Raw genomic sequence first — 55551 nt, 5'->3', positions numbered from 1 at the left:
GTACTCCCCCGCCGCGCGACCCGGTACGAGCACGGCAACGGCATCCGGCTCGGGGAAGCCCGTCAGGTAGAGAAAGTCGCTGTTCTGGCGAAACGGATACTCGACATCGCGGTTGCGCACCTGCTCGTGTGCGGCCGGCACGACGATGATCGAGTCGCCCCCCACGCCGCGCATCAGGCGCTGACGCCGCCGGGCGAACTCGGCCAGGGTGATGGTCGGGGTCTTGCCGGGCAGCGGGGGGCGCGTGGGGGCGTTCATTGCATCGGGATCCGTTTCGGGTCGTCCGGGGCGAGCTCGTCGGCGATCAGCAGTACACCGACGCGCACATACTCGTTGAGTTCCTCGAAGGCGGCGGCGTTCTCTTCGTCGTCCTCCGGCTCCAGTTCGATGCGCGCGATCTCGGCGAAGTCGCGCAGGATCTCGCTGGCCTCGGCCGAGGGTTTCATCTGCTGCAGCCGGGGCATCTGCCCGAAGCCGGAGATAAAGCCGTCGACCCACTCCGACAGCGCCTGGGCGCGCGCCTCGATCGGCTCGTCCTCGGGCAGCAGCGGCCCGAAGCCGAGCTCGACATCGTACAACTGCGCCAGCAGGGTCCGGCGGATGGCCTCCACCGTCGCGCGGAAGTCGTCCGGCGCGGCATCGGTCAGCGGCAGCGCCTCGCCCAGGCTATGCTCCAGCGCGTCGACATCCGCGCCGGGGTCCGCAACCACGCAGCCGGTAAACAGCCCGTGGGCCGAGGCCGGCGTCTGCGCGAAACCCATGCGACGCAGGCCATGCGCGAGCTGCTCGGCCAACGCGGCCGGGTCGGATTCAAGGCCGCCGCGCGCCTTGGTCGATTCGCCGGTGGGGGCGGCCATCAGAAGGACTCCAGACGGGCTTCGTACGGGAACAGCAGGAAGCGGTAGAGGTCGTCGCCCACCTGCAGGTGGGTGAACTGCGGCTCGCCCAGCTTGATCGCACTGGACCCGGTGGCCGACAGCGCATTCAGACCAAAGCGCTTCTCCGCGATCAGGTCCTCCAGCAGCTGCTCCAGCTCCGTGTGCGGGATCGCCCCCGTGTTGTCCACGATGCGGCAGGGCTTGCCGTTGTGTGCGGTACCCTCGATCACGGTGGCCTGCGGGTCGGGTTCGGGGGGCTGGGTCATGGGCGCGACGGTTCCTGAGAAACGATATGCCGCCTATTGTGACCAGCCCGGTGCGCGAGCCGCAACAAAGCGCCGTGTCCGCGTGCGTTTGGCCCTGTCGCCGCCGGCCGCCGCAGATGACATAAGTGAAGGCGCTCTCGCAAAAAGATCACACAAGTTGACGATTTGCGGGGGCGACTCCTAGACTCCATGAATTGCCAGCCGCGCGCCGTGTGCGGCCGCCTTCACCGAACCGGGGCCTGTCGCCATGTCGTCCGAGGATTCCAGCCACGATCCCGTCGAGCGCCTTGAAACCGCGATTACGCGGCTGCTCGATGAACATGCCGCCCTGCGCGAGGAAAACAATCTGCTGCATGAGCAGATTCGTCAGCTAAAGGGCGAGCGCGCGGCCTTCAAGGAACGCAACGAACAGGCCCGCCACCGGGTCGAGACGATGATCGCCCGCCTGCGGTCGATGGAGCACAGCGAATGAGTCAGTCCGAACCCGTACGCGTCTCGATCCTGGGCAAGGAATACCAGATCGCCTGCCCGCCCGAGGAACGCGCCGACCTGTTCGCCTCCGCCTCCCTGGTCGACGAACGCATGCGCGAGCTGCGCGACACCGGCCGAGTGGTCGGCGCCGAGCGCATTGCGGTGATGGTGGCGCTGAACCTCGCCCACGAGATGCTCGAATGCCAGGAGCAGCTCAAGCGCGCCGAGCAAACCGGCCCGGCCCGCATCACCGCCATCGCCGACCGCATCGAGCAGTCGCTGGGCACGCCCCGCTCCTGAATCCCCCGCGCCGCAGGCCGCAGGATGGGATGAGCCAGGCGAATCCCATCAAGGCTTCCCACGGCGCGGGGAATGGTGCGTTTCGCGATGCTCAACCGCACCCTACGTCAGGTAGCGTTAACGCCCCAGACGGAGGCACATCTCTACGGCCGATAGATATCCACCCCGGACGGCGGATCAAACGTAAACACGGACTCGTCGACCGGCGCATTGCGCTCGCTTCGCTCGAAGTGAATTTCGGTCTCCTGACCAAAGATGTCGCGAAAGGCCATGCGGGTCAGATCGCCATCCGGCGTCAGGTCCAGCTCGAGGTGGGTGAAGTCCGCCTGCTCGTTGCGCGGGATCAGCAGCAGGCGCAGCGCCGAGGCGTCCCGTACCGGCAGCACATCCATGCGGAAGTGCTCGTCCAGCCGCTCCGGCTGGGTGATCGCCGCGATCGGTGTCGCATCGAAGGCATCTCCCAGCGGGCGCACGGTCGCCTGCGCCAGGTCCGGGTCATAGGTCCACAGGTCCTCGCCATCGGAGACAATCGTCTGCGGGAAGGGCTCGGTCACCTCCCAGCGCAGACGGTTGGGCATGCCCAGCTGCATCGAACCATCCGACTCCTGCAGCACATAGCCCGTCTCGTCGCGCACCGTCTGCGTGAATTCGGCGGTAAAGGTCTCCAGTCCCTCGACAAAACGGTCCAGCGCCGCGCGCGCATCCGGTGCCGGGCCGCGCTCGGCCGCCAGCGGTCCGGCGAACAGGAACATCGTCGTCGCGGCCAGGGCGAGCAACAGACGGGGAACAAGTCGGACAGTCATGCGGGCTCCAGTTGCATGTTTACGATGATCCTGCGCCCGGTCGCTTAACCGGGCGTGAATGCCACAAGTGAAAGGGCGAGCAGGATCACAGGATCCGGTACATGGACCCGGCCAAGCGTTAGGGAAACACTGATTAATGTACACACTCGCGTTGGCACCCCAGGTTTTCCGAGACAAGGCGCGTCGCGCAGCGGGTAGTGGTTCTACCTGCAAGCGGCGCAACGCAGGATCGGGGAACCTGGGGTGCCAACCCCGAAGGGGCTCGGCCGCTTTTGCGCGCGCACGGCGTTGCGGCTCCCTTGTGCAGAATGACTGCACGGCAGTCACCGCGCCTTGTTCGCACGCAAAAGCGACTCGAGCGCGAGCGTGTACATTGATCAGTGTTTCCCTAGTCGTTCGGCCCCGGGACCAGGACCTCGCGGTTGCCATTGGACTGCACCGGACTGACCAGTCCGGCGGCCTCCATGTCCTCGACCATGCGCGCGGCACGGTTGTAGCCGATCTTCAACCGGCGCTGGATGAACGAAATCGAGGCCTTGCGGGTCTCGATCACGATCTGCACGGCCTGGTCGTAGAGCGGATCGGTCTCCGCCTCGCCTTCGCCCGGCGCTTCCAGCCCCGGGATGGCCGCCGCGCCCGCCTCCGGCTCGTCGAGGATGGCCTCGTTGTAGTCCGGCTCGCCAGTGGACTTCAGGTACTCGACCACCTGATGCACTTCGTTGTCGCCGACGAAGGCGCCGTGCACACGCTCCGGCATCGCCTTGCCCGGCGGCAGGTAGAGCATGTCGCCGTGGCCCAGCAGGTGTTCCGCGCCCATCTGGTCGAGGATGGTGCGCGAGTCCACCCGCGAGGAGACCTGGAACGCAATACGCGTAGGGATATTGGCCTTGATCAGGCCGGTAATCACATCCACCGACGGGCGCTGGGTGGCCAGAATCAGATGGATACCAGCGGCGCGGGCCTTCTGTGCCAGGCGCGCGATCAGCTCCTCCACCTTCTTGCCCACCACCATGATCATGTCGGCGAACTCGTCGACCACGATCACGATGAACGGCAACGGCTCCAGATCGGGCGCTTCGGTCTCGGTCAGTGCCTCCTCCGGCTTGAACAGCGGGTCCTTCAGCGGCTCGCCGGCGGCCTCGGCATCGCGCACCTTCTTGTTGAACCCGCCGATATTGCGCACGCCCATCGCCGACATCAGCTTGTAGCGCCGTTCCATCTCCGCCACCGCCCAGCGCAGGGCGTTGGAGGCATCCTTCATGTCGGTCACGACCTCGCACAGCAGGTGCGGGATGCCTTCGTAGACCGACAGCTCCAGCATCTTCGGGTCGATCAGGATCAGCCGGACCTCGTCCGGGGTCGCCTTGTACAGCAGCGACAGCAGCATGGCGTTCACGCCCACCGACTTGCCGGAACCGGTCGTTCCGGCCACCAGCAGGTGCGGCATCTTCGCCAGATCCGCCATCACCGGAGCGCCGCCGATATCCTTGCCGAGCGCCATGGTCAACGGCGACTTGTTCGCGTCGAACAGATCCGAGCGCAGGATCTCCGACAGGGCCACGATCTCGCGGTTTTCGTTGGGGATCTCCAGGCCCACCGTGGACTTGCCCGGGATCACCTCGACGATGCGCACGGCCATCACCGACAGCGAGCGCGCCAGGTCGGTGGACAGCCCGGAGATGCGCGAGGCCTTGACACCTGCGGCCGGCTGCAGCTCGAAGCGCGTAATCACCGGGCCGGGCTGCACGGCAACCACCTCGACCTCCACGCCGAAGTCCTTCAGCTTCAGTTCGACCAGTCGCGAGAGCGCCTGCAGCGACTCCTCGGAGAATCCGTCGGGCGGGGGCGGCGCCTCGTCCAGCAGGGACAGCGGCGGACGCGGATCGGCCCCGGACCCTTCGGTGAACAACGGGACCTGCTTTTCCTTCTGCACGCGCGGGCTGGGCGGTGGCGCCTCGATGCGCGGCTCCACCCGCGAGGGCGCGCGCTTCTCGGTGCGCTTGCGCTCCTTCTCCACCCGCGTCTCGCGTTCGGCGCGTTCGCGCGCGCCGATGCGGCGGTCCCGGGCCGAATCCAGCTGGGCGCGCAGGCGCTCGAAGCCCCGAATGGTCAGTTGCCCCAACCGGTCCATCAGCAGGAACCAGGACAGCCCGGTAAACAGCGTCACCCCGGCCAGGAACAGCGCCAGCAGCACCAGCGTCGCCCCGACCAGGCTCAACCCGGCCACCGCCCAGCCGGCGAACAGGTCCCCGAGGATGCCGCCCGCGTGCACCGGCATCCCGCCCGGGAGCAGGTGCAGCGCGGCCAGGGCCGCGCCCGAGATCAGCGCCACGATCAGCGCCACCCCGCGCACGGTCAGCTCCATCGGGCTGGCGATGCGCGCCTCGCGGCGATGCCGGAACAGCCACCAGCCGATGCCGCCGACCGCCAGCGGGATCAAGTAGGCCAGATAGCCCAGCAGGTGAAACGCGATGTCCGCAAACCAGGCGCCGGTGGTGCCGCCGAGGTTGCGCAGGCTCTCGCCGTCGCCGGTGGTGGACCAGGCCGCATCGCCCGGGTGGTAGGTGACCAGGGCGACCAGCAGATAAAGCGCCAGCATGCCGAAGATCAGCAGCGCGCCCTCGCGCAGCCCGCGCAGCAGCTGCCCGCTCAGGCTCGGTGCCGCGGCCGGCTCGGCCGTCTTCCTGCCCTTGCCCCCGGATTTGGCCTTGCTTGCGGCCATGCACTCCCCATCGTGTTCGGCCCGCGACGCGGGCATTGCGAATCATCGCGCAGTTTACCGGTTAAAACAGCGTTCGTGGTGCCAGGCCAACCAAGCCTGAGAACCGAGTCCCGTCCGGTTGCCTTTTTTCCCACACACAGTGAGCCCTGCCATCGTGGGAGCGGGCTGCCCGCGAAGGTCCCTCAGTCCCGTCGACAACCCCAGACCGCGAATACCGGATCGGCATGTTCCAACCGCCCGGCGTACGGGTCGTCCGGCGGGCGCGGCAGGCCACGCAGCGAGAGCGTGGAACGGTCGTCGAATCCTGCACGCAGAAACAAATCGAGTACCAACCCCATACGCTCGAAGTCGTACAACGGCTCCCAGACCGCGATCGTCTTGGTCGGAAAGCAGCGATCGGAGAAGGTCACCACGAAAACCCCACCCGGGCGCAGCAGCTCGCGCACCGAGGCGAATACCGCCTGTGGACGCGTCAGGTATTCCACCGAGGCGGTACACACCACTGCATCGAAGCTCGCGGGCGGCAGCGGAATCGCCGGCTGTCGGTTCAGGTCGTGCACCAGGGCCTGATCCAGGGCCTCGTTGGCGGCCAGTTCCTCGTGGTTCATGCCCAGCCCGACAACCGCCTCGGGTCCTCGCAGCTGATCGAGGTGCGATTCCCAGCTGCTCATCAGGTCCAGCACCCGTGCACCCGGCGGGGTCAGCGTGGCGTACAGCTCCGCGATCCGGGCACGGGCCTCGGCATCCAGGTGATGCACCAGTCGCGGACTGGCGTAGAAGTCGCGATCGGGCGCGGGATCCTCGCGCTCGCAGGCATCTGCGGACCAGAAGTCCGTCGGTCGCCCGCGCCAGCGGGCCTGCATCCCCGGGCCGCGCGCCGTCAGCAGCCGTGCCACGTCCACCATGCCATCGCCGTCGCGCCCGTCCTCATGGGTCGCAAGCACTCGGGCGCGCAATTGCAGGTCCGTGCCCGAGAGCGGGTGGTTCAGGTCCGCGACGAGCCGCGCATCCTGTCGCGCATCCTTCAGCGCGCCGATGCGAAACAGCTCGCGGTCGCCGGCCTCGATGCCGGCATGGCCGGCGATGAACGCACGCGGATAGAAACGCCCGGCACGGGGTTCCACCACCCGATGCCGGCGCAGGCAACGATTGAACGCATCCACCGGCAACTCCACCACGCTCGCCGGGTCCGACACCGGGACCTGTCCGGCGGCGGCGCTTTCGACCACCGTCCCGGCACCCTGCCCGGCCAGCTGCGACCCAACGGTATCTGGCCAGACATCCCGCGCAGGCATCAGCCACGGCAGAAACAGACAATCGCGATGCCGGGCCTCGGCACTGGCCCAATCCAGCGTAAAACCGACATCCAGCGCCTTGTGCGGCATGCTCAATGTCGGTGGCGTGCGGCCCGGGCGGGCAAAGGGGTCGTACATGGATCCGTGTTTCCCTTGCGGCATTCCGGGTATGGTACGGCGAACAAGGCTTCGTTTCGTCTGCAGCCGCTGCCAGATCGGCAGCATAGGTCTGGGCACCTGGCAGGTATTGCTGAGATACTCAACACAATCAAGCAAGTGAGCCAAACAACCAGGGGTCACCTAATGGCCGAAACATTTCTGGTAGCCATCATCGATCAGGATCGCGAAGACCTGGCCTTGGAGATCGCCGCCGAGGAAGGTGGCATGGACGGCACAGTGATGCACGGCTCGGGGCTCGGCTTCCCCGACCACATGACCTTTCTCGGGGTGACCTACCAGGGCAGGGAATCGATCTGCATCTGGGAGATGGACGAGCAACGCGCCGAGCGCATTGCCCGCCGCCTGAACCTGGAACTAGACCTCCTGCAGCCCTACAACGGTCTGGCCTTCACACTGGATGCCCAGGCCTTGGCGGGCATGCAGTTCGTCGGTGGCCCTGCCCAACCCTAATCTTCTGTGCGAGGAACGCCATGCAATTCGTACTGCTCGCCGCCGTGGTCCCGCGCAACCGGGCCGACCGCGCCATCGAGACCGTCCGCCGCGAGGGCGCGGCCGGCCTGACGCTGCTGGAGGGCCAGGGCATTGCCCAGCTGCGCCGCTCGCCGATCATGGACCTGAAGGACTCCGCGGCACGCAACGTACTGCTGATGGTCCTGGAAGCCAGCATTGCCCAACGGCTGCTGAAATGCCTGGACGAAGAGCTCGCGCTGAGCGAGGTGGGCAACGGCTTTGCGTTCACCCTGCCGATCAAGGACATTGCCGGCATCAAGCCGGAGCAGATCGAACACCTGCGCAAATCCCTGGAACAGGGATCTCCGTAGCACAGGGGCTAAGGAAACACTGATCAATGTACACACTCGCGTTGGCACCCCACAAACCATTGAACGCAGGGGCTCGGCCGCCCGTTGTTATCAAGAACGGGGCGCGCGCACGGCGTTGCGGCTCCCTTGTGCAGAGTGACTGCACGGCAGTCACCGCGCCTTGTTCGCACGCAAAAGCGACTCGAGCGCGAGTGCGTACATTAATCAGTGTTTCCCTAACGGTTCCGATCCCGGGCGCGCCGCCCGCGCAAGGCCCGCCACCAGCCATACCACGGCAACGTGAGCCCGTCGCCGCCGGCGCCGTGGCGCATGAAGGCCAGACCGGCTTGCGTCACCCGCCCGAGGTCGTCCACTTCGCGCACGATCAGGTCCGCCGCGCCAAAGCTCACCCGATCACCCACAATCGGATCTCCCGGCAGCTCCTGTTCCAGGTATGCACCGATGGTCAACTGCTGATCCACCGCGTCACAGGACACGCCGTATATCTCGCACAGTTCGGCCAGCCGCTTCTCCGGGTGCAGCGGCAGCTCGCCAAAGAATTCCGGATCCTCGTGGCCCGGTATGCGGGGGCTCGCAAACAACCGGTCCAGCAGCGGTACGTGCTCCGGTACCACAAAAATGTAGACATAGTCCCCCGGCGTCAGATGCCCGGCCTGCTGGTAGCGCACCGAGCGCCCCTCGCGCACCACCAGTGACGGGCGCGCCCAGCGTGGCAGGCGTGCCCCGCGCAGCACCGGGCTGTCCTCGATCACACGGTAGACGGCCAGCTCGTGCCGGGGACTGCCCGGCAGCTCCAGCTGCACCCGTTCCACCGGGCCGATTTCCGGGGGCACGACCAGCCCGAGCCGCTCGGCCACCGGACGAATGGTCCAGCCCTGCACCAGCAGCGAGACCAGCACCATCATGAACACGATGTTGAAGAAGAGCTCGCCGCCCTCGATCCCGGCCACCATCGGCAGGATCGCCAGCAGGATCGACACCGCCCCGCGCAGCCCGACCCAGGAGACAAACGCCGTGCTGCGCCAGTCCTGGCGAAACGGCAGCAGACACAGCCAGACCGCCAGCGGGCGCGCGACCAGAATCAGCACCAGCCCCAGCGCCAGCGCCGGCAACGCCAGCGACGGAAACTCCGAGGGGGTCGCCAGCAGGCCGAGGATCAGGAACATGCTGATCTGCGCCAGCCACGTCAGCCCCTGCTGCTGGCGGTGCAGCTTCGCCGCCCCACGCAGCTTGCGGTTACCGGCCACGATGCCGGCCACATAGGCCGCCAGGAACCCGCTCCCGCCCAGCCAGCCGGCCAGCGCGAACAGGGTGACGGCCCCGGCCATCACCGCGATGGGATAAAGCCCCTCTTCCAGCGGCAGGCGGTTGACCAGTTCCACCAGCAGATAGCCGCCCACCACGCCCAACAGCAGGCCCAGCCCCATCTGCCACAGGAACTCCGTGGCAAACAGCGTGGCCAGACCACCCACGGTGGTGCCGGACAGGATCCACTCGATAAAGACCACGGTGAGGAAGATCGCCATCGGGTCGTTGGACCCCGACTCCACCTCAAGGATGGAACGCACACGGCGGTTAATCTTCACCCCGCCCACACGCAGCAGAAAGAACACCGCCGCGGCATCCGTGGAGCTGATCAGCGCACCCAGCAGCAGGGCATAGGCCCAGGGCAGATCCAGCAACCAGTGGGCGGCCACCCCCAGCAGCAACGTGGTCAGCGCGACCCCGACCGTCGCCAGCACGATGGCCGGGCCGGCCGCCCGGCGCAGGGTGCGCAGCCGGGTGCCAAAGCCCGAGTCGAACAGGATCACGGCGAGCGCGAGGCTGCCGATCAGGAAGGCCGTATTGGGATCATCGAACTCGAGCCCGAGTCCGTCCTCGCCGGCGAGCAGGCCAATCCCCAGGAACACCAGCAGCAGCGGCGCACCCAGCCGGAACGACAGCACCGACGTCAACACCGAGACCACAATGAGCCCCGCACCGATGAAGATCAGCGGAAAAATCCAGTCCATCGAATCCCTCTATTTCCTTTGGCCTCGCGTGCGCGGCCATGATCGCATGATTGCCCGGAAAGCGACGCTCAAGGGAGACCCATCCCGGGTAACCGTCGGCCATTCTCGATACCACCGACAAGACCCCGACACTTGCCTCGGACCCTGTCACGGAATACTGTATTTATAACCAGTAATACCACGGAGCAGTCGTTGTGTCCCTGACCGCGCGCCAGCAGGCCATCCTCGACTACATCAGCGAGACCGTCGCCACCCAGGGCACGGCTCCGACACGCAGCGAGATCGCCCGCGCCTTTGGCTTTCGCTCGCCCTACGCGGCCGAATGCCACCTGAAAGCCCTGGAGAAAAAAGGCGCGATCGAACTGGTGGGCGGGGCCGCGCGCGGCATCCGCCTGGCCGGTGCACGGGCCGCGCGGCCCGCCGAGCTGCCCCTGGTCGGGCGCGTGGCGGCCGGCTCGCCGATCCTCGCCACCGAGCACATCGAACGCCACTACCGGATCGACGACGGCCTGTTCCGGGCCCGCCCGGACTACCTGCTGCGCGTGCATGGCGAGAGCATGCGCGACGCCGGCATCCTCGATGGCGACCTGCTGGCCGTGCGCCAGACCCCGGAGGCCCACCCCGGCCAGATCGTCGTGGCCCGCATCGAGGACGAGGTGACGGTCAAGCGCTACGAGCAGGACGGTGCCCGCGTGCGCCTGCTGCCGGAGAACCCCGACTTCGCCCCGATCGAGATCGACCTGGAGCGCCAGGCGCTGGCAATCGAGGGCATCGGGGTCGGCGTACTGCGCGATCTTGAATCCCGTGCCCGGCATTGATGCCCTGCTCGATCATCCGACGCTGTGGCGCGGGCGCAGCGCCGTCCCCGCCGCGGATGCCCCGGTCTGGCCCAGCGGCCACCCGGCGCTGGACCGGGCCCTGGGGGGCGGCTGGCCACGCGGCCAGTTGATCGAACTCCTGGGCGCCCCCTTCGGCTGTGGCGAGACCCGTCTGCTGGTCCCCCTGCTCGCGGCCTGCGGCCGTGAGGGTTACTGGGTTGCGCTGCTGGCGCCGCCCGCCACGCCCTGGCTGCCCGGCTGGCGGCCGCTTGGCATCCCGCCGGAACGGGTGCTGCTGATCCGCACCGAGCACGACCGCGACACCCTCTGGGCCGGCGAACAATGCCTGCGCGACCCGGCCTTCGGCGCCCTGCTGGCCTGGCTGGACGGCCCGGTGGAAACCGCGCTGCTGCGCCGGCTGCGTCTGGCCGCGGCCGAAAGCCAGGCCTGCGCCATCCTGTATCGCCCACCGCGCGCCGCGGACCAGCCTTCGCCGGCTCACCAGCGGCTGCGCTGGCAACCCGCCACCAATGGCCTGGAGCTGCATTGCCTGAAGGGCATCGGAGACTGGGCCCGCTCCGACCAGGCCCTGCACATCCCGGTGTCCTGAGATGGGCCACCCCGAGCAACCGCCAGCCGCCCCGCATCGGCGGAGGGCAACACGACCGAAAACAGGCCACCAACCAGGCCTGATCTCGCCTGTGAGCGCTCCCCCGACAGCCTCGGCGGAACCCGGCCCTGCTCCTCGCACCGCCCCACGGTCAGGACACGAGCAATGGATGGCGGTCGAGCTGCCGCATCTGGCGCTGGAGACCCTGGCACGCGCCGAGGGGGACAGCGCACGCCTGACCGAGCGCCCGTTACTGGTGATCGAAGACGGCACCGCGCCGTGCGTACATGCCGCCAATCGCGCCGCGCGACGTGCAGGGGCCCGGCCGGGCATGGCGCTGGCCGATGCCCTCGCCATCCTCGATACCCCGGAACTCGTCGAGCACGACCCGCAGGCCCAGACCGCGCAGATCGCCATGCTGGCCGGCGTGCTGCTGCAGTTTTCCGATCACGTGCACCCGGAACCGGACGCCCGGCGCATCCTGCTGGAAGTGGGTCGCAGCCGACGCCTGTTCGGCGGACTCGCGGTCCTGCGCGAGCAGGCGCGGGAGACCCTGGAGGGGCTGGGCTTCCACCCGCGCATCGGCGTGGCGCGCAGCCCGGCCGCCGCGCGCCTGCTGGCTACCCTGCGCAACCCCGCGATCCCCGAGGACGCCGAAGCCCTGCGCCGCACCCTGTCACCCGTCCCGCTGGAGGCCCTGCCCTTGCCGGCCGCGACCCGGGAGGGCCTGCGGGCCACCGGCCTGCGCCAGCTCGGCGACCTGCTGCGCCTGTCACGCCCGGAACTCGCGCGCCGCCACGGCCCGGAGTTGCTGGCTCTACTGGATCGGCTGCTGGGACGGCGCACGGAGACCCTGCCACGCTTCAACCCGCCTCCGGAGCTGGACCTGCCCCTGCGCCTGGAACACGAAATTCACACGACCGGGGCCCTGGCCTTCCCGCTCAAGCGCCTACTGCGCCAGGCCGAGGCCCAGCTGCGCGGTCTGAACCGCAGCCTGCAGGGCATGACGCTGGAGCTGAAACACCGCGAGGTACACACCCGCATCACGCTGGAGCGAGGTCACCCCGGCATCCATGCCGAGGACTGGCTGCCGCTGTGGCAGACCCGGCTGGAGCGCGAGGCCCTGCCCGCCCCCGTCATCGGCCTGCGCCTGCGGGCCACGCAGCTGCTCGACCCGCCCGCTGAAGGTGCCAGTCTGCTGGCCGAGGCCCCGGGCCACCCACCACCGGAATCGCAGTTGCCAGCCGTGCTGGCCCGCCTGAGCGCCCGCCTGGGCGAACAGGCAATCGTCCGGCTGACGACAAGCGGCATTCCGCGCCCGGAGGCCGCCCAGGGCGCCCGAAACGATCTGGAAACGTCCCCGCCCTCACCTGCGCCAACACCCGCTCAGGGGGTCTGCGGAACGGCGCTTTGGCTGCAGGAACCGGAGCCAGTCCCGCCACCGCTTCATCCACACGCACTGGGTCGGCTGGAAGACGGCTGGTGGGACCAGGGACGGGATGTACGACGCGATTACGCCACTGCGCGCGACCGGCAGGGTCGCGTACTGTGGCTGTACCGCTGCCTGCGCAGCGGCCGGTGGTTCCGGCAGGGCTACTGGGGGTAGCGTGGCGCAGTGGCACGGCGCGCCCACGCAGCACCCATCAGACGCGGTAGTACTCGCGATACCACTCGACGAAGCGGGCGATGCCGTCCTCCACCCGCGTGGCCGGGGCATAACCCACGTCCTGGCGCAGGGCCTCGACGTCGGCGTAGGTGTCCGGCACATCCCCCGGCTGCAGCGGCAGCAGGTTCTTCTCCGCCTTGCAGCCCAGGCAGTCTTCCAGCACCTCGATGTAGTGCATCAGCTCCACCGGGCGGTGCGCGCCGATGTTGTACAGCCGGTAGGGCGCTGCACTCGTCGCCGAATCGGGTTCGGCCCCGGTCCACGCCGGGTTGGACCGGGCCGGACGGTCCAGCGCGCGAATCACGCCCTCGACGATGTCGTCGATGTAGGTGAAGTCGCGGCGATGGTGGCCGTAGTTGAAGACGTCGATCGGCTCGCCCGCCAGGATCTTCTTCGTGAACAGGAACAGCGCCATGTCCGGGCGGCCCCAGGGGCCGTAGACGGTAAAGAAGCGCAGGCCCGTCACCGGGAGCTGGTACAGGTGCGCATAGGTATGCGCCATCAGCTCGTTGGCCTTCTTGCTCGCGGCGTAGAGGGAGAGCGGATGGTCGACGTTGTCGTGCACCGAGAACGGCATCGTGGTGTTGGCGCCGTAGACGGAGCTGGAGCTGGCGTAGACCAGGTGCTCCACACCAAAGTGCCGGCAGCCCTCCAGGATGTTGCCGAAACCGACCAGGTTGGTGTCGACATAGGCCGCCGGGTTCTCCAGGGAGTAGCGCACCCCGGCCTGGGCCGCCAGGTTCACCACCCGCTCCGGGCGATGCTCGCGAAACACCCGCTCCATCGCGGCGCGGTCGGCGATGTCTTCGCGGACCTCGGTATAGCCCGGGTGGTCCTGGGTGCGCGCCAGGCGCGCCTCTTTCAGCGAGACATCGTAGTAGTCGTTGAGGTTGTCAACGCCAATGACCTCGTCGCCCCGCTCCAGCAGGCGCAGGGCGAGGGCACTGCCAATAAATCCGGCGCTGCCGGTCACCAGGATTCTCATGGACGGATCATGTGCCTTATGCCGATGTTAAGCCGATGGGGGCCGGGCCTGGCTCCCCATCGCTCAGGGGACTGAGCTCCTGCCGAGAGAGACGGGCTGAACATATGCTAGCCCCGATCGTCGGGCAGGGTGATGTTCAGCTCCAGGACCTCGCAGTCGCCCTCGCGGTCGACGTTCATCTGCACCGCGTCGTCGTTGACCTTCACGTATTTGCGGATGACCTGCAGCAGTTCCTGCTGCATCGCGGGCAGATAATCCGGCCCGCCCCGGGCCGCACGTTCGCGCGCCACGATGATCTGCAGGCGTTCCTTGGCAACACTGGCGCTTCTCTGCCGCGGCTGGCGGAAGTAATCAAAAATACCCATGATCAGCTCCCGAACAGACGTCCGAAGAAGCCCTTCTTCGGTACATCGACAAAGCGAAGCGGGCGCTCCTCGCCCAGGAAGCGATCCACTGCATCCTGATAGGCCTGTCCGGCATCGGATTCCTCGTCCAGCACCACCGGCAGACCGGCGTTCGAGGCGTTCAGCACGGCCTGCGACTCGGGGATCACGCCCAGCAGGTCGATCGCCAGGATCTCGCCCACGTCCTCGATGCTGAGCATCTCGCCGCGCGCGGCGCGCTCCGCGGCATAGCGGGTCAGCAGCAGACGCCCCTGGATCGGCTCGCCGCCCTGTTCCACCTGCCGGGTCTTGCTGGCGAGGATGCCGAGGATGCGATCGGAGTCGCGCACCGAGGAGACCTCGGGGTTGGTGACCACAATGGCCTCGTCGGCGAAATAGGCCGCCATCAGCGCGCCCCGCTCGATCCCTGCCGGACTGTCGCAGATGATGTACTCGAAGTCCTCGGACAGTTCGTTCAGCACACGCTCCACACCGTCCTGGGTCAGGGCGTCCTTGTCGCGGGTCTGCGAGGCCGGGAGGATGTACAGGTTGTCCGCGCGCTTGTCGCGGATCAGCGCCTGTTTCAGGTTGGCGTCGCCATTGATCACGTTGACGAAGTCGTACACCACACGGCGCTCACAGCCCATGATGAGGTCCAGGTTGCGCAGACCGACGTCGAAATCGATCACGGCCGTCTTGTGGCCGCGCAGGGCCAGACCGGTGGCGATCGCGGCAGAGGTGGTGGTCTTGCCGACCCCGCCCTTGCCCGAGGTAATCACTACGATGCGTGCCATGGTGGCTGCTTCTCCTTAGGGAAACGCTGATGAATGTACGCACTCGCGCTCGAGTCGCTTTTGCGTGCGAACAAGGCGCGGTGAGCGCAGTGTAGCCGAGCTACATGAGCGAACCGCAACGCCGTGCCCACGCAAAAGCGGCCGAGCCCCGGCATTGAATGGCTTGTGGGGTTGGTACCCCAGGTTCCCCGATCCTGTGTTGCGCCGCTTGCGGGTAGAACCACTACCCGCTGCACGACGCGCCTTGTCTCGGAAAACCTGGGGTACCAACGCGAGTGTGTACATTCATCAGCGTTTCCCTTAGTCGTCGTGCGAGGGCGTGTGCAGGACCGAGCGGCCCTCTACGCCGCTCGCTCAGATTTCCGCGATCTTGAGGCTTTCGCCCGCGAGTGTCACCAGCCGGTTCTCGCCGCGCTCGGACTCGGCGATATCCTCGGCTACCCGGTAATGCCCGGCGATGGACAACAGCTCCGCATCCAGTCGCCGGCAGAAGATCCGTGCCGTCTCCAGGCCCCGCACGCCGGCGAGTGCCCGCCCGCGCAGCGGACCCAGCACATGGATGTGCCCATCCGCCAGCAGCTCGGCCCCGGCGGACACCGCCCCGGTCACCAGCAGGTCGCCCCCTCGGGCATAGATCTGCTGCCCGGAGCGCACCGGCCGATCCACGACGCGGGTCGCGCTGTGCACGGCCGGGGTCGCCTCGGGCGGGTTGTCCGCGGATTTCTTGCCCTTCTTGCTCGGCGGCGGCTCCGGGGCCTCGTCCTCTTCCAGGGACACCTCGCCACTCGACGCGCCGCCACGCCCGCCCAGTTGCAGCACGGGCAGCACGTCGAACAACTCGGAATAGCTCTGCAGGCGCTCGGCGACCTCGCCCGCCTGCAGGCCGATCAGCTTGAAGCCCTCGGCGCGCACCTGTTCGATGGTTGCCTGAAGGTCCGTCTCGGGGGACTCGGCCACCGGCTCGAGATCCAGCACGATCGGCATGTCGCGCATCAGGTCCGGGGCCTGTTCGCGGTGCGCGGCGAGTTGTTCGCCCAGCATCCGGGGATCGGTCTGAAACACGCGCAGTACCGACACCAGCATCATGCGCCCTTTCAGTTCAATGGTCTGGACGGGACTCGGCGTGGCGCTCATGCGTGCATTGGGCCCTGCTGTGGGATCGGCATTCGGGAAACACGGTTTCCGGTCCGGCGCGTGTCGGAAGACCGGAAAGATGCGCGCTTTATAGCGCGGACGGGGAAAGCACAGCAAGGGAGTGCCACCGAAATCGGCGGTGGATCGGTGTTTCCTTAAGCTCGCGGCGGACCCGGGATCAGCGTATTGGTGCGCCGCGCGTACTCCGCATAGCCCGGCCGCGAGGCATGCAGACGTTTTTCCAGTAACGTGACGCCCGACACACGCAGGATCAGCACGATCATCAGGATCGCAGAGGGTACCGCCCACCAGCCCCCGGCGGCCAGGGCGAGCAAGCCGTAGCCCACCCAGACGACGATCTCGCCGAAGTAGTTCGGGTGGCGGCTGTAGCGCCACAAGCCCTGGTCCATGACCTTGCCCCGCCTTGCAGGGTCGGCCCGGAAGCGCGCCATCTGTGCGTCCGCGACCGTTTCATACAGCGTGCCCAGCGCCCAGACCACCGCGCCCAGCGCCGCCAGCGGCCACCCGATGCTCGCGGCATTCGTGACCGCCAGCATCGGCAGGCCGATCACGGCGACCAGCGCGCCCTGCAGCCAGAAGATGGTGACCAGGCTGCGCGCGGCGAAGGCCCGGTCCGACAGCCCCTCGCGCATGTCGGTATAGCGCCCGTCCTCGCCGTGACCCCAGTTGCGCCAGGTGATGAACAGCGACAGCCGCAAGCCCCATACCAGCACCGGGACCACGATCCAGAGGCCCTGTAACGGCCAGCCCGCCAGCCCCCACCAGACCAGTGTCACGACCACGAAGCCCAGGCCCCAGAAGCGATCGACCAGGCTGGCATCGTGGCGCCATACGCTGCCGGCCCAGACCAGGGTCATCAGAACCAGACTGGCCAGAAGCCCCCAGAGAAACGCCATCAGTGCCTCCATCGCGATCAGTCTCCCGGCCGCTCGAACAGCACATGGGAGACAAACCACTCGTCCCCGCCGCTGTAGTCGAACAGCTCCGCGCAGGCCATGTAGAAGATCCGCCAGCGCTGGAACCAGAGTGCCGCCTGCTGTGCACCATAGGCCGTCTCGAACAGGGGCATCAGCGTGTCGCGGGCGCGATCCTGGCGGGCCAGCCAGGCGTTGATCGTGCGGGCGTAGTGCTGCCCACCGACGCGCCACTGGCGGATCACCCGCAGGTCCTCCTGGAAGTGCCGCGCGAGGTCGTCCGACGGCATCAGGCCGTCGCGGAAGAAGTACCGCCCCATCCAGTCATGCTCGCCCTCGGACTCGAACACATAGGCATGTTCGCGATGGGCGAACACATGCATGAAGAAGCGCCCGCCGGGATTGAGCCACCCGGCAATGCGCCGCAGCAGTTCCGGCCAGTTGCGCATGTGCTCGAACATCTCGATCGAGACCGCCCGGTCAAAGCCCGGCTCCGGCGGGGCGAACGTGTTCATGTCCGCGGTCAGGACCTCGAGATTCGCGAGCCCCAGGGCATCGCGCCGGGCCTCGATGAAGGCCCGCTGGGTACTGGAATTGGAGACGGCGGTGATCCGTGCGCCGGGGTACTGCTCGGCCATCCACAGCGACAGCGATCCCCAGCCACAGCCCAGTTCCAGCACCCGCTGGCCATCGGCAATCCCCGCACGCTCGCAGGTCAGGCGCAGCATCGCGACCTCGGCCGCCTCGAGGGTGTCGACGCCCTCCGGCCACCAGGCACTGGAGTACTTGAGCCGCGGACCCAGGCACTGCTCGAAATAAGCGGTGGGGATCTCGTAGTGCTGCTCGTTGGCGATGTCGGTGGACAGGGCGACCGGGGCCGCGCGCATGGACTCGATCAGGGCGTAGCGCCGCTCCATGGTCGCCTCGGCCGTGCCGGAGACCTCTGCCAGGCGCTCCGCCAGCAGCCGGCGGATCCCCGCGCGGACCAGCAAGTCCGGCACGCGTCCCTGCTCCGCCCACTCCATCATCCGCTGCATGCCACATCTCCCCTTGAGTGCAACATGGACCCCGGGAAATGTGACCGGTTCCCGCGATTCAGCCCCTACGGATCGCTGCGACGATCCCCGTACCCACCGCCACCGGGTGTGCGTATCTCGATCGCATCGCCTGGCTCTATCTGGCGGCGATCGCAGGCGGACATCGGTTCGCGCGTGCCGTCGGCGCGCAGGATCACGTCCTCCCCCGGCGCGCCCGCCCCGCCCCCGGCGATCCCGACCGGCGGCACCCGGCGACGGTTGGCCAGCAGCACGACCTCCATCGCCTGGTCGAAACCAAGCCGACGGATCACCCCGTCGCCGCCCGCATAACGCCCCTGCCCGCCAGAACCGCGGCGGTAGGCGAAGCGTTCCACCCGCACCGGAAAGCGGCTCTCCAGCACCTCGGGATCGGTCAGCCGCGAGTTGGTCATGTGCGTCTGCACCGCACTGGCCCCGGCGTAACCCGGTCCCGCGCCGGCCCCGCCGGCGATCGTCTCGTAGTACTGGTAGTCGGCATTGCCGAAGGTCAGGTTGTTCATCGTGCCCTGGGCCGCCGCCTGCACGCCCAGCGCCCCGAACAGGGCATCGGTGACTACCTGCGAGGTCTCGACATTGCCGGCCACCACCGCGGCGGGCGGTGCCGGGTTCAGCAGACTGTCTTCCGGGATGACCAGATCCACCGGGGCGAGGCAGCCGTCATTCAGCGGGATCGCATCCTCCAGCAGGGTGCGCAGTACATACAGCACCGCCGCGCGCACGATGGAGCTCGGCGCGTTGAAGTTGTCCTCGCGTACGGCGCTGGTGCCGGTGAAGTCGATACGCAGGCGCCGGGCCGCGGGATCGGGCACCACACGCACCTGCACCTCGGCGCCGTTGTCCATCGCGTATGCGAACCGGCCGTCCTCGAGCGTCGGGATCAGCCGTCCCACGGCCTCGGCCGCGTTGTCCAGCACATGGCCCATGTAGGCCGTCACCGTGGCCGCGCCGTATTCATCCAGCAGCCGGCCCAACTCCTCCAGCCCCTTGCGGTTGGCCGCAACCTGCGCCTCGAGATCGGCGAGGTTCTGATCGGGGTTGCGCGCCGGCCACCGACCCTCGCCGAGCCGGGCGCGCAGGCGGTCGCTGTCGAACACCCCGTCGCGCACGAGCCGGGTGGGCGGGATCAGCACACCCTCCTCCTCCAGGCAGGTGGAGAACGCGGGCATGGAGCCCGGGGTCACGCCGCCGACATCCGCGTGATGCCCGCGCGAGGCGACGAAGAACGCGGGGGGGCCGGCCGCTGCAGACGTATCCTCGGTTACCTGTTCGTCGCCATCCAGGAACACCGGCGTCACCACGGTGATGTCCGGCAGGTGGGTGCCGCCGTTGTAGGGGTCGTTCAGCACGAAGGCATCGCCCGGGCGCAGGTCGCCCGCGAACGCCTCCACCACCGCGCGCACACTGGCCCCCATGGAGCCGAGATGGACGGGCATGTGCGGGGCATTGGCAACCAGGCGGCCCTCGGCGTCGAACAGTGCACAGGAGAAGTCCAGGCGCTCCTTGATGTTCACCGAGTGCGCGGTGTTGCGCAGAGTGAAGCCCATCTGGTCGGCGATCGCCATGAAGCGGTTGTTGAACACCTCCAGCAGGATCGGATCACGCGGGACGGCCTCGGGGTTCGTTGCGGCCGCGCCCGCACGCCGCGCGCTGCCCCGCTCGCGATCCAGCCGCAGGGTCCCGTCCGCCTCGATGCACCCGGCCCAGCCAGGTTCCAGCACCAGCGTCGCGGTCGGCTCGATCACGATGGCCGGGCCGGCCAGGGTCATGCCCGGTTGCAGCGATTCCCGTCGGTACAGCGGCACATGGCGCTGTTCGCCGTCGATGACCATCGCGACCGCATCCGCCTCCGGCGCGGCCCCCCGGGACGCCGCAGGCGCCACGTGTTCCGATGCGGTCTCCCTCGGCGCGGCGATCGCCTCGGCGGTCGCGATCGCCACCACCAGCTCGCGATCCGGCGGGGCAAAGCCATAGCGCGCGCGGTAGGCCTCGGCAAAGGCGGCCATCAACGCCGCGGGCTCGCCCGCCGGCACCTCCAGCGCGGTGTCCGATCCGGCCAGGCGCAGGTGCAGCCGCCGTTCGATCCGCATGTCCGTTGCCGCCACACCCTGCTCCGCCAGCGCGGCGCGAGCGGCCTCGGCCTGTTCCGCCAGGGCGGACTCGATCGCCCCGGCGTGCTGATCGTCCAGCGGCCACTCCAGGCTGCGTTCGCGCAGGGCGCGCAACTCGCCCAGCCCCATCCCGTAGGCAGACAGCACGCCACCGAGCGGATGGAACAGGATATGCCGCATGCCCAGCTGTTCCGCCACGCGGCAGGCGTGCTGGCCACCAGCGCCACCGAAACACACCAGCGCATAACGCGAGACATCATGCCCGCGCTGCACCGAGATGGTCTTGATCGCCTGGGCCATATGCTCCACCGCGATCTGCAGCGCCCCCTCGGCCAGGCCCTCCGGGGTGGCGGGTTCTCCGGTCGCGGCCGCCACCTCGGCGGCCAGCTCCGCGAACTGTCGGCGCACCGGTTCCGGATCCAGCGGCCGGTCGCGATCCGGCCCGAACACCGCCGGGAAGTACTCCGGGCGCAGGCGCCCCAGCAGCAAGTTGCAGTCGGTGACGGTCAGCGGCCCGCCCTGGCCGTAGCAGGCGGGTCCGGGCTGGGCGCCGGCGGATTCCGGGCCCACCCGCAGACGGATGCCATCGAAGCGGCAGATCGACCCGCCCCCGGCCGCCACCGTATGGATATCGAGCATGGGCACACGCAGCCGCGCACCCGCCACCTCGCTCTCCTGGCGGCGTTCCAGCGCCCCCGCCAGATGCGCGACGTCGGTGGAGGTGCCACCCATGTCGAAGGTAATCAGGCGTTGGAAACCGAGCGGGCGAGCCGTCTTGAGTGCGCCAACGATCCCGCCGGCCGGCCCCGACAGGATCGCGTCACGCCCGCGAAACCGCGCCGCGTCCACCAGTCCGCCGTGCGACTGCATGAAGCGCAGAGGTACGCGGCCCAGCTCGCCCGCGACCTGCTCGACATAGCGGCGCAGCACCGGCGAGAGGTAGGCATCGACCACCGTGGTCTCGCCACGCGGGACGAGCTTGATCAGCGGGCTGGTCTGGTGGCTGGTCGCGACCTCGGCAAAGCCCAGTTCGCGCGCCAGCGAGGCGATCGCCTGCTCGTGCGCCGGGTAGCGATAGCCGTGCAGGCAGACAATCGCCACGCAGTGGATACCATCTGCCAGCGCCGCCTGCAGCCGCGGCCGCAGCGCGTCCAGATCGACCGGCTGCAGGACCTCGCCCGCCGCATTCACCCGCTCGCGCACCGGCTCCACACGCGTATAGACCGGTGTCGGCAGCCGGATCTCGCGGGCGAACAGATCGGGGCGCGCCTGATGACCGATCGCCAGTGCGTCCTCCAGCCCATCGGTGATCACCAGGAGCGTGGGCTCCCCCTTGCGCTCGAGCAGGGCGTTGGTGGCCACGGTCGTGCCCATGCGCACCTCGTGCACCACGCCGTCCGGAATGGGTGCAGCGGCCGGGAGCTCCAGCAGATCGCGAATACCCTGCACGGCCGCGTCACGGTAGGCCTCCGGGTTTTCCGAAAGCAGTTTGCGGGTGTGCAGGCGCCCGTCCGGATCACGCGCGACCAGATCGGTGAACGTCCCGCCCCGGTCCACCCAGAAATGCCAGTCTTTCGCCGCTGTGGCTTGAGTCATGTCCACCGCTCTGGTTTGATCGCCCGAACTCGCGACCCGTGACCCGGTCGCAGGCTCGTAATTCACGGGCCGTTGAACAAAGGAATTATCGCGAATGGACCCCATTACCCACGCCAGTCTCGGCGCCGTGATCGGCGGCCTCACCCTCGGCTCCCGCCTGGGGCGCAAGGCCGTGGTACTGGGGGCCGGTGTCGCCCTGCTGCCCGACCTGGATGCGTTCATAGCTTACGGGGACGCGGTATCGGAGTTCATCCACCACCGGGGCTTCACCCACTCCTGGCTGGTGCAGTTGCTGGTGGCCACCGGCGTTGCGGGGCTGCTCGCGAAGGTCCCGGCAACGCGGGAGATCGGCTTTGGCCGCTGGTGGCTGTTCTTCGTCCTGATCTGGACCACCCACTCGCTGAACGACCTGCTGACCACCTACGGCACCCAGGTGCTCTGGCCGCTGCCGGTCGGGCCCCTGTCCGCGGGCTCGATCTTCGTGATCGACCCGTTCTACACCCTGCCGCTGCTGGTCGCGGCGATCGGCGCGCTGTTCTACCGCTTCGCCCCGCGCCTGCTGGTCGCCGGGCTCGTGCTCTCGACCGTGTACGCCGGGTCCGGCCTGGCATTGAAGGCGTGGATCGACTACCGCATCCAGCCCGTGCTGGCCGCAATGGAGCTGGAGGACCAACCACGTCTGGTCCAGCCGACCCCGTTCAACCTGCTGCTGTGGCGTGTCACCGTGATCAACGACGACGAGTTCCTGGATGCCTGGGTGGGCATCTTCGACGACCCGATTCGGCCCGACTTCGAACGCTTCGAGCGCGGTGACCGGGCGCTGCGCGAGGCCGCGCTGGCCCTGAACGACGGGCAGCGCCTGCAGTGGTTCTCCGGCGACTTCCTGCGCTTTCATCGCGCCACGCCTGACGAGGGCCCCGACCGGCTCGTGGTCACCGACATCCGCCTCGGGGTCCCCGGCTTCTTCCCGTTCGGCTTCGAGATCGCACAGGAGCACAACGGCGACTGGGAACCGATCACTTCGCGCCAGGTCGGCGAACTCCCCCGGCGCGACAGCCTCGACGCCCTCGGCGGCATGCTGCAGCGGATCGTCGATCCCGAGGGCGCGCCCTGCATCATGGACCTGGGCGATCCAGCCTACGCGATCACCGAGCCGCCCCCGCGCTGTCGCATGGATGGACGCACGTCGCCTCCCGCCGGGGGCGCGCACGACATGCCGTGAGCCAGGACGAACCCAGCGTGTCCGGCCCGCCATCGGCCTGTGAACTGTGCGGCCGAACGATGAATGACCTGACGCGGCATCACCTGATCCCGCGCAAGCAGCACCGGCGCAAGCGCATCCGGCGCCTGTTCAGTCGCAGCGATCGCGAACAGCGGATCCTCCGGGTCTGCCGCCCCTGCCACGACCACATCCACAAGCACTTTGACGAGCAGACCCTGGCCGAGCGCCTGAACACCGCGGAGGCCTTGCTCGCCGAGCCGGTCGTGCAGGACTTCGCCGCCTGGATCGCGCGCCACCCGCCCGGCTTCAAGCCGCGCAGCTGAAGCAGCAGGATCCTAGAGTTCGCGCAGCCCCAGCACGTCCTGCATGTCGTACAGGCCGTGATCGGCGCCGGCCAGCCACACCGCCGCACGCACCGCACCCGCGGCGAAGATCCCGCGGCTGGAGGCCTTGTGGGTGATCTCGATGCGTTCCCCCTCGCCGGCGAACAGCGCGGTGTGCTCGCCCACGATGTCGCCGGCGCGTACGGTCGCGAAGCCGATGGTGCGCCGATCGCGCGCCCCGGTCTGGCCCTCGCGCCCATAGACGGCGTCGTGCTCCAGGTCGCGTCCCAGGACCTCGGCCACTACCCGGCCGAGCTTCAGGGCCGTACCCGAGGGGGCGTCCACCTTGTGCCGGTGGTGGGCCTCGAGGATCTCGACGTCCACGCTGTCGCCCAGTGCACGGGCGGCCAGTTCCACCAGCTTGAAGGTCAGGTTCACGCCGACACTCATGTTCGGCGCATAGACAATTCGCATCGCCCCGGCCGCTTCACGCAGCCGCTGCTCCTGCGCGGCATCCAGGCCCGTGGTACCGATCACCAGCGCCTTGCCGTGCGCACGGCACAGCTCCAGGTGCTGCATGGTCGCCGCGGGGCTGGTGAAGTCGATCAGCACGTCGAAGTCATCGGCCACGCTCGCCAGGTCCTCGACCAGCTGGACCGGGGCCACCGATCCCACCGGCGTACCGAGGCGCTCGCTGCCCGGCCGCTCGCTCGCCGCCCCCAGCGTGCCTTCGGGGTGATCCTCGACGGCCTGCACCAGGTTCTGCCCCATGCGCCCGGCGGCGCCTGCCACTGCCACTCGAATCATTGCCGTGTTCCTTTCGTTCTGTTCATTCCCAGCCCGCGAAGACTACGGAAGATCCCGGGCATACGCGAGGAAGACCCCGTGGCCGCCGGATTCGAACTCCAGCCAGATCAGCGGCAGGTCGGGGAAGGCCTCCTCGACCGCGGGCTGGCTGTTGCCGACCTCGACGATCAGCGCGCCGTCCTCGGTCAAATGGCGGCGCGCATCGGCCAGAATGCGACGCACGATGTCGAGCCCATCCTCGCCCGCGGCCAGGCCCAGCTCGGGCTCGTGGCGGTACTCTTGTGGCAGCTCGGCCATGTCGCGGGCATCGACATAGGGCGGATTGCTCACGATCAGGTCGTAGCGATCCTCCGGCCCCAGCGCATCCAGGACATCGGAGTGTCGAACCTGCACGCGGTCACCAACATCATGGCGCTCGATGTTGCGCACCGCGACGGCCAGCGCCGGTTCGGAGACATCGCTCAGATCGACCTGTGCCTGCGGCAAGGCCAGCGCCGTCGCAATCCCGATGCAGCCGCCGCCCGTACACAGGTCCAGCACCCGCTCGACCGAATCGGCCTCGATCCAGGGCTCGAACCCGACCGCGATCAGCTCCGCCAGGGGCGAGCGCGGCACCAGCACGTGCTCGTCGACAAAGAACGGCAGCCCCGCAAACCAGGCCTCGCCGGTCAGATAGGCCGCCGGCTTGCGCGTCTCGATGCGCGTGCGCAGCACCGCAATCACCCGCGTGCGTTCGGCCTCGCTCAGGTTCGACGACCACCAGCTCTCGGGCAGATCCAGCGGCAGATGCAGCGTATGCAGCACCAGCCAGGCGGCCTCGTCGAAGGCGTTGTCCGTCCCGTGGCCGAAGCTCAGCCCGGCCGCGCGAAACTGGCTCGCGCCAAAGCGGATGAAGTCGCGCAGCGTGCGCAGTCCTGTGGTCGATTCCATTTGGGCCTTTCCCATTGGCGTGGGGGCCGTCATCATACCGGCTCGCTTTCGTCCCGTGCGTCCGAACCGAGTATTCCGATGAGTGCCATTGACCCCTGGCTGGCCCGAGCTTCCTACCTGCTGCCGCAACACGCGCTGTCGCGGGTCGTGCACCGCCTGGCACGCATCGAGAGCCCGCGTGTGCAGCCGCTGCTGCGCTGGTTCGTGCGTCAGTACGAGCTGAACATGGACGAGGCGGCGGAGCCCGACATCGCGGCCTATCCCAGTTTCAATGCCCTGTTCACGCGCGCACTGCGCGAAGATGCCCGCCCTCTGGCGGGTGACGACAACACGGTCGTCAGCCCCGCGGACTCCCGAGTCAGCGCGGCCGGCCGCATCGAGGCCGGCCAGATCTTTCAGGCCAAGGGCCACCACTACACGGTGCGGGAACTTCTGGGCGGGGAGGAGGACCTGGCCGAACCGTTTCGGCACGGCTACTTCGTGACGCTCTACCTGTCGCCGCGTCACTACCACCGCCTGCACATGCCACTGACCGGTACGCTGACCCACATGCTGCATGTACCCGGTCGGCTCTTCTCCGTCGCGCCGCGCATCGTGCGCCATGTACCGCGCCTGTATGCCCGCAACGAACGCGTGGTGGCCTGTTTCGACACCCACTTCGGGCCGATGGCCGTCGCCTTGATCGGGGCGCAGAATGTCGGCTCCATCGAGACGGTCTGGGCGGGCGAGGTGACGCCACCGGCTGGGCAGCCCTACAGCTGCAGCGAATATCCGGATCGCGAGATTACGCTCGAGCGCGGGGCCGAGATGGGGCGCTTCAATCTCGGCTCTTCGGTGATCCTGCTGCTGCCGGACCATCCGCTGGAACTGGGGGCGCACCTGATGCCGGAGGCCGAGGTGCAGGTCCGCGGCGCCCTCGGCCGCTTCTACTAGCCTCCGCCGGCCGGCCGCTTTTGGCGCCGGTCTTAGTGCAGCCGCCTGCGGTCGGTTGGCAGTGCCGTTGAAGTTGGGCCTGGCTCGGCATCTAGAGTTTACGGTGGCTGCGGCCTGCCGCCTGCCTGCGCTCACTCGCGAGCGCGCCGCGAGGTACTTCTTTGCTCGTGCAAAGAAGTACCCAAGAAACACGCCCGGGATTCGCCCAGGAACCTTGCTCCGGACGCGCCAGGCCGGCGGCGCTGAAACTCGCTTCGCTCAGACAGTCAGCGCCCCGTTTCTATTTTGAATCGGCCGGCCTGTCACGCCCTCCACAAGGGGCTCATATCGGGAGGGTAGGTCAAAACCGGTGGCATTCCAGCACTTCTGGCTATCCCGTACGCCGTAGGGTGCGTTGAGCGCAGCGAAACGCACCATCCCAGCGTCGGGGCAACCCTGATGCGATTCGCTACGCTCACCCGCATCCTACGGTGGGCTCCGGCGCCCGCTGGCGGGCGCGGCACGCCATGGCCGCAGGCCGAGTGTGCCCAGGATGTCGGGACACCTTGCCTCCATCCAGTGGCACGAACGTCAGAACCGCCGTTGTCTTGACCTTATCCCCCCGTATGAAGCCCCTTGCGGAAGGGTCCTCGGGACGGACGATTCAAAATAGAAACGGGGGCGCTGACTGTCTGAGCGGAGCGTAGCGCAGCGAGTTTCAGCGCCGCCGGCCCGAGGGCCCTGGAGCAAGGTCCCCGGGCGGAATCCGGGTGCGCCTCGACGGGTACTTTCTTGGGCAAGCAAGAAAGCCAGTTGTTGATCAAAAACGGGCGCGGCGCGCTGGCGAGACAGCGCTTGGCAGGCAGCGGACCGAAAGCACGTAAACACCGGATGCCGAATCGGACCCTAACCTAGAGCGCAGGGCGAGCCGAGGCGCGGTCAGTCGTGGGCGGCGGCGGGGGGGAGCTGGATGAAGTGTTCGCGGTAGACGCGGAGTTCGTCGATGGAGTCGCGGATGTCCTGCAGCGCCTGGTGCGAGGCGTTTTTCTGAAGCTTCGCAATCACATCGGGCGCCCAGCGTCGGGCCAGCTCCTTGAGCGTGGAGACGTCCAGGTTACGGTAATGGAAATAGGCCTCCAGCTCCGGCATCAGGCGCGCCATGAAACGCCGATCCTGGCAGATGGAGTTCCCGCACATCGGCGACGCCCCCTTGGGCACATAATCGGATAGAAAGGCGATGGTCTCACGCTCGGCGGCGGCCGCGTCGGTACTGCTATGGCGGATGCGCTCGATCAGACCCGACGCACCGTGCGTACGCCGGTTCCACTCGTCCATCGCCTCCAGCACTTCGGCCGGCTGATAGATCGCCAGCACCGGGCCCTCCGCCAGGATGTTCAGCTCCTTGTCGGTGACGATGGTCGCCACCTCGATGATACGGTCGTTCTGGGGATCCAGGCCGGTCATCTCGAGATCGATCCAGATCAGGTTTTCGGCGCTCGCTGCCATGCCCGCTCCTTTCATATGCGCAGGAAGTCTATCATCATGGCCAGGGGCCACGCGGTTCCAACGGACTCATTCCCCTTGTAAGGAGGGAATCATGCGACTGATCACCTCAAGCCTTGCCGCCCTGACCCTGGGCCTCGGGTTTTCCCTGGGTACGGCCCAGGCCGATGACATTCAGAAGGGCAAGAACCTGCATCAGGACAACTGCATCAGCTGCCACGCCGACATGGTCGGTGGCGACGGTACCGACCTGTACACGCGTGACAACCGGATCGTCGGCGACTATGACCACCTGGTCCGGCAGGTGAACAACTGCAACGCACAACTGGGTACCAACTGGTTCGACGACGAGATCGAGGCCGTGGTGGCTTACCTCAACGCGGAGTACTACCAGTTCGATGAGTGATCTGAAGACCAAGCACTGCCAGGCCTGCGAAGGGTTCACCGAGCCGATGTCACGCGAGGACGCCGAGCGCGGCCTCGGCCAGCTGGACAGCCACTGGGGCATCGACGAGGCCGGTCGCAGCATCCAGCGAAGCTTCAAGTTCAAGAACTTTCACGAGACGATGGCATTCGTGAACGCGGTCGCCTGGATCGCCCATGTGGAAGACCATCACCCGGACATGGCGGTGGGCTACAACCGTTGCTCGGTGCAATTCTCGACCCACGCGGTGGGCGGTCTGACGGAAAATGACTTGATCTGCGCCGCCCGTATCGATGCGTTGTTCGACTAGCCCGCTGACCAGCACGACCCCGGCACCGGCCGGTTCAGGCTCTTGAGCCGGACCGGCCGGGTTCACGCCCGCCACAATCAGATGGCCGACATCGCGGCGCCGGAGGACGCGGAGCCGCGCCGAATCCGACTGCACCGACGCCAGAAGGATCTCGCCTGTGGCGATCGCGTGGAGATGGACGCGGCCGGCGAGCAGATTCAGCGGCGCCTGCCCCGGGACAACACCCTGGTGCGCCAGGACGGCTTTGGCCGGCGCAAGGTCATCGCGGCCAACATCGACACCGTCTGGATCGTGATCGCGCCCTCCCCGATGCCGGCGCGCTACCTGATCGACCGTTTCCTGGTCGCGGTGTACAACCTTCCCGCACGGCCACGGATCCTGGTGAACAAGCAGGACGCGGGACCTGCTGCGCCCTCGGACTGGCTGGCGCCGTACGCCCACCTGGACCTCGACCCTCTGCATGTCAGCGCGCGCAGCGGCTACGGGCTGGACGCCCTGGCCGAGGCGGCCCGGGGGCATACCAACATCCTGATCGGACAGTCCGGGGTGGGCAAATCGTCGCTGATCGCCGCCCTGCTGGAGCGTCATGGCAGCGGTGATATCAAGCTTCCGGAGACGGGGGATCTCGCGGCGTCCGGCGAGGGCCGCCACACAACGGTCACGGCACAGTGGTACTCATTGACAGGGGGTGGCGCCTGGATCGACTCGCCGGGTGTGCGCGACTTTACGCCGGAACTGGAATCCATCGATGCGCTGGTACGCGGGTTTCCGGATATCGAAGCGCTTGGCGAGGGTTGCCGATTCCGCAACTGTCGGCACCAGACCGAACCCGGCTGCGCGGTAAGGGAGGGCGTTGATCAAGGCACCCTGCCCGCGGCACGGCTCGAGGCCTGGACTGCACTGCTGGGGACGCTGGAGAAACGCTAGATTCGAGAACAGCGCATCGCTAGAACGTCAGCCCCATCTCCACGCCGACCACCGAGGAAGACGCGTCGCCGCGGGTGCTCTCGAAGTCGAGGCGGTCGGACATCCAGTCGCTCGAGGTGTTCAGCGAGTAGTCGTCGTAGTACAGGCTCAGCGACAACTCGGACTGGTTCTGCAGGCGCAGGCGGCTGTCGAGGCTGAGGTAACCCGCACTGCGGCCCAGCTCGCGATGACGGCCCCCGTAGCCGAAGCCGAGGGCATCGTCTCCACTCGTCAGTGACTGGCGCACGCCGACACGGAACTGACTGTCAAAGCGGCCGGACGCAAAGGTGGGACCAAAGCTGAGGTCGGTGAAATAGGCGGTCGATTCCGTCTCCGGGCCCAGGTCCGACCAACCCGGACGACTCTCCATACCGACTCCCAGGTTCAGGCCGTAGCCAAAACCGGCGCCCAGCTGCTGGTGGTAGGCCCCTTCCACCTCGAACAGACGGCTGGAGAGGACGCCCATGCCGGCCTCTTCACCCGGCAGGCCGCCGGTGGTCTCGGTGCGCAGCGTCAGCTGATAGCGCCAGTCGCGACTTGCCGAGGCGGGTTCCGGATCGGTCATCGGCAGGACGTTCGGCCCGGAGCGGGCCGCACCACCGATCGGTTCCATGCCGACCGGATCCACCACGGTCCCGCTCTCGGACTCGTACGCGGCTTCTTCATCGGCGCGATCCGACCCGCCAAGCGTCGACTCGGTGCTGGTGGGGGTATACGTCAGGGAGTAGCGATCATCGGCATGCGCCACACTGGTGGTGGCCACTCCGAACAAGACGGCCAGTGCCAGCGCGATTGGCACGCGAGCAGGCGCCAGCCGCGGGCTGTTGTCCCGCGCTGCTTGCCTGGCTTCACCGTGATGATTCCGTCGCGTCACGCCGTATCGTCCGTGTTGTGTTGTCTCGATCAGCCCGGGGGCCAGCTCAGCGCGCGACCGCCCAGTACGTGCATGTGTACATGGTAGACCGTTTGTCCGCCGTCTTGGTTGCAGTTCATCACGGTTCGATAACCGTTTTCCGCAAATCCGCGATCGCGTGCAATCTGTGCCGCCACATGCGCCATGTGCCCGATGACCGGGGCGGTCTCGGCGGTGAGTTCGTTCAGGGTGGCGATGTGCTGTTTCGGGATCACCAGCACATGCGTCGGGGCCTGGGGATTCAGGTCTTCGAAGGCCAGGACCTGGTCGTCCTCGAACACGACCTTCGCCGGGATCTCCCCCGCGACGATCTTGCAAAAGATGCAGTCAGCCATCGTCGTCTCCCATGAACGGAGCGGATTTATATCAGGGAACGGTAATGGATTCAACGCGCCACAGGCACGGGCGCGCTCAGTACTCGCGGCGTCCGGACAGGGCGTGCGCGAGGGTGCCCGCGTCAATGTACTCGAGCTCGCCGCCGGTGGGGATCCCCTGCGCGATCCGCGTGGCACGAATACCGTGACGCGCGGCCATCTCGGCCAGGTAGTGTGCAGTGACCTCGCCCTCGACCGAGGTGTTGGTCGCCAGGATCAGCTCGCGCACGCTGTCCTCCTGCAGACGCGCCTCCAGCCGATCCAGCCCCAGCTCTTCGGGGCCGATACCGTCCAGTGGCGACAGCCGCCCCAGCAGGACATGGAAGCGGCCGGTAAAGTCGGTCGCCGATTCGATGGCCATCACATCGCCCGGGCTCTCGACCACGCAGATCACGCCCGGGTCGCGCTCTGGATCCGCGCAGCGGGAACAGACCTCGGCCGTGGTCAGCGTGCGGCACACCTGGCAGTGGCCGACGCGCTCGACCGCCTGGTCGACCGCGCGCGCCAGCCGGCGCGCACCGTCGCGGTCGCGCTCCAGCAGGTGCAGCGCCATGCGCCGCGCGGATTTGGCACCGACGCCCGGCAGGCAGCGTAGCGCCTGCACCAGCTCGTCGAGTTCAGCGTCCATTCGGTGCGGTCGGGATCAGAACGGCAGCTTCATCCCGGCCGGCAGGCCCATGCCCTGGGTCAGACTGCCCATACGCTCCTGGGTGGTGGACTCGACCTTCTGCACGGCGTCATTGATCGCCGCGGCCACCAGGTCCTCGATCATGTCGCGGTCGTCCTCCAGCAGGCTGGGGTCGATCTTGACCCGACGCACCGCGTATTTGCCGGTCATGAGCACACTCACAAGACCGCCACCCGCCTGGCCCTCGATCTCCATCTCGGCCAGCTCGGCCTGCATCTTCTGCATGTCTTCCTGCATCTTCTGGGCCTGCTTCATCAGGCCACCCATGCCACCTTTCATCATGATTTCGCTCTCCTGCCCCACGCCGTGCGCGAGGGTTATCGTTCAATCGATTGCGACGCGGACGGCTCGTCACCCGCGCGGTCCTCGCGAATGCGTACCGTGCCCAGTTCGGCCCCGAAGGCCTCGCCCAGGGCCTGCACCACCGGGTCCTCACGCATCGCCGTTTCGGCGCTAGCCTGACGTTCCGCTGCGTCTGCCGCAAGCCGCGCAGCGGGCGTGGCCTGCGAGGGTTGTGTCTGGTCGACAATCTCCAGCCGCACCGAGTGCCCGAGGCGTGTTTCGAGGGCCTCTTTCAGGCGCGTGCGGGTTCGATCGGTATAGAGCGTACCCGGGGCTACGGCGATCACGACGCTTTCGTCATCCAGTTGCTGCAATTCGCCATGTAGTGCGAGTTCTCGCACCGTGCCGGTTGGCAGACCTTCAGCGAAGCGATGCCAGTCAAAGGGCCCGGAGTCCGGCTCCGGGGACCTGACAGGCTCGGCATCCCGGGGGCGCGGTGCAGGCTCGTTCGGTCCGATATCCGAACCGGGGTCCGGCTCGCGCACCCGCTCCTGAGCCCGCTCGCGCGGCGGCTCCGGGATGGGGGGCGGAGCCGACCGCATCGTGGCGTCGGGCCGGGCCGTGGCCGGATCCGCACTCGGGCCGGTTCGCGGTGCGGTGGCCGGGGTCCCGCCCTGGCGCTCAACGGACACGGCACCCTCGCCGGGACCTTCCGGCCGAAACGCCAGCAAACGCAGCAGGGTCATTTCCACCCCCATCTGCGCATCCGGCGCCCAGGGCAGGTCGCGGGCCCCGTGAATCAGGATCTGGTAGGTCAGTTGCAGGGTCTCCGCGTCCATCCGGGCTGCGGTCTCGCGCGCCCAGCGCTCGGCGGCATCGTCGTCCTCGGCACCGCCCTCACCACGCACCAACTGCTCCACGGCCACGCGATGCACGAGGGCCGCCAGCTCGTCCAGCAGGCGCGACCAGTCGGGCCCCAGGCCCTTGAGCTCCTGCAGACCCTGCATCAGGCCCGGGCCATCACCGGCAAAGGCCGCATCCAGCAGCCCGGTCAAGCGGGTACGCGGCAGCAGGCCCAGCATGTCGCAGGCATCGGACTCGGTCAGGCGGTCGCCGCCATAGGCGATGGCCTGATCAGTCAGGCTCAGCGCGTCGCGCATGGACCCCTCGGCCGCCTCGCCCAGACGCAGCAGCGCGCCCGGCTCGGCCTGCAGGCCTTCGGCCTCGAGGATGCGTGTCAGGTGCTCGGCGATCAGCGCCGGCGGCATCGGCTTGAGGTTGAACTGCAGGCAGCGTGACAGCACGGTGACCGGCAGTTTCTGCGGATCGGTCGTGGCGAGCAGGAACTTGACGTGATCCGGCGGCTCTTCCAGCGTCTTCAACAGGGCGTTGAAGCTCTTCTCGGAGAGCATGTGCACCTCGTCGATCAGGTACACCTTGAAGCGGCCCGCCGTCGGGGCGTAGGAGACGTTGTCCAGCAGCTCCCGGGTGTCGTCCACGCGGGTGCGGGACGCGGCATCGACCTCGATCAGATCGAGATGCCGGCCCTCGGCAATCTCGACGCAGGAACGGCATTCACCGCAGGGGGTCGGGGTCACGCCCGTCTCGCAGTTCAGGCAGCGCGCGAGGATGCGGGCGATCGTGGTCTTGCCCACGCCGCGCGTCCCGGCGAACAGGTAGGCATGATGCAGACGATCCCCGCTCAGGGCATTGGCCAGGGCCCGCACCACATGCGGTTGCCCGACCAGGTCCTCGAAACGACCGGGACGCCACTTGCGGGCCAGAACCTGGTGACTCATGCCTCCCCCGTCAGTGCAGTCTTCCGCGGGCCCGCGTGCGGGGCCATCACCGCAGGAATCGGGGCCGCAGGGAAAAGGGTGGTGGCCCGCACCCGCCACACCCCGGCGCCCAACGCAGCTGCTACCGTTGCTCCCTTCCGGGCCTGGCGGGATTCACAGCCTGTTGTCGCGAGGGGACTGATACGGACCACCATAACGCGGTCCTCGAATCGAGGCGAACTCGAATCGGGGTGGCAAGCTTCCGGGTTTGGCCGGGTGACGTCAAGCATACACAATAGCTAGAAGCTAATAACACAATAGGAATATAAAACTGGATCAATCGCCGGCCTGCCCTTACCTTGGGTCCCGTAGTCGGGAACTACCCCGGCCGAATAGAAATCTTCATCCCTGACAAGCAAACGCCAATTAACAGGAGAACACTAAATGGAACTCGAAAATCGCGAAGGCCAACGCGTACCGGAAGTGACCTTCCGCTGCCGCAAGGACAACGACTGGAACGATGTGCGTTCGGAAGACCTGTTCAAGGGCCGCAACGTAGTCGTATTTGCCCTGCCGGGCGCGTTCACCCCGACCTGCTCCTCGGCCCACGTGCCGCGTTACAACGAGCTGGCGCCGGTGTTCAAGAAGCACGGCATCGACGAGATCGTCTGCATCTCGGTTAATGACGGCTTCGTGATGGAGGCCTGGCAGGCCGACCAGCAGGCTGACCGCGTGACCTTCATCGCCGACGGCAATGGCGAGTTCACCGAACAGATGGGCATGCTGGTCGACAAGAGTGACCTCGGCTTCGGTTGGCGCTCCTGGCGCTACTCCATGCTGGTACGCGACGGCGTGATCGAGAAGCAGTTCATCGAGCCGGACGAGCCGGGCGACCCCTTCGTGGTATCCGACGCCGACACCATGCTTGCGCATGTCGCGCCGGAGGCCGCATGCCCTGAAGACGTCGTCGTCTTCACCAAGCCGGGCTGCCCGTACTGCGCCAGCGCCAAGGAGATGCTGGAGAATGCCGGCCTCGAGTACGAGGAGATCGTGCTGGGCCGCGACGCCAGCCTGCGCAGCCTGCGCGCCGCCACCGGTGCGATGACGGTCCCGCAGGTATTCGTCGGCGGCCACCGCATCGGCGGCTCGGAGGACCTGCAGGAGTGGATCTCCCGCGAGAAGAAGGCGGCGTAAGCCGTCGGCGTACCCGGGGCGGCCTCATGCCCGCCCCGGGTGGCCACTCGAACCATGGGTGGCCATCCGCATCCGGACACCAACCTGCCCGGACGTCCGGATGCGGATGGCAGACCCTGAAGACCGTAAACAGTACGGTCGTATGCGAAACTTTCACCGAACCCCTCAAGGAAGCGAAATGGAACACTACGACATCATCGTGATCGGTGGCGGCAGCGGCGGCCTGGCAGTGGCCGAGCGCGCCGCGCCGCACGGCGCCCGCGTCGCCGTGTTCGACCCGAAACCGCTCGGTGGTACCTGCGTGAACGAAGGCTGCGTGCCGAAAAAGCTCACCTGGTATGCCGCCGAGCATGTCGCGCAGGCCCGTCAGGCGCACGAGTTCGGCGTCGATGTCGAGATCAAGGGCATCCGCTACGCCGATCTGGCGAACCAGCGCCAGGCCATGCTGAAAGACCTGAACCAGTTCTGGGCCGGGCACCTGGAGAAGCTGGGCGTGACCCACATTCCGGAACGCGCCCGCCTGACCGGCAAGAACCAGGTGGTCAGCGACAGCGGCACCGAGTACACCGCCGAGCGCATCGTGTTGGCGATGGGCGGTGCCCCGATCGTGCCGCCGCTGGAGGGTGCCGAACTGGGCGCGACCTCCGACGACTTCTTCGAGTGGACCGAGCTGCCGGAGTCCATCGCCGTGATCGGCGCCGGCTACATCGGCCTTGAGATGGCCGGCATGCTGCGCTCCCTGGGCGTCAAGACCGACGTGGTCGCGATGGAAGACCGCGTGCTGGAAATGTTCGACCCGATGGTCTCGCAGGCACTGGACCAGCACATGGAGCACCAGGGCATTGGCCGCCATCTGAGCGTGAAGGTGGCCGGCCTGGGCGGCAAGCCCGGTGCGGTGACCGTCCAGCTTGAAGGCGGCAAGGAACTGGGCCCGTACGAGAAAGTGCTATGGGCCGTTGGCCGCAAACCCGCCACCGCTGACATGGGGCTGGAAGACGCCGGCGTCGAGATCGCCCGTGACGGCACCGTCCCGGTGGACGCGTGGCAAGCGACCAACGTCGACGGCATCTATGCCCTGGGCGACATCATTGGCAAGGGTCCGCTGACGCCGGTTGCGATCGCGGCCGGTCGCCGAATGGCAGACCACTGGTATGCCCCGGAGACGAACCCCGTCCCCGTGGACTATGACCAGATCCCGACGGTCACCTTTACCCACCCGACCGCCGGCATGGTCGGGCTGACCGAGCCGCAAGCCGTGGAGCGCTTCGGCGAATCGGTGCGCGTCTACGAGACCCAGTTCGGCGGTCTGGACCGCGCCTTCGCCACGGGCGAAGTGCCGCCAGTCGCGATGAAGCTGGTCTGCGCCGAAGAGGACGAAAAGGTCGTCGGGATCCACATGATCGGCCCCCACGTCGACGAAATGCTGCAAGGCTTCGCCGTAGCCGTGCGCATGGGCGCCACCAAGCGTGACCTGGACCTGACCATCCCGCTGCACCCGACCAGCGCCGAGGAACTGGTGACCCTCAAGGAGGCCCGCCCGGGCCGCCAGGAGGGCCTGGCCAAGGCCGCATGATCGAAGACTGATCGCAAACGGCAAAACGCCGCCCCTGTGCAAAGCGCCGGGGCGGCGTGCCTGTGTTGCCCAAGGTGATGGCGAAACGAATGCGGCAGAGCGAACCTGCTCGATCGCCGATACCCGTCAGGCATTTGTGGCGGCCTGCACTTGTCGAGGGAGACGCTGATCGAATCGCACGTCCGCGTTGGTGCCCCCTGTTTTCCGAGACAAGGCGCCTCTGGCAGCGGGTAGTGGTTCTACCCGCCCGTTCTTGATGGATTCGGGGTGCAACGCAGGATCGGGGAACAGGGGGCACCAACCCCACAAGCCATCGAAATCAGGGGCTCGGCCGCCCGTTGTTATCAAGAACGGGCGCGCACAGCGTTGCGGCTCCTTTGTGCAGAATGACTGCACGGCAGCCACCGCGCATTAAACGCACGCAAAAGCGACTCGAGCGCGGACGCGCGATTCAATCAGCGTCTCCCTAGAAGCGCCAGCCCAGCGACGCGGTGAAGGCGTCCATCTTGTAGTCGCTGTCGAAGTCATAGCGCTCGTATTCCGCGCGGATCATGAACGCGTTCAGATTGACCTGCATCCCGACACCATAGACCGGATCGAAACCGTCCTGACTGCGCAGCGTACGGCCCTCGTCTCCCAGGTTACCGCGTACGTCCGCATCCCACTTGGCCGCACCGACCTTCGCGAAGGCCTCCACATAGGGGCCGATCGGCAACTTGCCGAGCACACTGGCACCGTAGGCCGTCGAGCGGACGCTCGAGTGCGCGCCATCCTCGTCCCCGCGCAAAGTCACCTCGCCCAGATCGGTATAGAAGCCCTCGACTGCGAGATAGCGATTGAAGTTGTAACCGACAAAGCCGCGCCAGACGTTGTCATCGTCGTCGATGCTGTAGTCCGACGTCCCGGATCCGATGAAATCCGCGACCTCGTCGCTGTCATTCTTCAGCGAGCTGAAGCCCGTCCCCAGACCCATATACACACCCGTGGTGCGGTCACGCTCCTGGGTCGTGCGATCGCGATCCTGCTGTGCCAGCGCACTCTGGGAACCCAACAGGACGAGCGCCGATACTGCAACCCCGGCAGCCAGATAACGTTTCATTTTCCTCTCCTTATCATTTGCTAATGGTGCTTGAGGACGGCAAAACAACGAAGAGGATTCTTGATTCAATCCAGGCCACATGGAAGACGCAATGATTGAACCGATTCATACTTACTAAGGATGCCTGCATGACCCGGCCATCAATCATTGACCGAGCGCACACCCACTTTGACTCAGGTTAAGGAGACGCTGATTGAATCGCACGTCCGCGCTCGAGTCGCTTTTGCGTGCGTTTAATGCGCGGTGACTGTCGTGCAGTCATTCTGCACAAGGGAGCCGCAACGCCGTTCCCACGCAAAAGCGGCCGAGCCCCTGCTTTCAATGGCTGGTGGGGTTGGTGCCCCCTGTTCCCCGATCCTGCGTTGCGCCGCTTGCAGGTAGAACCACTACCTGCTGCGCGACGCGCCTGGTCTCGGAAAACAGGGGGCACCAACGCGGACGTGCGATTCAATCAGCGTCTCCTTAAGGAGGAAGCCAGGGATCAATCTCAAACGATCCATAAAAACAAAAAGGCTGGGGCGCGGATGACCACCCGCTCGTAGCCACCCGCGCCCCAGCCTTCTGGTTCAAACGGCTACTGATTAATCGAAACGAATAGGGTTTCCGTCCCGATGCTCGTCATAGGAGTCTTGTTCGTATTGCTCCTCGTTTTCTTCTTCCTCGCGCTGGACTTCGTCTTCGTCTTCGCGCTGATCTTCGATCCAGCCGCGCGCCTCATCACCCGATTCTTCAACGGCATCCACAGCGTCTTCTACCGTTTCTTCGAACGCGTCACCGGCATCATCCGCCGTATCCGAATCGGAACAGGCCGACAAAAACAACAGGCCGGCCGCGGCCAGGGCCATCGCCACCCAACGAACGCCAGGCGTCTCAGGAATCTTCTTCATTACGCACCTCGTCCATCAATTGGTTGATCTTCGCGGCAATCTTTTCCTGGCTATCACCGTATTTTTCGCGAATCCGGGCGGCCAGCTCGTCCATATTGCCCTCGGCTTCAACCACCTCGTCATCAGTCAGGCGGCCCCACTCCTGTTTCAGCCGCGCCTTGAAGCGTTCACTGCGTCCCAGCATTTGATCTTTGTTCATACGTTGTTCCTTTATTGAATGCGTCTCCATAACGCGGGCGCCAAAGCCTGAACACGCCGGATAACGATGGCATTAACCTGGAGCAAAAAGCTCCCCGGAAACGGGAAAAATGAGAACCGAGACACCCTGCGGACGCTGGACCGCGCAAAAACGCGGACCATGCCCTACACTTCAGGCGCGACTACAACCAATAAAGGAGTGGACGATGCTGGGATGGGCACTGATGTTCTTGATCGTCGGAATCGTAGCCGGCGTGCTGGGCCTGAGCGGGATCGCGGGCGCAGCGACCAACATTGCATGGATTCTTTTCGTGGTGGGCCTGATCCTGGCGGTCATCTTCTTCATCACGGGACGACGCCCCCCGCTATAAGCGTCTGTGTGGCACTGCAATCGCCCGGCCTTGCGCCGGGCGATTGCGTTACGAGGCTTCCTCCGCGCAAACGAGGTCCGCGCTTTTGACCCAGTTGGCTTCACAGTCCAGATAGGCCTGGTTGAATCCGGAGAAACGTACCAGTCCGTCCAGATCCTTGATTCGGATGGCTCCGTCTTCTGTGCTAATGAGGTCCCGCTTGCGCAACTGGCTGAACGACCGGCTCACATGCACCGCGGACATGCCCAGCGCATCCCCGAGCACGCTCTGATTCATCGGGAGCCGGACCTCCTCGGACGGACGCTGCAGGCGCACTTTCATCTCGAGCAGAAAATGCGCAAGGCGCTCGGCCGCGGGCCGGCGGCCGATGTTGATGATGCGCTCCACCAGCATCGACTGTTCGCGCGCCAGGATCAGAAAGAACAGCGAAGCCAGACGCGGCGCCTGCTCGAACACCTCGGTCAGCTGGCCGCGGGGAAACGGGCAGGCCTCGATGTCGGTCAGCGCGACGAAGTCCGAGCGAGCCTCGTTGAACCCCATCTCGCGCAAGCCCAGGATTTGCCCCGGCAAAAAGATATCCAGCACCTGACGCCGCCCATCGGCCAGGTCACGTACCGCACAGGCCCAGCCCGAGCGTAGCGTGTAGAAACGCTCGGCCTCCTCGCCAGCTGCACACAGGCAGGTCTCGGCGGCGTAACGCTTCGGGTCCTTCTCCAGCTGCAACAACAGCGCCTTCTCCTCGGGCACGAGGTCTGCAAACTGGTCAATCTGCTCGAGGATGCAACCTTGCGATATGGGCATCGCGGGCTCCTTTGTCTTCGCACAAAGCGATCATGTCACGCAACGAAACACCCGTGTTACCTCACGTAACAATCACAAGAAAGTCGTACGTCCAAACGACTGATTCCCAATACCGTCCTTTCATGGCGTACTTTTTGCAACCCCAAAGGCCATTCTGTGAACCCGTTCACCCAGGGGAATGCGCCACCGCCATGACCGATGCGCTCGACAGCACCCGCGAGTTCCTCAGCGCCCACGCCCCGTTCGATCAGCTCGAACCCGACGCGCTGGAATTCCTGCTGCCGCGTCTGGAGAACCGCTTCTACGCGCGCGGGGCCCGTATCACCGATCCCGATGCCGGCCCGGCACGCCGCTTTCACATCATCCGCCAAGGCCGCATTCGTGGCGAGACCCCCAGCGAAGACGAGCAACTCTCGGGAAAGGCCTGGGAACTGATTCCCGGCGAGTGTTTCCCGATTGGCGCCCTGCTCGGTCGCCGCGCCGTCCATACGGTACACCGAGCCGCCGAAGATACGGTATGCCTGGAGCTGGACCTGGAGGATTTCGACCGGCTGCGTAGCCGCTCCCGCGTCTTCAATGACTTCTGCACGCGACGGCTGGCCAATCTGCTGGACCGCCTGCAACAGGGCCTGGACACCCTGTCCAGCCGTGACGGCGGCGCAGCCGGGCAGCTCAACACCCCGCTCGCACTGCGCATCGCCCGCAGCCCGGTGACCTGCCGCCCGGACACACACCTGCGCGAGGTGCTGACCACCATGCGCGACGAGCGCGTGGGCTCCGTGGTCGCGGTGGACGCCGAACAGCGTCCGGTGGGCATCTTCACCCTGCGGGACCTGCTGGCACGGGTCGCCCTGAAGGATGTCGGCCTCGACACCCCGCTGGACGCCGTGATGACGCCCGGCCCGGTCGCACTGGAGGAGAGTGCGCCGGGCTTCGAGGGCATCGAGGCGATGACCGAACACGGGATGACACACCTGTGCGTGGTGCGCGAGGGCCGCCTGGTCGGCGTGCTCGGCGAACGCGACCTGCTGACCAGCCAGCCCCTGACCCTGGACGGCCTGGTGCGCGAGATCCGCCGCGCCGACAGCGTGGCGGCCATTGCCGAACGGTTGCGCCAGGTCCCGCGCCTGATCGAGGCTGTGGTCGGCCAGGGGGCCGAGGCGGATCAGGTGTTGCGTCTGATCACGCGCCTGAACGAACACGCCACCCGCCGCGTGCTGGCCCTGCTGCGCCCGCAGTACGAAGCAATCGAAGGGATCGACTTCACCTGGCTGGCCTTCGGCTCCCAGGCGCGCGAGGAACAGGCCCTGGTCACCGACCAGGACAACGGCATCCTGTTCGACGCCGAGGCCGGCGATGCGGATGCGATCCGCGAGCGTCTGCTGCCCTACGCAAAAGCCGTGAACGAGGCGCTGGCCGAATGCGGCTTCATGCTGTGCCCCGGCAACATCATGGCGGGCAACCCGGAATGCTGCCTGAGCGGCCCGGAGTGGGATCGGCGCTTTACCCGCTGGATCGAGCAGGGCACCCCCGAGCATCTACTCAAAAGCACCATTTTCTTCGACCTGCGTGCGGTGGATGGCGACCACGGCCCGGTGGAGGCGCTGCGCACCCAACTGCTGCAAAAGACCGCCTACAACAGCCGCTTCCGCCGCCAGATGGCGGCCAACCAGCAGGCCTTCCGCCCGCCGCTGGGGCTGTTCGGCGAGATCAGGAGTGGCGCGCACGGCATCGACATCAAGAAACAGGGGCTGACCCCGTTCGTGGATGCGGCGCGCGTGATCGCCCTGGCCGCCGAGCTGCCGGCCACCCGCACCCACGAGCGTCTCGACCAGGCCGTTACCGCGGAGGTGATGCGCGAATCCGACGCGCGCGACTATCACGCCGCCCTGCGCTATCTGCAGATGCTGCGGCTGCGCGCGCAACAAAAGGCGCTGCGTGAAGGGCGCGACGACGACAACCGAATCCGGCCGGAGGAACTGGGCACCCTTGAGGGACGCATCCTCAAGGAGTCCTTCCGGCAGGCTCGCAAGCTGCAAGGCCAGCTTGAGGTGCAGTACCAGCTGTGACGAATCGCGTCGACGAGTCACGGCAAACAATAAAACTCATGAGAGGAGCTACGTCATGTCACAAGAAGACCTGAGCCGGCAGGCCTACTGGCGCGCGCATCTGCGCCTGTTGGCGATCTGCCTTGCCATCTGGTTTCTCGTGTCCTTCGGGCTGGGGATCATTCTGGCCGCACCGCTGAACGCGTTCTCGATCGGCGGGTATCCACTGGGCTTCTGGTTCGCTCAGCAGGGCGCGATCTACACCTTCATCATCCTGATCTTCGTTTATGCCTGGCGCATGAACGTCCTGGATCGCAAGTACAACGTCCACGAGGAGTAAGCCTGTCATGGATCAACAGACCCTAAGTCTTCTCGTGGTCGGGGCGACCTTCGCCCTGTACATCGGCATTGCCATCTGGGCGCGTGCCGGTTCGACCAGCGAGTTCTACGTCGCCGGGCGCGGCGTCAACCCAATCGCCAACGGGATGGCCACCGCTGCGGACTGGATGTCCGCCGCGTCGTTCATTTCCATGGCCGGCCTGATCGCGTTCCTCGGCTTTACCGGGGGCGCCTACCTGATGGGCTGGACCGGCGGCTACGTGCTGATGGCCCTGCTGCTGGCCCCGTACCTGCGCAAATTCGGCAAGTTCACGGTGCCGGAATTCATCGGGGATCGGTTCTACTCGAAGGTTGCACGCGTGGTGGCGGTCGTCTCGCTGCTGGCGATGTCCATCACCTACGTGATCGGACAGATGCGTGGCGTGGGGATCGCGTTCTCCAACATCCTCGAGGTACCGCTGGCCATTGGTCTGCTCTCGGGCATGGCGGTGGTGTTCATCTACGCGGTGCTCGGCGGGATGAAGGGCATCACCTACACCCAGATCGCGCAGTACGTGATCATGATCTTCGCTTACACGGTGCCCGCGGTCTTCATCTCGCTCACCCTCACCGGCCAGGTGTTCCCGCAGATCGGCCTGGGTTCCACCCTGCAGGGTCAGGACACCTACCTGCTGGAGGCCCTGGACCAGACGATGGTGGATCTTGGCTTCACCATGTACACGGCCACCGAGGGCGGCATGAGCATGCTCAACATGTTCCTGCTGACCATGGCGCTGATGATCGGTACCGCCGGTCTGCCGCACGTGATCATCCGGTTCTTTACCGTTCCGCGTGTGCGCGATGCGCGTAAGTCCGCCGGCTGGGCGCTGGTCTTCATCGGCATCCTCTACACCACCGCCCCGGCGGTCGGTGCGATGGCGATCTGGAACCTCGTCAACACCGTGCATCCGGGCGAAATCGGCACCGAGGAAGGCCACCTGGCCTACGAGGACAAGCCGGCCTGGATGGAGCGCTGGGAACAGACTGGTCTGCTCGCGTTCGAGGACAAGAACGAAGACGGCCGCATGCAGTACTACAACGAGGACAACGAAGAGTTCGCCGCGATGGCGGAAGAGGAATACGGCTGGGAAGGCTCCGAGATCGTAACCCTCGACCGCGACATCATGGTGCTGGCCAATCCCGAGATCGCCGGGCTTCCGGGCTGGGTGATCGCGCTGGTGGCGGCCGGTGGTATCGCGGCGGCCCTGTCGACTGCGGCCGGTCTGTTGCTGGCCATCTCGTCGGCCATCTCGCATGACTTGCTGAAGGGGGTCTTCATGCCTCGAATCAGCGAGAAAAACGAGCTGCTGGCGGGACGGATCGCCATGGCAGGTGCAATCCTGTTCGCGGGATATCTGGGGCTCAATCCACCAGGCTTTGCGGCCGAGGTGGTCGCACTCGCCTTCGGTCTTGCCGCGGCCTCGCTGTTCCCGACCCTGATGATGGGCATCTTCATGAAGAAGATGAACAAGGAAGGCGCGATCGCCGGCATGCTGGTCGGTCTGGTGACCACCCTGCTCTACATCTTTACCTACAAGGGGTGGTTCTTCTTCTCCGGCACCGCCATGCTCCCGGATACCGAGGAGTACTGGCTGTTCGGCGTGAACCCGACCGGCTTCGGCGCCATTGGCGCGGTGTTCAACTTCGTCGCGGCCTACATCGTGATGAAGCTGACCAAGGAGCCGCCGCAGCATATCCAGGAGCTGGTGGAAAGCGTGCGTGTTCCGCGCACCGACAACCCGAGCTGATGCCGTGCCCGGTCATGCCGCCGGCATGACCGGGCCTGTCGGCCCACCATGAATGGACATGCATGACGCTCATGCAACGAAGGGAAGCAAACGCTTCCCTGGGGTCGGCCCGGCACATGCCGGGTCGGCCTTTTTTCCTTCGGGACAATTCTCCAGTACCCGGAAGGGGCGCTGGAGAATTGCTCTGACCCCACCCACCACCCACGCCGCGAACGAAGGTTGCCCGGTACACAGATGAACGGTGAACTGGAAGAGATTCGCGAGTTCCTGGAACGCTGCCCGGAACTCGCGCGCCTGCCCGCCGAGACGCGCACGGGCCTTGTTCGCCGTCTGACCCTGCGCTACCTGCGCGAGGACAGCCCGTTCCCGCCCGCCGATGCGCCCCCCGGCGAGCTGTGGATCGTGCGCACCGGGGCCGCCGAACTGTACGACGCCCGGGACCAGCTTCAGGACCGTCTGGGCGAAGGCGACCTGCTCAACACCACTCACGCCAGCAACCTGCACGGCCGTATCACCGAGGATGCCCTGATCTACCAGCTGGAGGCCGACCGTGCCCGCGACCTCGCCGGCCGGGACGAGGCCTTCCGCGAATTTGTCGATCTCGACACCGACCGCTTGCGGGCACCAGCGGCGGCCTCGCCCGCGGGCGAGCGCAGCCTGCTGACTACCCCCGTGCGCGCCCTGATGACACCGCGCCCGATCATGTCGCCGACCAGCCTCACCCTGCGCGAGGCGGCCCAGCGCATGACCGAGGCGGACATCTCCGCCCTGCTGCTGCACGCGCCCGGCCAGGAAGACATCCCGGTGGGCATCCTGACCGACACCGACCTTCGCCATGCCCTGGCCGCAGGCACCGACCCCGAATGCAGCGTGGCCGAATGCATGGCGCAGCCGGTCGCCTCGGTCAGCCGCGACACTCCAGCCTTCGATGCCCTGCTGCGCATGGCGCGGCGGGACATCCATCACCTGCCGGTCACCGATGGCGAGAACGGCCCGCTGGTCGGCATTCTCTCCAGCACCGACCTGATCCGCCATCAGGGCACCAGCGCGGTCTACCTGGTACGCGACCTGCGCCGCGCCGACAGCCTCGACGCCCTGCGCGACGTGATGCGTGCCCTGCCCAGCCTGCAGGTACAACTGGTCGAGGCCGGGGCCGATGCGACCCAGACTGGCCAGACCATCACCACGGTAATCGACACCCTCACGCAGTGCCTGATCGAACAGGCAGAAGCGAAGCTCGGTCCCGCGCCGGCCGCCTACGCCTGGCTGGCAAGCGGCAGTCAGGGGCGGCACGAACAGATGGTGCATACCGACCAGGACACGGCACTGGTCTACGACGATGCGGCACCCCCCGATGCCGACGCCTGGTTCCAGCGCCTGGCCGACGAGGTCGGGGAAGGCCTGGCGGCCTGCGGCATCCGCCGCTGCCCGGGCGATGTCGACCCGAGCCAGCCCCACTGGCGGCGCTCGACCCGCGACTGGGAGCGCGAGATTCGGCGGGTGTTGAGCCATCCGTCACCGCGCGATGCGATGCTCGCCACCCATTACCTCGATCTGCGCGTGATCCACGGCCCGACCCGCCTGTTCGAACCCGTACGCCACGCAGCCCTGGAACAGGGCTATCGCAGCGAGGCGGTATTGCGCACGCTCGCCGACCAGGCGCGGGAACTGCGCCCGCCGCTGGGATTCTTTCGCCAGTTCGTACTCGAACGCGGGGGCGAACACGCCGACACCCTGGACCTGAAGATGCGCGGCCTGATGCCGATCGTCGCGCTAGCCCGGGTGTTTGCCCTGCGCGCCGGGTCGGACGCCCGCAGCACGCTCGAGCGGCTGCGGGCCGCCCGCCACGCGGGTGTTCTGTCGGAGGGCACAGGCGCCGACCTGATCGACGCCTGGCAGTTCATCGCCACGCTGCGCACGCGCCTGCAGGCCGAGCAGATCCGGCGCGGGTCCGCCCCCGACAACGCCCTGTCCCCGAACGAGCTGTCCGGGCTGGAGCGCAGCCACCTGAAGAACGCATTTCGCCTGGTGGCCCATGCGCAGAAGGCCGCCCTGGCCCAGGCCGAGCAGGTACACGGGTGACCCGTCCCGTGAATTGCATGTACCCGTCCGAGGCTTCCTGATGCCCTGCCCACGGCCGGAGGACACGCCCTGGGTGCACCCCATCGGGCACTGGCGTTTCTGCCACCGCCGCCAGCGGGCGGCGCAACACGCCCCGACAGGGGCCCTGCGGGCCTGCCTGGGGTCACCCCTGCCCTCCGCTCGGCAAGCGGTGGCGGACTGCCGCTTTCTCGCAGTGGATCTCGAAACCACGGGGCTCGACCCGGAGCATGATGCGATCCTGAGCATCGGCTGGGTGGCGATGGACGGTGTACGCATCGACCTGTCGACCGCCGATCAGCGGCTAGTACGCGCGGATTGCCCGGTGCCGGAACAAAGCGCGGTCATCCACCGCATCACCGACCGCGAGGCGGCCGGCGGGACCACCGTGGACAGCGCCCTCGATGCCCTGTTCGAGGCGCTTCAGGGGCGTGTCCTGGTCGCCCATCACGCCGCACTGGAGCTCGGCTTTCTGGAGGAGGCGTGCCATCGCCTGTACGGCGTGCGCCCCCCGCTCCCGGTGGTCGATACCCTGCGCCTGGCGGAGCGCCAGTTGCGGCGGGCGGGGCGCCCGATCCCGGCGGATGGCATGCGCCTTCACACCCTGCGCGGACGCTACAATCTGCCGCAATACCGCGCACACGACGCGCTGTTCGACGCCCTGGCCGCCGGCGAGCTGTTCGCCGCCCTGGTCAGCCAGCTTTCTCCGGAGGCACAAGTCCCGCTGGAGCGCGTGCTGTTCCGGCCTGGGTGGCTCTGGTAGCACGGATCCCGGCGGTCGACATGCTATCCTCAGCTCCCAAAATGCCCACGAATTGATCACGATTCCCGAACTGAATCACGGAGGCCCTGATGAGCGACACCATCGAGTCCACGCTGCACGAGACCCGTCACTTCGCGCCGCCGGCGGAGTTCACGAAGAACGCCCGTCTGAAGCCCGAAGATCTCGAGGCCCTGCACAAGAAGGCCGACGCCGACTACGAGGGTTTCTGGTGTGACCTCGCGCGCGAGAAGATCGACTGGCAGACCGAGTTCACCGAGGGCCTCGACAGCTCGAACGCACCACACTACCGCTGGTTCGCCGACGGGCGCATGAACGTCTCCTACAACTGCATCGACCGTCATCTTGAAGTGCGCGGCAACAAGACCGCGATCATCTTCGAGGCGGAAAATGGCGAGACCCGCAACCTGACCTACCGCGACCTCTACAACGAGGTCGGGAAGCTCGCCAATGCGCTCAAGACCATGGGTGTGGAAAAGGGCGACCGGGTGATCATCTACATGCCGATGAACGCCGAGGCCGTGATCGCCATGCAGGCCTGCGCCCGCATCGGCGCGATCCACTCGGTGGTCTTCGGGGGATTCTCCGCCGATGCCCTGCGTGACCGCATCGTCGACTCCGGCGCCAAGCTGGTCATCACGGCGGATGGTGGCGTGCGCGGCGGCAAGACCGTAGCCCTCAAGGCCAATGTCGACAAGGCGCTGGACTCCAATCCGGCCGACGTCGAGAAGGTCATCGTCTGCAAGCGCGCCGGCAACGACGTGACCATGAAGGACGAACGCGACATCTGGTGGGACGACGCCGTGGATGGCGAGTCGGTCGACTGCGAACCGGAATGGGTCGAGTCCGAGCACCCCCTTTTCCTGCTCTATACCTCCGGGTCCACCGGCAAGCCGAAGGGCATCCAGCACTCCAGCGCCGGTTACCTGCTGGGCGCGATTATCACCAACCAGTGGGTGTTCGACCTGCAGGGCGACGACGTCTACTGGTGCACCGCCGATGTCGGCTGGATCACCGGCCATACCTACGTCGCCTACGGCCCGTTGGCGGTCGGCGCGACGCAGGTCGTCTACGAGGGCGTGCCGACGGTGCCCGATGCCGGCCGCTGGTGGAAGATGTGCCAGGACCACGGCGTGACCGTGTTCTACACCGCCCCGACCGCGATCCGCGCGCTGATGAAGGCCGGTGATGACTTCCCCGCCCAGTACGACCTGTCGAAGTTGCGGCTGCTGGGCACGGTCGGCGAGCCGATCAACCCCGAGGCCTGGATGTGGTACTACCGCGTGATCGGCGGTGAACGCTGCCCGGTGGTCGACACCTGGTGGCAGACCGAGACCGGCGCCAACATGATCGCCCCGATCCCCGGTGCCACCACCCTGGTGCCCGGGTCCTGCACCCAGGCCCTGCCCGGCATCGACGCCGACGTGGTGGACGAGAACGGCAACAGCCTGCCCGCCGATCAGGGCGGATACCTGGTCATCAAGAAGCCGTGGCCGTCGATGCTGCGCACCGTGTGGGGCGACGATCAGCGCTACAAGGACACCTACTGGCCCAAGTTCGACGGCAAGTACTACCTGGCCGGCGACTCCGCGCGCCGCGATTCCGAAGGCAACTTCTGGATCATGGGCCGCATCGACGACGTGCTGAACGTCTCCGGCCATCGTCTGGGCACCATGGAGGTCGAATCGGCCCTGGTCGCACATGCCGAGGTGGCCGAGGCCGCCGTGGTCGGGCGCCCGCACGACGTGAAGGGCGAGGCCATCGTGGCCTTCGTGATTCTGAAGGGCGACCGCCTGACCGGCGACGAGGCCGACGCGATGATCAAGGACCTGCGCAACTGGGTGGCCGATCAGATCGGCCCGATCGCCAAGCCGGACGACATCCGCTTTGCCGACGGCCTGCCCAAGACCCGCTCCGGCAAGATCATGCGCCGGCTGCTGCGCTCCATCGCCAAGGGCGAGGAGATCACCTCGGACACCTCGACGCTGGAAAACGAGGCCGTGATCCCGCAGCTCCAGGGCAAGGCCTGAGTCACGGGCCGGGGCCTACCGCCCCGGCCCTGCTTTGATCTTCCTGCAGGAGGCCAGCCCTGGCCGATCAGCCCTTTCCGGCGCCCGATCGGCCAGAGGGCTGGCCTCCTGCCTTTCGTGCCTTGGCGGAGATACGCATTCCGGGCACCATATCCGTTCCACCCGGGGCACCCAAGGTATGACGACACACCACTCCGACCACCCCCAAAACCCGCGCCTGCGCGTGCTGCTCGGCGAGGTCACGGCCATGGGCCCGGGCAAGGCCATGCTGCTGGAGGCCATCCGCGAGAAGGGCTCCATCTCCGCCGCGGCACGCAGTGTCGGCATGTCCTATCGGCGCGCCTGGGATCTGGTCGAGACGATGAACCAGAGCTTCCGCGAGCCCATGGTCGAGACCGCCAAGGGCGGCTCAGGTGGTGGCGGTGCACAGGTCACGGAGTTCGGCGAGCGGGTACTGGCGCGTTACCGGGAGATGGAAGCCCGCGCGACGGCGGCCATCCGCGCGGAGCTGGACGACTTCAGCGAATTCCTGGCCGACTCGGCACGCCCGGACTAATACTCTTCCGCCACCAATCCTTCGGCCAGCAGCACGGCAAAATGCTCGGCGGATAGCGGCCGGCTGGCCAGATAGCCCTGGTAGTGATCGCAGCCCAGCTCGCGCAGCGCGCCGAGCTGCTCGCGGGTCTCGACCCCCTCGGCCAGCACGCTCAGGCCCAGCCCGTGTCCCAGCGCCACGATCGCCCGCGCAATCGAGCGATCATCGGCATCGTGCGCACCCGCCGCCAGGCCGTCCACGAAACTCTTGTCGACCTTCAGCGTATCGACCGGGAAGCGCTTGAGCTGAGCCATGGACGAATACCCAGTCCCAAAATCGTCGACCGCGAAGCTCACGCCCCGCTCGCGCAGGCGCTGGAGGATACGCCGGGCGCGCTCGGGGTCAGACATCAGCGCCGACTCGGTAATCTCCAGTTCCAGATACCGGGCCGGATAACCATGCCCCTCCAGCAGATCGGCCACCTGCTGGTCGATTGCCACCCGCTGGAACTGGAGTGCCGAGACATTCACCGCCAGGCGCACGGCCGGATAGCCAGCATCGCGCCAGGCCTGCCCCTGCGCCAGCACGCGCCGCAGCACCCAGTCGCCCAGTTCCACGATCAGGCCGGTCTGCTCCGCCACCGGGATGAAGCGCCCGGGGGATACTGGCCCAAGATCGGGATCGGTCCAGCGCAGCAGGGCCTCGGCGCCGATCAGCACACCATCACTGACGCGATACTGCGGCTGGTAGTGCACCTCGAGGCTGTCCTGTTCCATCGCACGGCGCAGCCGCGCATTCAGGTCGATGCGTTCGCGGGCCGCCTCGGTGAACGCATCCGAGTAGTAGCGATAGCCACCACGCCCGTCCTCCTTGGCACGCGACAGCGCGGTACCGGCCTGCTGCAACAACGTCTCGGCATCCGCCCCGTGGTCCGGGAACACGGCGATGCCAATCGTCGCCGCAATCTCAAATTCGACGCCGTCGCCGAGATCGACCGGGCGTCCCACTTCGCGAAGGATGTCCTCGGCGACCAGCGCGGCATCGTCCACATGCGCCAGATTGTCCGCCAGCACGGCAAACTCGTCGCTGGCCAGGCGGGCGACCGTGTCGGTACCCCGCTGCCCCGCCTGGAGGCGGTCGGCGACGATCTTCAGCAGGCGATCACCCGCGGCATGCCCTCTCGAGTCGTTGATGTCCTTGAAACGGTCGACGTCGATGATCAGGATCGCCAGCAAACCATTACGTCGCCGCATCAGCGCGATCGCCTGCGCCAGTCGGGCCCGCAGCAACCGGCGGTTGGGCAGCTCGGTCAGGGGGTCATGGTGCGCGAGAAAGTCGAGCTCGGCCTCCGAGGCCTTGAGACGGGAGATATCCGCGAACACGGAGACATAGTGGGTCAGGCGACCCTGGTCATCGCGCACTGCCGTGATGCTTTGCAGTTCGGGAAAAATCTCGCCGGTCTTGCGCCGGTTCCAGATCTCGCCCTGCCAGTGCCCTTCCGTCTCGAGCTGACGCCGCATGTTGGCGTAGAAGGCCTGGTCATGGCGCCCGGACTGGAACATCTTGGGCGTGCGCCCCACGACCTCGTCCTGGGTATATCCCATCAACTCGGTGAATGCACGATTGACCGACAGGATGTGGGCGGTGGCGTCGGTAATCACCACACCCTCGCGGGTGTTCTCGAACACCACCGACGCCAGCCGCCGGCGCTCCTCCTGCTCCCGGCGTTCGGTGATGTCCTCAATGGTAGCCACTACGCGATCGATGGCGCCATCGGCCGTGCGCGTGCATTTCACATCGATGTCCGCGACGAGCACCCGGCCATCCCGTCTCAGTAGCCGCTTCTCGATGCTGTACCCGTCGCGCGAGCCGGCCTGCATGGCCGCATCGAGCGGCGCTTCGCAGCTGCGATCCTCGGGTACGGTCAGACGATCCCAATCGGTCCGGACCAGTTCTTCCGGCGAGTAGCCGAGCATCTGTGCCAGGAACGGATTGACCCGCTCCCAGCCCCTGCCGCCCGGATACGAGATCGCCATACCCAGAAACGGCATGTCGAAGTACAGCCGCAGCAGACGGTCCTGCTCGGCATGCGAATGCATCAGTACCAGATGTTGGCGCAGCCACTGCTGGCGCCAGAGCAGGCCACCGGCCGCCAGCATGATCAACCAGACAAACAGCGTGGCGGCCCCCATCCAGAGCGCCTGCTGGCGGGGTGCGATCGCCAGGGACGCAACATTGCGCTTGAGGATCAGGTCCCATCCCGGTGCCGACAGCGGCTGGACGCCCGCCAGAAACCCCCCATCGGCATCATCGAACAGCGCTACGCTAACACCCTCTCGTTCACGGTCGAGAATCTCGTGGCGCAGGCGCGCGAAGGCCTCCGGCGGGTCGATGATATGTCCGCCCTGTGCCTCGATTCGTGCAATCGTGGCCCAGCGTGTGTCGTCCCGGGCCACCACATGGGGATCGACCGTCCCCGCCTCCTCGCCAACGGTCAGCAGCGCACGCAACGTCTCGATGCCGGAGGACAGCACAACCACGGCGACTGACTCGCCGTCCGGATCGACTCGGTCCGCTACCGGGACCGCCCAGCTAATCCGCACCTCGCCCCGGGCATTCGCATGCAGGTAGGGGGCGCTCACTTCACCGCTGACCAGGGCTTCCGTGACCGCCTTGTCCACCGCGACATCGTCCAGCGAGTTATGCCCCACCTCCACAATGGGCCGCCAGTCCCGGTCGATCAGCGAAATGGCGTCGTAATCGTAACGCTCATGCATCAACTCCAGGCGATGACGTACCTGTTCCAGCGCCAGCGGCGACTGCACCAAGACCGCGGTTCGCGCAAAGACGGAGAAGTCCCGCGCCTGGGCGAGCACCATCGCATCGCCCTCGCGCTCCGCCAGCCAGCGGTCCAGCAGGGCACCCTTGAGAAAGGCAGATCGGCGCAGATCCTCACGCGCCTGATCCTTCGCGGAGGTCGCCTGGATCTGCCAGGTACCAAACGCCATACCGGTGGTGGACAGGGCCACAGCGAGGGCCAGCACCGTCCAGCCACCCGCTCCAAAACGCTTTGGGCCAAAACGCTTCGGGATGGAGGACATCAACGATGGCGCTCGGTCGCCATCCAGTTGCCCGACTGCGCTCCAGCGCATCGCCAGATAAAGGGCCAAAGCCGATACAGTGATGAATCCGAGGCCCTTGCCGAGATTGGCCAGGGTCAGCGCATCGCCGATCTCGGTGCCCAGCCACCAGGCAACGGCAACATCGGACAGGGTGACCCACAGCACTCCCAGTAGCAGAAAGGCTCCGGCAATCCACTCGGGGGCCCGCGATCGCCGGGTTTGTGCCAACGCTTTCAAGGAATGATTCGCCTCTCTCGGGTGACACTGAACGGATTGACCGCCAGTGATTGGTAGCGTCCGCAGCAGAAGAATGTTGAGATCGGTGACGGGTGGCCCGCCGGCGATGGATTCCGCAGCATCCAGTGGAACCCTCTCGAACCGGGGGCTGTCTCCACCAACAGGAGCCGCGCGGCCGCAGCAGTATGCCGGAATCCACAGAATCGCGGTTTGACGCAGATCAATTGAGTACCCGCCAGCCCGACGGGCCGATCGGGCCACCAGTCATCCACCTGACGACAAGGAGCACGACATGGAGGCCACACTGAAGGACGGGATCCTGACCCTGAAGATCGACAAGAAGACCGCCGAGAGCATCGCGGAGAACATCACCGAGCTCGAGGGCGAGATCAGCAACGGTGCCCGCGCACTCGGCTCCGTACTGCAACAGGGTGTCTACGAGCTGGAGAACGAATTTCGCCAGCCGCCGCACGCCTTCGACGAGCACGCGCCCAAGCAGCCATCGATCGAGGACTGACACGAGCCCGCTCGTATACACACGGAACCCGCAAGGAGGACGTTATGCATCTGGAAAAGGCCGAAAACGGCGAACTGGTGATCACGATGCCGGAGGCGGAGGCCTCCGATGCCCTGGCCACACTGAAAAAGCGCGCCGATGAACTGGACGAGTGCGAGGAACTGGCCGAGGCCCTGGAAGAGGCCGGAATCCAGCTGCCCGCGCAGCCCGACCACATCCGGCACGAATACATGCCCCCGGCGGATTAATGATCCGTTCTGCCACCCGGCCCGCTCCCGGGCCGGGTATTCCTGTCAGGCGTTGACGCGCTCCACGGCCCCGCGGGGGTCATCGCACACTTCGAGGATGGTCAAGAACCCACTGATCTCGAACACCTCGCGGATCGGATCGCCGATCTCGCACAGCACCAGCCGCCCGCCGTTCTGCTTGACCTTCTTCGCGGTCATCAGCATCACGCGCAGCCCCGCGCTGGAGATATAGTCGACGTCACCAAAGCGGATCACCAACGACGGATGCTCCTCCATCCGCTGGAACAGGTGGGCCTCGAATTCCGGCGAGGTGTTGCTGTCCAGACGCCCGGCCGGACTGACGACCAGCACGCCGTCGATCGTCTCTTCGTTGACTTGCATCGGTTCGCTTTGCCTGTGTTGTGTTGAATGGATCTCTCGCCCCGCAAATCGCCCCGCAGCAATCGGATCAGACCGGCTGCTTTCGCAGGGTCAGGCGATTGACGCCATCGGCGGATCGGTAGTCGATCTCGTCCATCAGCGTCTTCATGAAATGAATCCCCAGGCCTCCGACCTGGCGCGAATCAATATCGCCGTCAAGCTGGGCCTCGGGGGCATCAGTCAGCGGATTGAAGGCCTGGCCATCGTCGGTGACCGTGATCGTCAACCCGTCATCCGCCTTGCGCAGGTCCACCTCGATGGTGTGGTCCGCGCCGTCATCGAAGGCGTAGGTGATCAGATTGGTCAGCCACTCGTCCAGTACCAGATTGATCGGGTAGACCGAGGACATCGAGACACCCGCTTCCTCGCAGAAGGCCTCCACCTGCTCGGCCAGGCGCGGGATTTCCCGCAGTTCAGTCTGGATCCGAAAAGCCCGCTGCATCATGCACTCCCTGCTGGCGCTCGGCGAGCGAACGCCCGTCGAGTCAAAAGGTATTCGCGACGCTGGCAACCCCCGGCGCGCGCGAGCGCACCAGGCGCTCGACCACGTTCTTCAGATCCAGGGTCGAACGCGGACAACCCACGCAAGCCCCCTTCAGGCGGACCCGCACGGTGCGCCCGTCGAGCTCCACGAATTCGATATCGCCCCCGTCCTGCATCAGGATGCGCCGGGCTTCCTCGATGGCGGCACGCACCGCGTCCTCGTCAATCGGACCATCCGCCGGGACATCGGCCGCCTCGCGCTCGGCGAAGGTCTGCGCCCGGTCCAGGCGCAGCGCCAGTTCCGGATCGAGTTCCTCGATCGCGTCCAGTTCGTCCTCGCTGTACACGTGATCCGGGTCGTCGCTCAGCAGATGCGAGACATCCACCATCACCTGTGCCTTGTCGGGTCCCGCCATCGTCGGCCCTCCGCCTGATCGCATTTCCGCCAGTATAGCAACGGCCCGTTCCCGACCGGCCCGAAGCCGCACGCGCCAACCGGATTCCGGTGGCGCGACCGGCGGCCAGCGCAGGCGGATTCGCAGCCGGCGCAGGTCATCAGGATCCATACGCGCGGCATGCAACCAGAGCCGCCACAGCCGTTCGCCGTCTCGTTCGCGCAGCACCAGCAGGACCGTCCCGGCCAGGACCCGGCTGTCGGGCAACAACTCGACCCAGGTGACCTGCTCCTGACGCAAGCCTTCGCGGGTCGCGACCCAGGTATCCCCCTCCGGCGTCTGCCCCAGCCAGGCCCAGTCCGGGGTCTGATGACGCCGCTGCCACCACCAGCCGATGACCGTCAGGCCCCAGACCGGCAGCAGCATCCACAACAGGCTGTAGACCAGCACAAAGCCGGAAACGGCCACGACCAGCAGGATCTGCCCGGCCAGCGCAAGCCGCGGCAAAACGGGGTCAGGGTGCAGGCGCAGCCTGAGCGGCGGCGCGGATCGCCGGGACAAGCCGGGCTATCCCGTTATCCACCGTGGTTTGGCGCCCCATGACCACGTCCAGCAGCACGTTGTCGGGGTAGTCGAGCAGGCGCTCGAAGGCATCGCGACCCTCCTGGTCCAGTTGCGCATATCCCTGCGCGAGAAACTGCCCGAGCAGCCAGTCATTCTCCAGCATGCCGCGGCGGCAGCGCCAGCGGGTTCGGCTGTCGGGTTCCATCACCCAAAAACCCCGCCAGCCCCCCTGTAGATACCGTCTTGCCCTACGGGGTGCAAGGGGTTTCATGGCGGGCTTGATACGGGGTTTGGGATTTGAGCACACCGAAGGCGATGTGCAGGAGTTTGCGCATAGCCGCCCCGATCGCCGACATCTTGGCCTTGCCGCGTGTCAGCAGACGTTGATGCTGGTGTCGCACGTCCGGGTTGTACCGGGTCGCCACCACCGCCGCCATGTAGAGCGCCTTGCGCAGTCGGCTGGAACCGATCTTCGCCAACCGCGAGGGCCGCCGGACCGTGGTCCCCGATTCTTCCAGGACCGGTGCCAGCCCATGG

The 55551-nt window shown here is 66.7% G+C and carries 57 protein-coding genes and 1 other RNA gene (1 of these 58 only partly in view); 25 read left to right on the top strand and 33 right to left on the bottom strand.

Annotated features, from left to right (window positions below; genetic code table 11):
• The 3 genes in view from pepP to F813_RS0112280 are tightly spaced (each overlapping or abutting the next) and all read right to left on the bottom strand, a layout consistent with a single transcriptional unit that may run on beyond the window.
• A protein-coding gene (gene pepP, locus F813_RS0112290) for a Xaa-Pro aminopeptidase (RefSeq protein WP_017926796.1) crosses the window boundary here: on the bottom strand, positions 1 to 258 show its start. It extends 1107 nt beyond the left edge of the window; 258 of the gene's 1365 nt are visible here — the first part of the coding sequence; the start codon lies at positions 256 to 258; the stop codon falls past the left edge of the window.
• On the bottom strand, positions 255 to 857 hold the full coding sequence (locus F813_RS0112285; RefSeq protein WP_012983188.1) for a UPF0149 family protein: 603 nt from the start codon (positions 855 to 857) through the stop codon (positions 255 to 257). Before F813_RS0112285 ends, pepP begins: the two co-directional genes overlap by 4 nt.
• Positions 857 to 1144: a hypothetical protein gene (locus F813_RS0112280; protein ID WP_017926795.1), complete on the bottom strand. Its 288-nt coding sequence runs from the start codon at positions 1142 to 1144 to the stop codon at positions 857 to 859. Before F813_RS0112280 ends, F813_RS0112285 begins: the two co-directional genes overlap by 1 nt.
• A gap of 247 nt (positions 1145 to 1391) precedes the next feature.
• On the opposite strand from F813_RS0112280, the gene zapB reads away from it, so the two are divergent.
• Both zapB and F813_RS0112270 read left to right on the top strand, forming a co-directional pair.
• Positions 1392 to 1616 carry a cell division protein ZapB gene (gene zapB, locus F813_RS0112275; RefSeq protein WP_012983190.1) on the top strand — a complete coding sequence of 75 codons (225 nt, stop codon included), beginning with the start codon at positions 1392 to 1394 and terminating at the stop codon, positions 1614 to 1616.
• Positions 1613 to 1915 (top strand): cell division protein ZapA, encoded by a 303-nt coding sequence (locus F813_RS0112270; protein WP_012983191.1) that lies wholly within the window; start codon positions 1613 to 1615, stop codon positions 1913 to 1915. Before zapB ends, F813_RS0112270 begins: the two co-directional genes overlap by 4 nt.
• A 143-nt stretch (positions 1916 to 2058) precedes the next feature.
• Here the strand turns inward: F813_RS0112270 and lolA are convergent, their stop codons facing one another.
• The 3 genes from lolA to F813_RS0112255 all read right to left on the bottom strand — a co-directional run bounded on the left by lolA (position 2059) and on the right by F813_RS0112255 (position 6873).
• A complete protein-coding gene (lolA, locus tag F813_RS0112265) occupies positions 2059 to 2718 on the bottom strand; it encodes an outer membrane lipoprotein chaperone LolA (protein ID WP_012983192.1) in 660 nt (219 codons plus the stop codon).
• Between the two features lie 388 nt (positions 2719 to 3106).
• Positions 3107 to 5476 carry a DNA translocase FtsK gene (locus F813_RS0112260; RefSeq protein WP_026148282.1) on the bottom strand — a complete coding sequence of 790 codons (2370 nt, stop codon included), beginning with the start codon at positions 5474 to 5476 and terminating at the stop codon, positions 3107 to 3109.
• A gap of 146 nt (positions 5477 to 5622) precedes the next feature.
• Entirely contained in the window at positions 5623 to 6873 is a 1251-nt protein-coding gene (locus tag F813_RS0112255; protein ID WP_026148281.1) for a bifunctional 2-polyprenyl-6-hydroxyphenol methylase/3-demethylubiquinol 3-O-methyltransferase UbiG, read from the bottom strand.
• A gap of 165 nt (positions 6874 to 7038) precedes the next feature.
• Between F813_RS0112255 and F813_RS0112250 the strand changes: the two genes are divergently transcribed.
• Together F813_RS0112250 and F813_RS0112245 are read left to right on the top strand one after the other, a co-directional pair.
• Complete coding sequence (locus F813_RS0112250; RefSeq protein ID WP_012983195.1) at positions 7039 to 7365, top strand: hypothetical protein; 327 nt, start codon at positions 7039 to 7041, stop codon at positions 7363 to 7365.
• 20 nt (positions 7366 to 7385) lie between these two features.
• A complete protein-coding gene (locus F813_RS0112245; RefSeq protein ID WP_017926791.1) occupies positions 7386 to 7736 on the top strand; it encodes a hypothetical protein in 351 nt (116 codons plus the stop codon).
• Positions 7737 to 7951: 215 nt separating this feature from the next.
• On the opposite strand, the gene F813_RS0112240 is transcribed toward F813_RS0112245, so the two are convergent.
• Positions 7952 to 9748, bottom strand: coding sequence for a potassium/proton antiporter (locus tag F813_RS0112240; RefSeq protein WP_017926790.1), 1797 nt, complete (start codon positions 9746 to 9748; stop codon positions 7952 to 7954).
• Positions 9749 to 9942: 194 nt separating this feature from the next.
• On the opposite strand from F813_RS0112240, the gene lexA reads away from it, so the two are divergent.
• The 3 genes from lexA (at position 9943) to F813_RS0112225 (ending at position 12782) form a co-directional block, all read left to right on the top strand.
• A complete protein-coding gene (gene lexA / locus F813_RS0112235; protein WP_012983198.1) occupies positions 9943 to 10566 on the top strand; it encodes a transcriptional repressor LexA in 624 nt (207 codons plus the stop codon).
• On the top strand, positions 10553 to 11176 hold the full coding sequence (gene imuA, locus F813_RS0112230) for a translesion DNA synthesis-associated protein ImuA (protein ID WP_017926789.1): 624 nt from the start codon (positions 10553 to 10555) through the stop codon (positions 11174 to 11176). Before lexA ends, imuA begins: the two co-directional genes overlap by 14 nt.
• 169 nt (positions 11177 to 11345) lie before the next feature.
• On the top strand, positions 11346 to 12782 hold the full coding sequence (locus tag F813_RS0112225) for a DNA polymerase Y family protein (protein ID WP_017926788.1): 1437 nt from the start codon (positions 11346 to 11348) through the stop codon (positions 12780 to 12782).
• Positions 12783 to 12819: 37 nt separating this feature from the next.
• Here the strand turns inward: F813_RS0112225 and F813_RS0112220 are convergent, their stop codons facing one another.
• From F813_RS0112220 to F813_RS0112190, 7 genes are all read right to left on the bottom strand, one after another.
• Positions 12820 to 13827 (bottom strand): NAD-dependent epimerase, encoded by a 1008-nt coding sequence (locus F813_RS0112220; RefSeq protein WP_017926787.1) that lies wholly within the window; start codon positions 13825 to 13827, stop codon positions 12820 to 12822.
• Between the two features lie 107 nt (positions 13828 to 13934).
• On the bottom strand, positions 13935 to 14192 hold the full coding sequence (gene minE, locus F813_RS0112215) for a cell division topological specificity factor MinE (RefSeq protein ID WP_012983202.1): 258 nt from the start codon (positions 14190 to 14192) through the stop codon (positions 13935 to 13937).
• Positions 14193 to 14194: 2 nt separating this feature from the next.
• The gene (minD, locus tag F813_RS0112210; protein ID WP_012983203.1) at positions 14195 to 15004 is read right to left on the bottom strand and encodes a septum site-determining protein MinD; all 810 of its coding nucleotides are present in this window, start codon (positions 15002 to 15004) and stop codon (positions 14195 to 14197) included.
• Between the two features lie 354 nt (positions 15005 to 15358).
• Positions 15359 to 16090 (bottom strand): septum site-determining protein MinC, encoded by a 732-nt coding sequence (minC, locus tag F813_RS0112205; RefSeq protein ID WP_017926786.1) that lies wholly within the window; start codon positions 16088 to 16090, stop codon positions 15359 to 15361.
• A 203-nt stretch (positions 16091 to 16293) separates the two neighbouring features.
• Positions 16294 to 17067 (bottom strand): DUF1295 domain-containing protein, encoded by a 774-nt coding sequence (locus F813_RS0112200; RefSeq protein ID WP_017926785.1) that lies wholly within the window; start codon positions 17065 to 17067, stop codon positions 16294 to 16296.
• Between the two features lie 5 nt (positions 17068 to 17072).
• Positions 17073 to 18110, bottom strand: coding sequence for a cyclopropane-fatty-acyl-phospholipid synthase family protein (locus F813_RS0112195; RefSeq protein ID WP_017926784.1), 1038 nt, complete (start codon positions 18108 to 18110; stop codon positions 17073 to 17075).
• Between the two features lie 65 nt (positions 18111 to 18175).
• Entirely contained in the window at positions 18176 to 21853 is a 3678-nt protein-coding gene (locus F813_RS0112190) for a hydantoinase B/oxoprolinase family protein (protein ID WP_017926783.1), read from the bottom strand.
• Positions 21854 to 21947: 94 nt separating this feature from the next.
• On the opposite strand from F813_RS0112190, the gene F813_RS0112185 reads away from it, so the two are divergent.
• Positions 21948 to 23075: a metal-dependent hydrolase gene (locus F813_RS0112185; protein ID WP_017926782.1), complete on the top strand. Its 1128-nt coding sequence runs from the start codon at positions 21948 to 21950 to the stop codon at positions 23073 to 23075.
• A gap of 59 nt (positions 23076 to 23134) precedes the next feature.
• Positions 23135 to 23398: a hypothetical protein gene (locus tag F813_RS0112180; RefSeq protein ID WP_017926781.1), complete on the top strand. Its 264-nt coding sequence runs from the start codon at positions 23135 to 23137 to the stop codon at positions 23396 to 23398.
• A 12-nt stretch (positions 23399 to 23410) separates the two neighbouring features.
• On the opposite strand, the gene dapB is transcribed toward F813_RS0112180, so the two are convergent.
• Both dapB and prmB read right to left on the bottom strand, forming a co-directional pair.
• A complete protein-coding gene (gene dapB, locus F813_RS0112175; protein WP_017926780.1) occupies positions 23411 to 24205 on the bottom strand; it encodes a 4-hydroxy-tetrahydrodipicolinate reductase in 795 nt (264 codons plus the stop codon).
• A 42-nt stretch (positions 24206 to 24247) separates the two neighbouring features.
• Positions 24248 to 25135, bottom strand: a complete 888-nt coding sequence (gene prmB, locus F813_RS0112170; RefSeq protein WP_017926779.1) for a 50S ribosomal protein L3 N(5)-glutamine methyltransferase — start codon at positions 25133 to 25135, stop codon at positions 24248 to 24250.
• 78 nt (positions 25136 to 25213) lie between these two features.
• Here prmB and asd point away from each other — a divergent pair, with 78 nt between their 5' ends.
• Positions 25214 to 26068 carry an archaetidylserine decarboxylase gene (gene asd / locus F813_RS0112165; RefSeq protein ID WP_017926778.1) on the top strand — a complete coding sequence of 285 codons (855 nt, stop codon included), beginning with the start codon at positions 25214 to 25216 and terminating at the stop codon, positions 26066 to 26068.
• Between the two features lie 918 nt (positions 26069 to 26986).
• On the opposite strand, the gene orn is transcribed toward asd, so the two are convergent.
• Complete coding sequence (gene orn / locus F813_RS0112160) at positions 26987 to 27553, bottom strand: oligoribonuclease (protein WP_017926777.1); 567 nt, start codon at positions 27551 to 27553, stop codon at positions 26987 to 26989.
• A gap of 91 nt (positions 27554 to 27644) precedes the next feature.
• Between orn and F813_RS0112155 the strand changes: the two genes are divergently transcribed.
• The 3 genes from F813_RS0112155 to rsgA all read left to right on the top strand — a co-directional run bounded on the left by F813_RS0112155 (position 27645) and on the right by rsgA (position 29211).
• On the top strand, positions 27645 to 27956 hold the full coding sequence (locus F813_RS0112155) for a cytochrome c (RefSeq protein WP_012983214.1): 312 nt from the start codon (positions 27645 to 27647) through the stop codon (positions 27954 to 27956).
• Positions 27949 to 28284, top strand: coding sequence for a 4a-hydroxytetrahydrobiopterin dehydratase (locus F813_RS0112150; RefSeq protein ID WP_012983215.1), 336 nt, complete (start codon positions 27949 to 27951; stop codon positions 28282 to 28284). The genes F813_RS0112155 and F813_RS0112150 overlap by 8 nt, the downstream gene beginning before the upstream one ends.
• An 81-nt stretch (positions 28285 to 28365) precedes the next feature.
• A complete protein-coding gene (gene rsgA / locus F813_RS0112145) occupies positions 28366 to 29211 on the top strand; it encodes a ribosome small subunit-dependent GTPase A (protein WP_017926776.1) in 846 nt (281 codons plus the stop codon).
• A 19-nt stretch (positions 29212 to 29230) separates the two neighbouring features.
• Here the strand turns inward: rsgA and F813_RS0112140 are convergent, their stop codons facing one another.
• The 6 genes from F813_RS0112140 to ffs all read right to left on the bottom strand — a co-directional run bounded on the left by F813_RS0112140 (position 29231) and on the right by ffs (position 33489).
• On the bottom strand, positions 29231 to 30049 hold the full coding sequence (locus F813_RS0112140; protein WP_017926775.1) for a hypothetical protein: 819 nt from the start codon (positions 30047 to 30049) through the stop codon (positions 29231 to 29233).
• 104 nt (positions 30050 to 30153) lie between these two features.
• The gene (locus F813_RS0112135; protein ID WP_012983218.1) at positions 30154 to 30498 is read right to left on the bottom strand and encodes a histidine triad nucleotide-binding protein; all 345 of its coding nucleotides are present in this window, start codon (positions 30496 to 30498) and stop codon (positions 30154 to 30156) included.
• Between the two features lie 76 nt (positions 30499 to 30574).
• Positions 30575 to 31165 (bottom strand): recombination mediator RecR, encoded by a 591-nt coding sequence (gene recR / locus F813_RS0112130; RefSeq protein WP_012983219.1) that lies wholly within the window; start codon positions 31163 to 31165, stop codon positions 30575 to 30577.
• Positions 31166 to 31180: 15 nt separating this feature from the next.
• Entirely contained in the window at positions 31181 to 31507 is a 327-nt protein-coding gene (locus F813_RS0112125; RefSeq protein WP_012983220.1) for a YbaB/EbfC family nucleoid-associated protein, read from the bottom strand.
• Between the two features lie 35 nt (positions 31508 to 31542).
• Entirely contained in the window at positions 31543 to 33306 is a 1764-nt protein-coding gene (dnaX, locus tag F813_RS0112120; protein WP_017926774.1) for a DNA polymerase III subunit gamma/tau, read from the bottom strand.
• Positions 33307 to 33392: 86 nt separating this feature from the next.
• Positions 33393 to 33489: signal recognition particle sRNA small type (ffs, locus tag F813_RS14205), an RNA gene on the bottom strand.
• A 240-nt stretch (positions 33490 to 33729) separates the two neighbouring features.
• On the opposite strand from ffs, the gene F813_RS0112115 reads away from it, so the two are divergent.
• Together F813_RS0112115 and gorA are read left to right on the top strand one after the other, a co-directional pair.
• On the top strand, positions 33730 to 34479 hold the full coding sequence (locus tag F813_RS0112115) for a glutathione peroxidase (protein WP_017926773.1): 750 nt from the start codon (positions 33730 to 33732) through the stop codon (positions 34477 to 34479).
• A gap of 178 nt (positions 34480 to 34657) precedes the next feature.
• Complete coding sequence (gene gorA, locus F813_RS0112110; protein WP_017926772.1) at positions 34658 to 36052, top strand: glutathione-disulfide reductase; 1395 nt, start codon at positions 34658 to 34660, stop codon at positions 36050 to 36052.
• A gap of 466 nt (positions 36053 to 36518) precedes the next feature.
• Here gorA and F813_RS0112105 read toward each other — a convergent pair whose 3' ends face one another.
• The 3 genes from F813_RS0112105 to F813_RS0112095 form a co-directional block, all read right to left on the bottom strand.
• Positions 36519 to 37151, bottom strand: a complete 633-nt coding sequence (locus tag F813_RS0112105; RefSeq protein ID WP_012983224.1) for a porin family protein — start codon at positions 37149 to 37151, stop codon at positions 36519 to 36521.
• Between the two features lie 581 nt (positions 37152 to 37732).
• Complete coding sequence (locus F813_RS0112100) at positions 37733 to 37996, bottom strand: hypothetical protein (protein WP_017926771.1); 264 nt, start codon at positions 37994 to 37996, stop codon at positions 37733 to 37735.
• A 25-nt stretch (positions 37997 to 38021) separates the two neighbouring features.
• Positions 38022 to 38237 (bottom strand): CsbD family protein, encoded by a 216-nt coding sequence (locus F813_RS0112095; protein WP_012983226.1) that lies wholly within the window; start codon positions 38235 to 38237, stop codon positions 38022 to 38024.
• Positions 38238 to 38442: 205 nt separating this feature from the next.
• Between F813_RS0112095 and F813_RS14190 the strand changes: the two genes are divergently transcribed.
• Positions 38443 to 38607: a DUF1328 domain-containing protein gene (locus F813_RS14190; RefSeq protein ID WP_012983227.1), complete on the top strand. Its 165-nt coding sequence runs from the start codon at positions 38443 to 38445 to the stop codon at positions 38605 to 38607.
• Between the two features lie 48 nt (positions 38608 to 38655).
• Here the strand turns inward: F813_RS14190 and F813_RS0112085 are convergent, their stop codons facing one another.
• Entirely contained in the window at positions 38656 to 39408 is a 753-nt protein-coding gene (locus F813_RS0112085; RefSeq protein WP_012983228.1) for a Crp/Fnr family transcriptional regulator, read from the bottom strand.
• 191 nt (positions 39409 to 39599) lie between these two features.
• Between F813_RS0112085 and F813_RS0112080 the strand changes: the two genes are divergently transcribed.
• The 7 genes from F813_RS0112080 (at position 39600) to F813_RS0112050 (ending at position 49049) form a co-directional block, all read left to right on the top strand.
• Positions 39600 to 41477: a DUF294 nucleotidyltransferase-like domain-containing protein gene (locus tag F813_RS0112080; protein WP_012983229.1), complete on the top strand. Its 1878-nt coding sequence runs from the start codon at positions 39600 to 39602 to the stop codon at positions 41475 to 41477.
• 55 nt (positions 41478 to 41532) lie between these two features.
• Entirely contained in the window at positions 41533 to 41796 is a 264-nt protein-coding gene (locus F813_RS0112075) for a DUF4212 domain-containing protein (RefSeq protein ID WP_012983230.1), read from the top strand.
• A gap of 7 nt (positions 41797 to 41803) precedes the next feature.
• Positions 41804 to 43582, top strand: a complete 1779-nt coding sequence (locus tag F813_RS0112070; protein WP_017926770.1) for a sodium:solute symporter family protein — start codon at positions 41804 to 41806, stop codon at positions 43580 to 43582.
• 234 nt (positions 43583 to 43816) lie between these two features.
• A complete protein-coding gene (locus F813_RS0112065; protein ID WP_017926769.1) occupies positions 43817 to 45664 on the top strand; it encodes a putative nucleotidyltransferase substrate binding domain-containing protein in 1848 nt (615 codons plus the stop codon).
• A gap of 40 nt (positions 45665 to 45704) precedes the next feature.
• Entirely contained in the window at positions 45705 to 46445 is a 741-nt protein-coding gene (locus F813_RS0112060; RefSeq protein ID WP_081601316.1) for an exonuclease domain-containing protein, read from the top strand.
• Positions 46446 to 46534: 89 nt separating this feature from the next.
• Positions 46535 to 48493: an acetate--CoA ligase gene (gene acs, locus F813_RS0112055; protein ID WP_017926767.1), complete on the top strand. Its 1959-nt coding sequence runs from the start codon at positions 46535 to 46537 to the stop codon at positions 48491 to 48493.
• Between the two features lie 178 nt (positions 48494 to 48671).
• Positions 48672 to 49049 (top strand): winged helix-turn-helix domain-containing protein, encoded by a 378-nt coding sequence (locus F813_RS0112050; protein ID WP_017926766.1) that lies wholly within the window; start codon positions 48672 to 48674, stop codon positions 49047 to 49049.
• On the opposite strand, the gene F813_RS0112045 is transcribed toward F813_RS0112050, so the two are convergent.
• Positions 49046 to 52315, bottom strand: a complete 3270-nt coding sequence (locus tag F813_RS0112045) for an EAL domain-containing protein (protein WP_017926765.1) — start codon at positions 52313 to 52315, stop codon at positions 49046 to 49048. The genes F813_RS0112050 and F813_RS0112045 overlap by 4 nt on opposite strands.
• 364 nt (positions 52316 to 52679) lie before the next feature.
• Between F813_RS0112045 and F813_RS0112040 the strand changes: the two genes are divergently transcribed.
• Both F813_RS0112040 and F813_RS0112035 read left to right on the top strand, forming a co-directional pair.
• Positions 52680 to 52904, top strand: coding sequence for a hypothetical protein (locus F813_RS0112040; protein ID WP_012983237.1), 225 nt, complete (start codon positions 52680 to 52682; stop codon positions 52902 to 52904).
• A gap of 44 nt (positions 52905 to 52948) precedes the next feature.
• Positions 52949 to 53152 carry a hypothetical protein gene (locus tag F813_RS0112035; RefSeq protein WP_012983238.1) on the top strand — a complete coding sequence of 68 codons (204 nt, stop codon included), beginning with the start codon at positions 52949 to 52951 and terminating at the stop codon, positions 53150 to 53152.
• A gap of 45 nt (positions 53153 to 53197) precedes the next feature.
• Here F813_RS0112035 and F813_RS0112030 read toward each other — a convergent pair whose 3' ends face one another.
• The 5 genes from F813_RS0112030 to F813_RS13710 form a co-directional block, all read right to left on the bottom strand.
• Positions 53198 to 53533: an STAS domain-containing protein gene (locus F813_RS0112030; protein WP_012983239.1), complete on the bottom strand. Its 336-nt coding sequence runs from the start codon at positions 53531 to 53533 to the stop codon at positions 53198 to 53200.
• Positions 53534 to 53600: 67 nt separating this feature from the next.
• Positions 53601 to 54014 carry an ATP-binding protein gene (locus F813_RS0112025; protein WP_017926764.1) on the bottom strand — a complete coding sequence of 138 codons (414 nt, stop codon included), beginning with the start codon at positions 54012 to 54014 and terminating at the stop codon, positions 53601 to 53603.
• A 43-nt stretch (positions 54015 to 54057) separates the two neighbouring features.
• Positions 54058 to 55011, bottom strand: coding sequence for a NifU family protein (locus F813_RS0112020; RefSeq protein ID WP_026148277.1), 954 nt, complete (start codon positions 55009 to 55011; stop codon positions 54058 to 54060).
• Positions 54965 to 55219: a succinate dehydrogenase assembly factor 2 gene (locus F813_RS0112015; protein ID WP_017926762.1), complete on the bottom strand. Its 255-nt coding sequence runs from the start codon at positions 55217 to 55219 to the stop codon at positions 54965 to 54967. Before F813_RS0112015 ends, F813_RS0112020 begins: the two co-directional genes overlap by 47 nt.
• A gap of 43 nt (positions 55220 to 55262) precedes the next feature.
• Positions 55263 to 55551: transposase (locus F813_RS13710; RefSeq protein WP_155995136.1), on the bottom strand; the 289-nt coding region annotated here is incomplete at its 5' end.

It is taken from the genome of Thioalkalivibrio sp. HL-Eb18, from assembly GCF_000364985.1.
Taxonomy (GTDB): Bacteria; Pseudomonadota; Gammaproteobacteria; order Ectothiorhodospirales; family Ectothiorhodospiraceae; genus Thioalkalivibrio.
The sequence above is the reverse complement of the archived record's forward strand: the minus strand, read 5'-3'. Positions and strand labels throughout refer to the sequence as shown.

Bases quoted from the DNA above. Each gene is read 5' to 3' on its own strand.
- F813_RS0112135 (WP_012983218.1), bottom strand. From the start codon at position 30,498: ATGGCTGACTGCATCTTTTGCAAGATCGTCGCGGGGGAGATCCCGGCG.
- F813_RS0112050 (WP_017926766.1), top strand. From the start codon at position 48,672: ATGACGACACACCACTCCGACCACCCCCAAAACCCGCGCCTGCGCGTG.
- acs (WP_017926767.1), top strand. From the start codon at position 46,535: ATGAGCGACACCATCGAGTCCACGCTGCACGAGACCCGTCACTTCGCG.
- F813_RS0112015 (WP_017926762.1), bottom strand. From the start codon at position 55,219: ATGGAACCCGACAGCCGAACCCGCTGGCGCTGCCGCCGCGGCATGCTG.
- dnaX (WP_017926774.1), bottom strand. From the start codon at position 33,306: ATGAGTCACCAGGTTCTGGCCCGCAAGTGGCGTCCCGGTCGTTTCGAG.
- F813_RS0112245 (WP_017926791.1), top strand. From the start codon at position 7,386: ATGCAATTCGTACTGCTCGCCGCCGTGGTCCCGCGCAACCGGGCCGAC.
- minD (WP_012983203.1), bottom strand. From the start codon at position 15,004: ATGGCACGCATCGTAGTGATTACCTCGGGCAAGGGCGGGGTCGGCAAG.
- F813_RS0112080 (WP_012983229.1), top strand. From the start codon at position 39,600: ATGACCGATGCGCTCGACAGCACCCGCGAGTTCCTCAGCGCCCACGCC.
- F813_RS0112115 (WP_017926773.1), top strand. From the start codon at position 33,730: ATGGAACTCGAAAATCGCGAAGGCCAACGCGTACCGGAAGTGACCTTC.
- F813_RS0112100 (WP_017926771.1), bottom strand. From the start codon at position 37,996: ATGGCCCTGGCCGCGGCCGGCCTGTTGTTTTTGTCGGCCTGTTCCGAT.
- F813_RS0112030 (WP_012983239.1), bottom strand. From the start codon at position 53,533: ATGCAAGTCAACGAAGAGACGATCGACGGCGTGCTGGTCGTCAGTCCG.
- F813_RS0112200 (WP_017926785.1), bottom strand. From the start codon at position 17,067: ATGGAGGCACTGATGGCGTTTCTCTGGGGGCTTCTGGCCAGTCTGGTT.
- rsgA (WP_017926776.1), top strand. From the start codon at position 28,366: ATGGCCGACATCGCGGCGCCGGAGGACGCGGAGCCGCGCCGAATCCGA.
- F813_RS0112125 (WP_012983220.1), bottom strand. From the start codon at position 31,507: ATGATGAAAGGTGGCATGGGTGGCCTGATGAAGCAGGCCCAGAAGATG.
- F813_RS0112240 (WP_017926790.1), bottom strand. From the start codon at position 9,748: ATGGACTGGATTTTTCCGCTGATCTTCATCGGTGCGGGGCTCATTGTG.
- lolA (WP_012983192.1), bottom strand. From the start codon at position 2,718: ATGACTGTCCGACTTGTTCCCCGTCTGTTGCTCGCCCTGGCCGCGACG.
- F813_RS0112085 (WP_012983228.1), bottom strand. From the start codon at position 39,408: ATGCCCATATCGCAAGGTTGCATCCTCGAGCAGATTGACCAGTTTGCA.
- F813_RS0112190 (WP_017926783.1), bottom strand. From the start codon at position 21,853: ATGACTCAAGCCACAGCGGCGAAAGACTGGCATTTCTGGGTGGACCGG.
- F813_RS0112285 (WP_012983188.1), bottom strand. From the start codon at position 857: ATGGCCGCCCCCACCGGCGAATCGACCAAGGCGCGCGGCGGCCTTGAA.
- F813_RS0112250 (WP_012983195.1), top strand. From the start codon at position 7,039: ATGGCCGAAACATTTCTGGTAGCCATCATCGATCAGGATCGCGAAGAC.
- F813_RS0112095 (WP_012983226.1), bottom strand. From the start codon at position 38,237: ATGAACAAAGATCAAATGCTGGGACGCAGTGAACGCTTCAAGGCGCGG.
- F813_RS0112155 (WP_012983214.1), top strand. From the start codon at position 27,645: ATGCGACTGATCACCTCAAGCCTTGCCGCCCTGACCCTGGGCCTCGGG.
- minE (WP_012983202.1), bottom strand. From the start codon at position 14,192: ATGGGTATTTTTGATTACTTCCGCCAGCCGCGGCAGAGAAGCGCCAGT.
- orn (WP_017926777.1), bottom strand. From the start codon at position 27,553: ATGGCAGCGAGCGCCGAAAACCTGATCTGGATCGATCTCGAGATGACC.
- F813_RS0112035 (WP_012983238.1), top strand. From the start codon at position 52,949: ATGCATCTGGAAAAGGCCGAAAACGGCGAACTGGTGATCACGATGCCG.
- F813_RS0112150 (WP_012983215.1), top strand. From the start codon at position 27,949: ATGAGTGATCTGAAGACCAAGCACTGCCAGGCCTGCGAAGGGTTCACC.
- zapB (WP_012983190.1), top strand. From the start codon at position 1,392: ATGTCGTCCGAGGATTCCAGCCACGATCCCGTCGAGCGCCTTGAAACC.
- F813_RS0112280 (WP_017926795.1), bottom strand. From the start codon at position 1,144: ATGACCCAGCCCCCCGAACCCGACCCGCAGGCCACCGTGATCGAGGGT.
- F813_RS0112180 (WP_017926781.1), top strand. From the start codon at position 23,135: ATGAATGACCTGACGCGGCATCACCTGATCCCGCGCAAGCAGCACCGG.
- gorA (WP_017926772.1), top strand. From the start codon at position 34,658: ATGGAACACTACGACATCATCGTGATCGGTGGCGGCAGCGGCGGCCTG.
- F813_RS0112185 (WP_017926782.1), top strand. From the start codon at position 21,948: ATGGACCCCATTACCCACGCCAGTCTCGGCGCCGTGATCGGCGGCCTC.
- F813_RS0112105 (WP_012983224.1), bottom strand. From the start codon at position 37,151: ATGAAACGTTATCTGGCTGCCGGGGTTGCAGTATCGGCGCTCGTCCTG.
- F813_RS0112040 (WP_012983237.1), top strand. From the start codon at position 52,680: ATGGAGGCCACACTGAAGGACGGGATCCTGACCCTGAAGATCGACAAG.
- asd (WP_017926778.1), top strand. From the start codon at position 25,214: ATGAGTGCCATTGACCCCTGGCTGGCCCGAGCTTCCTACCTGCTGCCG.
- F813_RS0112225 (WP_017926788.1), top strand. From the start codon at position 11,346: ATGGCGGTCGAGCTGCCGCATCTGGCGCTGGAGACCCTGGCACGCGCC.
- minC (WP_017926786.1), bottom strand. From the start codon at position 16,090: ATGATGCTGGTGTCGGTACTGCGCGTGTTTCAGACCGATCCCCGGATG.
- F813_RS0112260 (WP_026148282.1), bottom strand. From the start codon at position 5,476: ATGCCCGCGTCGCGGGCCGAACACGATGGGGAGTGCATGGCCGCAAGC.
- prmB (WP_017926779.1), bottom strand. From the start codon at position 25,135: ATGGAATCGACCACAGGACTGCGCACGCTGCGCGACTTCATCCGCTTT.
- F813_RS0112195 (WP_017926784.1), bottom strand. From the start codon at position 18,110: ATGCAGCGGATGATGGAGTGGGCGGAGCAGGGACGCGTGCCGGACTTG.
- F813_RS0112025 (WP_017926764.1), bottom strand. From the start codon at position 54,014: ATGCAGCGGGCTTTTCGGATCCAGACTGAACTGCGGGAAATCCCGCGC.
- F813_RS0112270 (WP_012983191.1), top strand. From the start codon at position 1,613: ATGAGTCAGTCCGAACCCGTACGCGTCTCGATCCTGGGCAAGGAATAC.
- F813_RS0112255 (WP_026148281.1), bottom strand. From the start codon at position 6,873: ATGTACGACCCCTTTGCCCGCCCGGGCCGCACGCCACCGACATTGAGC.
- F813_RS0112060 (WP_081601316.1), top strand. From the start codon at position 45,705: ATGCCCTGCCCACGGCCGGAGGACACGCCCTGGGTGCACCCCATCGGG.
- F813_RS0112220 (WP_017926787.1), bottom strand. From the start codon at position 13,827: ATGAGAATCCTGGTGACCGGCAGCGCCGGATTTATTGGCAGTGCCCTC.
- recR (WP_012983219.1), bottom strand. From the start codon at position 31,165: ATGGACGCTGAACTCGACGAGCTGGTGCAGGCGCTACGCTGCCTGCCG.
- dapB (WP_017926780.1), bottom strand. From the start codon at position 24,205: ATGATTCGAGTGGCAGTGGCAGGCGCCGCCGGGCGCATGGGGCAGAAC.
- F813_RS0112075 (WP_012983230.1), top strand. From the start codon at position 41,533: ATGTCACAAGAAGACCTGAGCCGGCAGGCCTACTGGCGCGCGCATCTG.
- F813_RS0112070 (WP_017926770.1), top strand. From the start codon at position 41,804: ATGGATCAACAGACCCTAAGTCTTCTCGTGGTCGGGGCGACCTTCGCC.
- F813_RS14190 (WP_012983227.1), top strand. From the start codon at position 38,443: ATGCTGGGATGGGCACTGATGTTCTTGATCGTCGGAATCGTAGCCGGC.
- F813_RS0112065 (WP_017926769.1), top strand. From the start codon at position 43,817: ATGAACGGTGAACTGGAAGAGATTCGCGAGTTCCTGGAACGCTGCCCG.